Below are 57,671 nucleotides of genomic sequence, written 5' to 3'. Positions count from 1 at the left end.
GCGTTTCGCGAGCAGCACGGCCACACCACCACCTATCTGACCCTGCAGGCGCCTGACGGCGTCGTTTTTGCCGAGAGTGCGGACGATGTGAAGGCGGTGGTAAAGGTCTGCGCGCAACATAAGGTGCCGGTCATTCCCTTCGGAACGGGGTCTTCGCTGGAAGGGCAGGTGAATGCGCCGAACGGCGGAATCTGCATCGATTTCAGCCGGATGAATCGCATCATTGAGGTGAATGCCGAAGATCTTGACGTGACGGTGGAGCCGGGTGTGACGCGCGAGGACCTCAATGTCTATCTGCGCGATACCGGCCTGTTCTTCCCCATCGATCCCGGCGCCAATGCCTCCATTGGCGGCATGGCCTCGACGCGGGCCTCTGGCACCAATGCCGTGCGTTACGGCACGATGAAAGACAATGTGCTGGCCGTTACCGCCGTCGTCGCCAATGGCGAGGAAATCCGCACTGCCCGCCGCGCCCGCAAGTCGTCCGCAGGTTACGATCTGACGCGGCTTTTCGTCGGTGCAGAGGGGACGCTGGGTGTCATTACCTCCGTTACGCTGCGGCTTCAGGGTATTCCGGAAAAGATCGCCGGCGGGGTGTGCACCTTCGACAGCGTCAAGGCGGCCTGCGATGCCGTCATCATGACGATCCAGATGGGGGTTCCGGTCGCCCGCATCGAATTGCTGGACGAGGTGCAGGTGCGCGCCTGCAATGCCTATTCCGGCCTGAACTATGCGGAGAAGCCGACGCTCTTCGTGGAGTTCCATGGCACCGAGGAAACGGCGGCGCTGCAATCGCAGCAGTTTGCGGAGATCGCCGCCGAATGCGGCGGCGTCGATTTCCGCTGGACCAGCGACGCGGCCGAGCGCAACAAGCTCTGGAAGGCGCGGCACGATGCCTACTGGGCGTCCCGCGCGCTCGCGCCGCATCTCGACGGGCTTTCCACCGATGTCTGCGTGCCGATTTCGCGGCTGGCGGATTGCGTGGTGGAAACCCAGCAGGACATCGAGGAAAACGGCTTTCTCGCACCCATCGTCGGCCATGCGGGTGACGGGAACTTCCACGTCCTCATCCTCTTCGACGGCAAGGACGCGGAAAGCGTTGCGAAAACCGAAGCCTTCGTCGCCCGCCTCAACCGCCGCGCCATCGCCATGGACGGCACCTGCACCGGTGAACACGGCATCGGCCAGGGCAAGATGAGTTTTCTTGCCGAAGAGGCGGGAAATGCGCTCGATATGATGCGTGCCATCAAAACGTCGCTCGATCCCGATAACATCTTCAATCCGGGCAAGTTGTTCCGTCTTGTCTGATCATTCTCATATTTGATTGGTACAAAAGGCTGCTTGCCGTTAAGGCAGAAAAGAATAGGTTTGCAGCGTTCGCGAAGGGAGATGCAGGTCAGTGCTCGGACGTATTCTGGTTTTTCTGGGCGGACTGCTGGCCGTGGTGCTGTTTTCGGCGCTGCTTATTCCCTATTTCGTCGACTGGACGGATTTCCGCCGCGATTTCGAGGATCAGGCAAGCCGTATTCTCGGCAAGAAGGTGGTGGTGCATGGCCGCGTCGAAGCCCGTATCCTGCCTTTCCCCTCGGTGACATTGCATGATGTGCGCGCCGGAACGGATGCGGATGGATCGCCGCTCATTCAGGTCGCCCGTTTTTCCATGGATGCCGAGCTTGCGCCGTTCCTCTCCGGCGAGGCGCGCATCTTCGACATGCGCATCGAGGAACCGAAAGCCAAGATAAGGCTGCTGAAGGATGGCACGCTGGACTGGATGCGCGGCAGCCGTGCGGAAATTCCAGCCCGCACCGTGGTTCTGGAGAGCGTGCAGATCGAAGGCGGGCAGATCGAATTCATCGACGAGCAATCCGGCCGCAACCGTGTCGTGACCGGTCTCAATGCCGACATGTCCGCCAATTCGCTGGCCGGGCCGTGGAAGGCGGAGGGACGCGCCGCCGTCGACGGGCATCCGGGCTCCTTCTCGCTTTCCAGCAGCGAGCCGGATTATGCCGCCGGCCGCATGGGGCTCAGGGTGCGGCTGGTGCCGGACGAACATCCGGTCGAGGTCGATCTCGATGGCGCGATTGCCGCAACGGCGGGAAAGCCGGCCTATAGCGGTTCTTTCTCCTTCAGTTTTCGCGAAGACGAAAAGCAGAAGCAGCAGGCCGGACAATCGCTGTTTTCCTCGCCGCGCACCCGCGGCAGCTTTGAACTCACCAATGAAAGCGTGCGTATCCCGAGCTACCGCATGGAGCTGGGCGGCAGTGAAAATCCCTATGTCGTGACCGGGGAAGCGACGCTCGATACCGGCGCCAAGCCGGAATTCCTGCTGACGGCCGATGGCCAGCAGATCGATGTCGCCCGGTTTGCGCCGCCCGTCGTGCAGGCGGGCAAGACCTCGCGCCAGCCCACCGCCTCTGTGCGCCAGCGTATCGAGGCCTTTGCGGCCATGGTGGCCCGCATTCCGGTGCCGCCGGTGCCGGGCAAGGCCAGCATCAGCCTTCCGGCGCTCGTTTCCGATGACACGACCATTCGCGACATCAGGCTGGATGTGCGCCCGGAAGGCAGCGGCTGGCAGGTGGTGAATGCCGTGGCGACCCTGCCGGGCCGGACGCAACTTGAGGCCAAGGGATCGTTGACGCTTCTCGGCGGCCCCGCCTTCAACGGCAATCTGCTTCTCGCCTCCAACCAGCCCTCGGGTCTGGCGAACTGGCTTTCCGGTTCCGTCGATCCGGCGATCCGCCAGCTCAATGCCGCCGGTTTTTCCGCCGATGTCTCGCTGACGACGCTCAACCAGCGTTTCGACAATCTGGAGCTTGCAGTTGGCGATGCGTCGCTGAAGGGTGAGCTCGAACGACGCTCCGACGGCAAGACCTCCAATCTTTCCATCGATCTTGCCGGTAACGAAATCGATCTCGATGCGCTGAAGGCGCTCGGCAGTCTGGCGCTTGGCGATCAGGTCGGCAGTTCCGTCCTCGACCACCGCATTACCGCAAAATTCAAGGCTGACCGGTTCAACATGGCCGGTGTCACCGCCAATCATGTCGAGACCGCCTTCACCATGGCGGGCGGCGTTCTCTCGCTGGAGAACATGACGGCCGGAGACATCGCCGGTGCGGAGGTCAGGGCGAGGGGTGAGCTGCAGGGTTCGCTGCTGAAATATGCGGGCAAGGGCACGGTGAATCTGCATGCGGCGGATATGCAGCCGTTCTTCACCATGCTGCAGCAGAAATTGCCGAACCATCCATTCCTCAGCCGTCTGGCGGCGAGCGCGCCGTGGTACGCCAATTCCGATCTCTCAATGGATGTTTCGGTCAATAGCGAAAATGGCGGCGCCAATGTCGCCGTTTCCGGCACGGTCAATGGCAGTCGGCTGTCGGCCGTGGCCAAGATGCCGGATTTCCTGTCGATCACCGATGATACCGCCATGTCGCTGGAAGCGGTTCTGAAAAACCAGTCAACGGCCATCCTGTTCGGGCAGGCGGGGCTCGATCCGCTGCCCTTCGATGCGGATGGCGAGGGGCTTTTGTCCATCAAGCTCAACGGCACGCTCGGCTCGCCCGCCCAGACCGAACTGCGCTTCTCGACGGAGCGCACGCATTTTTCGATGAACGGTTCCTTTGCCGTTGCGGCCGCCAATTTCGGTGAGGGCAGCGCCGACGTGGCGCTCGAAAGCGCTGACATCGAGCCCTATCTCATCATGAACGCCGTCGGCCTGCCGCAGCTTGGCGGTGGCATGGCGTTGAAGGCCAATGCGAAAGTGGCGGTGGATGGGCAAAAGATCGCGCTTTCCTCGATAGGCGGGCAGGCGGGCGGAAATCCGTTCTCGGGCAATCTGGCCTTCCAGCGCGCCGCGCCCTATCCCGTTACCGGCGATCTTGCGGTCAGAACGGCCGATCTCGCCTGGCTGGGCGATGCGATCTATGGGCCGGTGATCGATCCGGAAACCGGGGCGCTCAACGCCAAGCCGCTGGCCATGGCCGCCTTCCCGCAGCTCAAGGCTTCGCTTGCCTTGAAAGCGGAAAGCTTCGAGGCGGGCCCCTTCGGCACGGTCACGGGTGTTTCGGCCCAGGTCACGCATGATGCGGGCGGCCTCTCGCTCGACGATGTTGCCGGCACCTTCATGGGCGGCAAACTCACGGGACGGCTCGCCATGTCCACGGGCGAGGGGGCGGGCATTTTCCGCACCAAGATCGCGGTAACCGACGCCAATCCGGAGCCGATCCTGTGGGCGAATGCCAACGGGCCGGTCGCGGCGGGCCGGGTCGCCATCGACCTGACGGCCGAATCGACCGGCAAGAGCGTCGGTGAAATGCTGAAATCGGCAGGCGGTTCGGGTGAAATCCGGGCCGGTGGGCTGGTGCTGAAGGGGCTCAATCCCGGCACCCTGCCGCCGATCCTGCAGGCGGCGGACGGCTTGCAGCAACCGATCGACGCGCCCAAGGTGCGGCCGCTGGTGGACCAGAGCCTGTGGCAGGGCGAAATCGGCCTCGGCGATGTGGCCTTGCCATTCTCGCTGAATGGCGGCGCGCTTCATTTCAAGAATTTGCGTGCGGGGATCGATCCGGTAACGCTCACGGCCGATGCAACGGTCGATCTTGCTGCTTCGACGGTGAACGGCGACCTCGATCTCCTGTTCAATCCCGGCACCGAAACGGTTGCGGGGGCCGAGCCTTCGGTGCGCCTGAATTATAACGGCCCGCTTGCCGCGCCGGCTTTGACGACCGACGTTTCGGCGCTCAGCAATTACCTGTCGCTCCGGGCTTTCGAAAAGGAGCGCCGTCGGGTGGAGGCCATGCAGGCCAGCGTTCTCGAAAAGCAGCGCCTGCGCCGCGAAGTGGCGCTTTATCGCTCGCAGGCGGCCGAGCGGCAGGCCGAGAAGGAACGGGTGGAGGCGGAAGCCAAGGCCAAGGCCGAAGAAGAGGCGCGTTTGAAGGCTGCGGCCGAAGAACGCCTGCGTCAGGAAAAGGAACAGCAGGAGCGGTTGCAGCAGCAACAGCAACAACAGGAACAGGGGCAACAGCCGACGCCCGAGCGGCAATCGGCGCCGGTTCTGGTGGTGCCTCCGACGGAAAACGCGATCCGGCAACTGGCGCCTGAAAACGCTCCCGCCACGCCGTAAGCTTGTGTGGCAAGCGAGGCTGACTTCCTTTTAAGCTGGTTGACGAACGGCGCGGGGCTTCCCTCCGCATGCCGCGTCATGCTCCGGCCTGTTTTTTGACGTGTTTAGATTTTTGGTGCAGTTCCGAAGACGTCTAACGAAAGTGCGTTCTTCACCGGCGACTTCAAGGGGACCGGACAGCAATGGTTTGACCCAGCGATGAGGCCAAATCCGGCAAAGGTTTGCGACCTTCCGCGGCGAGCATTTTGCGCCGCCCATCAATCGCTTTGACGGAAAAATCCCGACGAAACTGTCAAATCCAGGTTTCGCGTTCGCCGAATGGCGTGTCGGCGTCGAAATTTTTGGTGCCGATCCTGGCGCTTTCACCGGAAAGGCTCGGATTTTCCGCATTTTCGCTCGACGATGCTGATTTTTCGGCGCTGTTTTCGAGAGCCTCAAGCTGAGCTTTGAGCGACGCGATTGCGCTCTTCAGCTCTTCCTGTGCTTTTGCTTCCGTGGTCTCAGCAAGCTCCGACTGCTTTTCGGCAATCTGTGCTTTCAGTTCGGAAACGCTTGAAGACGATGTGGATGAAGAAGACAGCAGGGAAACAGCGGTGCTCGTTCCCGAAACGGCAGAAACCATGGTCGCCTCGTGGCGGATGTGTGGAATGGAAGGATCTGAAACAAAATCTGAAAGCAAGGCTACGCAATACGGGGATGCCTTGGAGGGCAGATTATGCCGCTAATGTTTAATGAATACTTTCACGGCGTTACGAGTTTTCGGCGGAATTTTTCGTAGTGGCTGGATGGGTAAAATCCGGCTGGCGACAGGCCCGCTCGTGGCCGGAGCATCGTTGACAGGGCAGCTTGCGGAAGGTCAGCGGGTTTTCAGCCAGTTCAGCACATAAACCCGAAGCGACGAGGACAGATTGCTGTCGGCGGAGCGGTTGTCGTCTATTTCGGCGAGCAGGGCCGCGAAACTGATCTTGCGTCTTTCCGCAATGGTTTTCAGCTCGTCCCAGAAGGCGTCCTCGAGTGAAATGCTGGTGCGGTGGCCGTGCAACGTCGCGGAGTGCTTGCGGATCATCAGATCGGTCTCCGGTGAAACCGGTTGGAGGTCTGAATCATGTCTCCCCGGCAAGTCCCTGTTTTGCGATTCTTTTCCGATAGTCCCGAAATCCGCGACGGTCGGCCGGCCTGTCAGTCTTTGCCGGTCCCGTCATCGTTTTTTTCGAGCCGCCCCTGATCGAGCGCCTTTTCGGCCTTTTCGTTCAGGGCCGAGGTAAGATTTTTTTCGGTCTTGGTGCGGCCGAAGGACAGGCGGTTCTGCTCCGCCTGCTTTTCTTTTTCGCTACGGGCTTTCTGTTTGCGAAACTGACGCAGATTGACGATATCGGCCGCCATGGGGATATGTCTCCTCGGGTTTCGTAAGCTCGGCGTAAAAGCCGTTATTGCTTCTTGCGGAAGGCATCCAGCGAAACGACCGAGCCTTCCTTCTTTTCCTCGCCGGATTTGGGCGTCTCGGAAGCGGCAGCGGGCTTTGCCTCATGGGAAACGGGATAAGCGGTGATCTCCGCGTCTTCGATTTCTTCCTCTTCGGCCAGAGGCACGTCGAATTCGAGCTCGAAATTGACGGAAGGATCGTAGAAACCGCGAATGGCGTTATAAGGGATCACCAGCTTTTCCGGCGTATCCGAGAAGGACAGGCCGATTTCGAAGCCGGTTTCGGTTACTTTCAGGTCCCAGAACTGATGCTGGATAACAATGGTCATCTGCTCGGCATATTTCGCCTTGAGGTGCTGGGAAATCCGCACGCCCGGCGCGCCGGTCAGGAAGGTGATGAAGAAGTGATGGTCGCCGGGCAGACGGCCAGTTGCGGCCACTTCACCCAAAACCTTACGAATAACGCCGCGAAGGGCATCCTGTGCGAGAATGTCGTAACGGATATGATCCTGCCCCATGCGGTCCTGTCTTTCCCTTATTCGAACGTCTTTTCATGCACGGCGCGACTTGCGCGCCAAGGACGCTGTAACACTTTGAATCTTCGCGTAATCCTTGAGCCGGGATCATTTCCGATCCTGACGCTCACGCGTTGGCCAAGTATACGCAATGTCCTGAACGGCAGCAACGGAAAAGCCGATGCCGATTGCGAGTCAGCTATCATATAACCAATTCAGGCAAAATGGAGAAGGTGGAGGTTTCTGTTGCCAGGTACCTCCGAACCCCGCCTCACGGGGCTAACCGTGAGGACTTTAGAGCGGAATTCCCGCACCGCCATTAGGCAGCGAGAGCATATTCCTTAGCGTTGTTGTCGTTTGCAACTACACTTGTGACCCGATAACGGCGGTATCATGCCGAGCAAAAGTTCGATCTTTACGCCCTTGTCGATCCTATTTCGCCCCCATCAAAAGCCGGCCTTCGTTTCATGAAAGTCCGCCGGTTTTTGGTGGAGGCGCCGGGTACCGAACTTTATAAAGACAAGAGTTAAGTTAGTCGACGTAAGTGCTGAGCACAATCAATAGTTTGAACGCATTTGACGTGGACTAACTGACGGCTAGGATTAGGTGGAGGTTTCTGTTGCCAGGTACCTCCGAACCCCGCCTTACGGGGCTAACCGTAAGGACTTAGAGCGGAATTCCCGCACCGCCATTAGGCAGCGAGAGCGTATTCCTTAGCGTTGTTGTCGTTTGCAACTACACTTTTTGACCCGATAACGGTGGTATCATGCCGAGCACAGCTTATATCTTTCAATGCCAGTCGATCCCATTTCGCCCCCATCAACAGCAGCCGCTTTCGGCTGTTCTTGGTGGAGGCGGCGGCTTCGAAGCCGCGTCCTGTACATCTATTGCATATAAGGTTTAGCACCGTAGCCCCCTTGCGGGGGCATAATTGAGATAGATCATTCGCTATGAGATTTCAATGGGCACTATAGATCATCACCGTGGAATAGGAACGACTTTCATACCCAGTTTCTCTTTGAGGAATCGGTTTTCGCGCCGAGCCTGCCGGATGTCCAGAAACCAGTGATGGGCTCTAGTCGCAAGCCTTGAATATGATTCTTGGCTGTCGTCGTAGGACCTTTGGAGGTTTTCATAGAGAGCCTTAAGTTTGAGGTACTTTATTCTCCAACTGTCGTCTTTGTCCCTAGTCTCAACAGGTAGGGACTTCGGCAGCCGCTCATTCACATCCGCGAGAAAGGCGAGAACATCAGACTTCGTATCAGTCTTGTGCTTTTTCCCGTTAAGGAAGTTGTGGCCGAGGCCACACATTTCCATGAAGACGCCTTGCTCCAGTGATTCCTTGTCGTCGCCATAGACCTGTGCCGCGAGTTCGCCGCTCTTCAACATTCGCTCTACGAGCGTTTTCCCGGCCCGGATTTTGTCCAACGATCTGTCCGTTCGGTCGGCAGAGTGCTTCGCCAGACCATTGACGGCTTTTTTTGACACACTAATGGGCGCACGGGGTTTCATATCATTCTCCCAATTTCCGGGTTTAGGTTGACAATTTCATCGAGCTTGGGCTTGAGGTCTGGCCATGCGTGCAACTGCTCCCGGATATGATCTAGCCAATAAACTTTTTGGAGCCGAGATAACGACCCAAATCCTTCGCGTGCGACCTTCTCCAGCTCCCACTGAATGAGTGCATGGCGATGCCTCTCTTGAACCTGGTAGGGGCATTCGGCTGTGCATTTTCCGACATCGGGAAGGGTATCGCCCGTGAATTTGGAGCAAGATCCGCGCACAGATCCTTTTTTGACGCACAAGACACCCGGCATCACAGGTATAGGTGCGATGCCTTGGCGTAGGAGTTCCTCCAGAAAAACTTCAATTATTTCATTCACGACGATGCCCTGGTTTTCTGACATGAGCGCGGCCATACGCATTTCGATCCTGCGGCCCTGTTCGCCGCCCAGACCAGCGCCGCCAGCGGCAACGGTGCTTTCCAAAAGAGTCCGGGATTTATCCTGAAAGATGTCCATGCTTTCAGCGTGAATATCCTCTCGAACGAACGAGTTCGACAGCGCATAACCCGCGGTTTCTCCCCGGTGGGCGTGGTCAAGGATTACTTCGGCTGCGGCGAGTCCGTTGGTCACGGCACGGGCAGCGTTTCTTACAAGCGTTTTTCGCCCAGTGTAGGCCGTTAGGCTGAAGGGTATTTCGGTTATGCGGCAAAATGTACGCAGAACGTGGTTAAAGTTATTGGTGGTGTATTCGTTACCGCCATACGGTGGCGAAAAAAGTCGCTCCGTTGTTTTCTCGAACAAGTCATGCATTTCCTCAAGACCTGCTGCGACCTCGAAAAGGAGACTAGACACGCGCAGGTGACGTTGGACGCCGCGCCACGACTTCTGGGCCTTGGATGTTTCAGTGGTGAGTTCATAGCGATCGAATACAGTCGCCGGCTCACCGTCCACGATTCTGATGAAACCTCGCATGGCGGAGAGAAGTTCCGAGGGTCTCGGTCCGATCGCATCAGCGATCAAATAACCAGCCGCCCCATGATAGAGCCGATGGAAAATTGACGGATACGAGTAGCGAGAACGTTGCGCTCCAGGAAATCTCTCCAGGAGCCACATGCGGGCGTCAGGCACGGCAGCGACATCCTCGAGGCAGGCGCGAACCCAATTCGTGAAGTCCTCTCTGCAGTCAATAACGCGTAGCGCATTCGAAAGAACGAGTTGGCGCTCTTGGTCATTGAGCGGTTGTTCGCCTTTTTCCGTCGATGTGTCCGGGTTTTCGTTTCCTACTTCAATTTCGAAGTCGTAGTCGTTGAGGCCGTCTTGAATGTAGCCGAGCTCGGACAAGCGAACGAGCCGTTCAACCCAAAGCGCTACAATAAGCCTCGTACCCTGATTTCTGGAGTGAAGGTCTATTATCTGCTGGATGTTGTAAGGCGTAACTTCCGAAAGGCTTTCACAGCCACACGCCTGTACGGCATGCATGAATTTTCTGAGTATTTTGAAGGTCGCTGAAATCGATACGGGCTTTGCTCTGTGGCCGACGAGGCTCGCGTGATGCAGAAGAATCACAGCGATCTGCTTCAGTTGTTCCAGGAGGAGCGATTCTCCATTCAATTTCCAGGTGCGGCCGTCGCTCAATTGTGATCCACCAAGGAAATCCAAAATCCCTTTGTGACTCGATCCTGGGGGGAACCATTTTCGAGGCATCATCCAGCGCATGTGGAGGTAGAGGAAGCCCGGGAGAACGGCGAAACTGCCGATGTAAGGTGGCCGGATCCTGTTTAGCGTGCGCTCCCTCATGAGCCAAAGAATCGCGTCGTCCGCGTCGAGCGTCAGATCGTATTCTTCAAGCCGTTTGATCCTCATGTGCGTTGATCCACTGACGCCACGGACAGTCGATGGCGCTCGCGATCCACGGCTCGTTGCGGGAAGGCTGCTAGAATTCTTCGGAGGTTTTTCTGCCGCTGGCTTAATGTGTTTTGGATTTCCTTTGCTGCGCCAATATTGTCGAGCTGATGAGCGATATCCAAATCGTGCTGAACGAGCATTGTCAGTGAATCAGGTAAGAAGCGCGCCCATTTACATCCGTCGATACAGTTCTGTGAGGCGCAGCTAGTGCCCGGAGAGCTTACCGTGTTTAAACCTTCAGGCGGATGTGTGGGATCTGCGCATCGATTCCCCCATCTCGTCTCGGTTTCGGGATCCAAGATATTTTTGATCTGCCAGTCTTCCAAGCCTTGTGTCTTTAACGCAAGCTTCAGGGCCTCTAATGAGTATTTTCCCTTGCGAACGAGTTCCACAGACCGGTCGAATATCGCGACAAATAGGTCTTCGCTCTTTTGGAAGAATGCCCGCCGGCGAGCGTAGTCGCGGGCCGTCGCTGCGTTGCTGTGCCGCGCGAGCATATGAAGAATGACTAGGTTGTATGACGATGCCCGAAAGGAAAAATGTAATCCGGCATCGCGCAGCTCTCGGACGGTGGTGATACCGTACCTGCACATTCCATTGTGCAGCTCCGCAGGCGGGCCATTCAATTTGTGCGCAACCCACCGAAGCGAGGTAATCTGCAACTCAGTTTTGTATATGAAGAGATCATCCTTGATGAAAAGCAGCCGATCGAGCTCTGCCACTTCATCGGCCGAAAGCTCAGGCTTTCGAAGCTCGTCAATCCGCCGGCATATTTCTCGTCGCAGTGGTGCGGTCAGTTCCTTGACGAACTTCAAAATCTGGTACGGATGTGATTGTGGCTTTTTCAGACTTGGAAATGTTACCGCCGCAGGAGCGTCCGCTACTTTTCCTTTTTGTGCCCCTCGGCTCTTTGAGAGGATTATCATAACGTAACGGTCGTCGTCAGTCGCGGCGTCGAGGGCAAAGGGGTAAGGTTTCCACCAGTCTGATGATGCTTGGATGTCCGCGAGAGATTGGAAGTTCGCCATCGATCGAATGAGAAACATGACAACGAATGGAAGGAGGTCGCCGAGTCCGGGGTGATAGTATCTGAAGTGGGCGGATATCCCGTGAACCGTCTCGGCTCCGCGCTCATTACTGATGACGCTCACTCCGGGAGGCTTTTCCATTGCCGCAATTGCGGACTTATTGCCTTGGGCTATCAGCGTTGCATGGGTTACTGGCTTAAGCTGAAGAACTTCTCTGCAAAACCACAAACGGTTCTCGAGCGACTTCCATGAACCATGTGGTGCGCCCGAGCTTCGTCTGGGATCTCTTCCGGAAGTCTGCAGGGAACACGCGAGCGCGTGTCGGTTGCGAACAAGCTGAGCTTCTTCTTTCGCGAGCTTCATGAGTGATCGGCATTTCTTTTCGTCGAGCACATCGCGCTCCGCGGGGTCGGGATCGCGATATGGGTTCGGCGGAAGGATGGATGATGGAACTCCGATAGCAGTCATCAGGCGAAGAAAGAGGCGAACCTTAGAAGCGGCGCTGGCGAGGGTATGGCATTCGAACACGAAATAGGAGCCGAACGACCAGTCCACTTCTGCCGCGGTCGTCGGCACTGTTGTGTGGAATGCAGCTTCATACTTCCTGACAAATTTTGCGAAAAATCGTAAGAATTTGTTTATTTCACTCGCCGATTTGCGCTCTTCGAAAAAATTGCGCCTGATCTTGCTTTCGTTATCGCGGATAAGTGGGACATCAGAGAAAATTCCGAAATCACAGCCTCTCTCCAGGTCGCTAGTTGCGACCACAGGATGGATAGCTACATGCTGCCCAACATTCGACCGGAGAGAAATTCCGGCCGCTCGCTGACCTTTCCGCGGCCCTTTCTTCAATTGAGGCCATCCAGTGCTTCGTTCCAAGCGCCATAGAATTTCGGTGCAAGCCACGAGTGGATCAGCATTTCGATGTAGGTTTCTGTGTCTTCGAAATGCTCATGCCCGAGATGCAATTGCAGCGTTCGGGCAGGAAGTTCGGCGATCTGATAAATTTGTTCATGGGTTAGCTGGTCAACAGGGATTCCTGCTTCGGCGGCCCGCGCTTCAATATGGTGTTTCAGGAAGTAGCAAGCGTGGAGATGTCTGCATGTGTGGGCAGTGATCCGAACCGACGGCTTAAGCCGGTCGTTGGCTCTCGTTATCGCTTTACTGAGCGCTTCATTCGAGAGGGGTCTTCCTTCGCTATCTATGAACAGATGCGCGGTTGCGTCGACACTTGCGATGCCGTTCCGTCGCAAGATGTCGCGCCTAGGGCCATCCACAAAGTTCCATAGTGACTGGATCCAGCCGACGCGTGCGTGGCAAAGCCTGACTTTTCGCCCTTTCCCGATTATTCTCATACTGAGCGCCGGCGGGTTGGAGAAGGCAAGCGCTCGATCGGGCAGAACGCCAATCATAGCGTCATCGCTAAGAGAGTATTTGAGGAGCCGCGGTTCACCGCTCCAGCTATAGTGACAGACATCGCGGTTTCTGTCCGAGACATCGCGCGAGTACACCACGCCCGGCAGAAGGGCGTTTCGTTGGTTTTCGTTGAGGCGCCATCCCAGCTCATACATGTTCATGGTGGCCTTCCTGTTCGTAACGGGCGTTACAGCCGTGAAAAAGTCGAGCATCTGCTCGGGTGAAGGAAGAACGCCGTCGCCAGGCTTCTTTCGTGTTCGGCGAAACTGAGGCTTCTCTTTTGGGTCGTCGTCGGCTGTCGCTTTCGACGCGTAATTCGCGTTAGCCAATTCAATCGTAGACCTCGCGGCAAGAGAAACGGGCTCATAATCGAAGTCCTCGATGTAGCCGTGCTTTTCCATCCATTGATAACAGAGAAGCTGCTCGTGCAGCCGGGGAGCGATCGTCGATCGCGGGTGTAATTTGTGCGGAACTCCCGTCTGCCAGTATCGTTGGCTCCAATATCCGCGCCGCATCGCGTCGAGGTACGGTCCTTCGACATGCCATCTTTTTATTTCGTTCCACGCAATGATCCCCAAGTCGGGATGCGCCTCCTCGGTTTCAGCCCAAGTCACTAGGTCGCAAATTTTGTAACCAATGCCCTCGATGGTTTCCTGGGCCAGCGGTTTTAGTCTGGTGTGTGGCTTGTCGATGTTGCGGGGGTCTATCTTGCCGCGACCGCGATCATGCATGAAGTGGTTGATCCCGTCGGGATAGTCGTCGTCTTGCGTCAGGATGAACGGCAGGTGCGATATCACGCGACTTCGCGAGGGGACATGCCGCTCTCCGGGGAATTGCATTGACGCCATGCTCTGTGCTCCCAAGCCCTTTCAGGCTATGCTCTTTATGCGTGTATATCTCTAGCGAGAACTCGGGCGCAAGGGTAAATGACTCGATTAATAAGTCAAGGTTTGGTTTAACATTATTGTTTTAAATCAGATAGTTGATGTCAACAATTGAGTAAAGGATTCATGCGGATGCTGTTCGTTCAAGAATCACCTTGGGATTGAATCTTTGGTTGTGCGCCTGCGAGTCTTTGGGCCAGCAACTCGCCCTAAACGACGTGGCTACGCGCGTTCTGAAGTAGCCAAATCATTTCAAAGACTTCACAATGTTGACCGATCAGCGTGCGGTGGCGACAACCACATTTTCTTGGCGAACCATGAATCCCATCACAGGAAGCCATGCCGCGAGCTCATAGGCATCGATCAAAGGACTCGGCGAAGGGTGAAGCCGAGCGCGGGTATCCTGGATCTGAACACGCGTGCGAGCCGTCTTTTGGGTTTGCACGTCTCACGTTCCTGTTGTGAGCCATCGCGAGCTCAGATTCCCAAGAGGGGGATTTGGAATCAAGCTCGTGCCAGCACGCCTGAACGTCGGCAACGGCCGAAGAAGCTGTCCGGCTTTCACACGCAACTTTCGGCCAATTCGGCTAATCGCTATCGCGGGGAGGTCGCCCCATTCGGCGGTATAGTCGTTGCTCGAGAAAATCGTCCTCGTCCAGGCCAGGTGGAAGGGAGCGTCGCGAAATGGCAAGTCGGACGGCAGGGCGTCGCCCTCAATGATCCGCAGGCGACGGGCTTGGCCAAGTAGCGCACTCCTCACTGGCGTTCGATCGCTTCGAGCTTGACGCTCGGCTTAGACAGTGAGGCTTCGTCCCCAATGGCGATTCGTATGGAGCGTTGGGGCCGTCAGCCAACAGTCGGCTTGTGACATTTTGGAGGGCAATACTGGGCATCTACGTAAGCAACGATATTTCAATCGAAAATTCATTGGCCATTTAGGATTGCGCCCGCTACTAGGGGTTGGGTAATTATGAAATTGTGGCAGCACCCAAGGTGCTTCCCGTGGGGGGATTATGGCGCCATCAGTAGGACAGTTCGTGCGCGTTAGAGCGCGCCGCTGGCTGGTGGAGAGTGGACCGCTAAGCACTCTCTTCCCAGTCGTTAAGCTAGCCTGCATCGATGACGATGCCGCAGGCGAGACGGTTGAAGTTCTCTGGGACGCCGAACTTGATGCCGAGGTGCTAGACGACGAAGGCTGGGGACAGATCGCCAAGCAAGGCACTGACGACCCGGCGACCTTTTCAGCTTACCTCAAGACGCTCCGGTGGAACACGGCAACGTCGTCAGACCGAGATCTGTTTCAGGCGCCGTTCCGTGCCGGAATTCATCAGGACGCCTTTCAGCTTCTGCCCCTGCGCAAGGCGCTGAAGCTACCCCGTGTGAACCTCCTCATTGCCGACGACGTCGGTGCGGGTAAGACGATCGAAGCCGGCCTCGTCCTCCGCGAGTTGTTGCTTCGTCACCGCATCGATTTTGTCCTGGTTGCCGCACCTGCTGGCACGGTGCGTCAGTGGCAGGATGAGTTGGAGACTAAGTTCGGCCTCTCGTTCACCATCGTCGACCGCGAGCATTTAAACACACTGCGGCGGGAACGCGGATACGGTGCCGAGCCCTGGTCATCAGGCTCGCGATTCATTCTCTCGCACTCGCTGTTGACGGACGAAACCTATGTCGCCGGGTTACGCGATCTGCTCGGCGACTTCCGTCCGCGCTCGCTGCTTATTCTCGACGAGGCGCATCATGCGGCACCCGCCAGTGGCATGAAGTATGCGATTGAAAGCCAGTTCACCCGCGTCGTCCGCGGTCTTGCAGACCGGTTCGAACACCGCCTGTTCCTGTCGGCCACCCCACATAATGGGCATTCGAACTCCTTTTCGGCACTGCTTGAGATCCTTGACCCACAGCGTTTCACCCGCGGTGTGCCAGTCCGGCCGAAGGATCTGGATCCGGTGATGGTTCGACGGCTGAAGTCGGACCTGCGCTACTTCGGCGAGCGCTTCCCGCTTCGCAAGGTGGAGCCTATCCAGATCGCCGATTTGCCGCAGAGCGCGCCCGAACTCGAGCTTGCCGCTATGCTGCGTGAGTATGCCGACGCGGTGCGGGCGAAGGCGGAGGGACTGCCGCCGCGGCAGGCCGGATACGTGCGGCTGACGCTGGTCGGTCTGCAGCAGCGGCTCTTGTCCTCCATTGCAGCCTTCGCACGGACGCTGGAGGTGCATCGCAAAGGACTGATGCGGGCGGCGGAAGGAGAAACGGTAAGCTTCGCGGCCGGCGCGCTTGGTCAGGCTGCCGAAATGGAAGAAGAGCCTCAGGACGAGGCTGCCGCGGAATTGCTGCTCGATCAGGACGAGAACGCAGCGGCCGAAACGGCGGGCATGGCCACAGCCGCTGTTTCCGACCTCGCAATGGTCGATGGTATGCTGAAGATAGCGCGCCGGCATGCGCAGGAGCCGGATGCACGTGTCGTTCGCCTTGCCCAGTGGATTCGCGAGAACCTGGCTCCAGGCGGGCTCTGGAACGAGCGCCGACTCATCCTTTTTACAGAGTACGAGGACACTCGGCGCTGGCTGGAAAAGCGCCTCCAAGAGGCGCTCGACGATCTCTTGCCGGACGATCGCATCGCGTGCTTTACCGGCGCAACTTCGACGGATAGGCGCGAGGAGCTGAAGCGCCGATTCAACGCCGATCCGACGGAAGACCCGCTGCGAATCCTTATCTGCACCGATGCCGCCCGCGAGGGCATCAATCTGCAGATGCGTTGCCACGACCTAATCCACTTCGATCTGCCCTGGAATCCTGCGCGGCTTGAGCAGCGTAATGGTCGTATCGACCGCAAGCTGCAGCCTTCTCCGGTCGTGCACTGCCGATATTTCGTCTACGAGCAGCGTGAGGAGGACGTCGTTCTGCAGGCGCTGGTTCGCAAGACAGAGAAGATCCACGACGAGCTAGGATCTGCTGGCCAGGTCATTGCCGAGCGTATCAACCGGCGGCTCATGCAGGATGGCATCCGCGGCGCCAAAGGGCTCGCCCGTGAGATCGACGGCGACGGCGAGACACCCGACGAGCAAACCCAGACGGCCGTCGAGGAGATGGACGATACGACCGTGGCGCGCCGTGCCCGCCAGGCTAAGGAGCTCGACGACCTCAGATCCGCGCTAGAGGACTCGCGTGTGCGCGTCGGTGTTGATCCGAACGACCTTAAGGCGGTGATGTCGGTTGCCCTCACGCGCACGGGTTCCTCGCTAGACGCTCACCGTGACGGCGCGGTCGGTGAGACCTCTACCTTCCGTCTCGACCCGTCGGAGCCCGCTTTCCAGACGGCGGGTTGGGCGGAAGCACTGGACGACCTGCGCATTCGCCGCCGCAAACGCGGTGAGACCCTGAAGGACTGGCGCCGCGATGTCCCAGTTCGCTCCTTTAGCTTCAAGCCTGCCATCACCTCGGCGGGCGTTGATGCCGAGGGCGTGGTTCAGGTCCACCTAGAGCATAGGCTCGTCCGGCGCCTGCTGGCGCGCTTCCTGGCGCAAGGATTCGCATCTGGCTTGTCAAGGGCGAGCGTGGTGATTGGTCCCGGCGCCCAGCCGCGGGTCGTGTTGATCGGCCGTCTGGCGCTCTACGGGCCGGGGGCTGCGCGCCTCCACGAGGAGATCATCCTGGTGACAGCGGCATGGACGGAAGCTGGGCGGGGCAGCAAACCGCTGAAGCCTTTCGGTCCGACGCGTGAGGCAGCGACCCTTGTCCAGCTCGAGGAAGCGTTCCGGGCTGCTCGCGTGCCCGCACCCCAGATCGTTGATCGCATCCGCCAGTACGCCGCCCAGGATGCTGCTGACCTGGAACCGGAGTTGCGCGCCCGCGCCGAGGAAGCCAAAGCCGAGGCGGCGAAGGATCTAGCCAGGATCGCCGAGGCGGAGGCGACCTCGCTGAAGCGCCTGCTGGAGGACCAGCGCGCGCGCATCGCCAAGGCCGACGCCGAGCCGGACGACAAGCAGATGAGCTTCCTGCCCGAGATCGTAGAGGAAGTCGAGCAGCGGCGGCGCGACAGACGACACTGGAAGGCGAAGCTCGACCGCCTCACGAACGACATCGAGACAGGCCCCCGCCGCGTACGTGAGTCCTACAGCGTGGTCGCGGACCGGCTGGAGACGATAGGACTCGTTTACCTCTGGCCGGAGGGGAATTGAGCATGGCAGCATTCGATCCAAACGAGGAATGGCTCGGCCATGTCCAGCCGGTCGGGCTCGTCGTCGCCCCGGTGGTGCTGAAGGCCTATGAGCTTGTTCCTGAGCAGCAGACGCGCTCTGATACCGAGGCGATCAAGTCGCATCTGTCGCTAAAGGACTCTGGACCGGCGCTTCTCGATCCTTGGACGTTCTTCGCCGACATTCTCGGCTGGCGGCCGGGCCGAGTGGCGGGCAGCCCCGGCGGAGCGCTGATCCCCGACGATCTGGTTCTGCGAATTGAGGAAAGCGACATCGAGATCGCGCCGCACTGGGCGGTCGCCGATCCTGAGGGCGGCTGGCAGATGCTGGTCCGTATCGAGGCAGCGGGCGTCGATCCAGACGGCCGCGGCGCCCTGGAGGGCTGGGAAGCGACACCGCACCAGCGGTTGGAGCGCCTGTGTAAAGATCGGGGGGTCCGCACGGGAATCCTTGTGACCGACAGTGAACTGCGCCTCATCCACGCTCCCCGTGGCGAGACCAGCGGCTGGCTGCGCTTCCCACTCCGCTCGCTCGGCGAGGTGGGCGGACGGCCGATGTTGAGCGGCCTGAAGCTGCTTCTTTCCTCCTTCCGGCTGCACAACGACGCGCCAGAGCGCCGCCTGCCGGCGCTCCTCCAGAAGAGCCGCGACGAACAGGCCGAGGTTTCGACCAAGCTCGCAGCGCAGGTGCTCGGCGCACTTCACGAGCTGATGCGCGGCCTGCACGACGCCGACCGCGCCCGCATGGAGCGGCTGGCCATCGAGCGGCCGGAGCATGTCTACGACGGCCTGCTGACCGTGCTGCTACGCCTAGTATTCCTGCTGTACGCCGAGGATCGCGAACTCATTCCCTCGCGCACAGACGCCGAGGCCCGGCGACTCTACGACCAGGGCTATGGCGTGCGGACGTTGCATGCGCGGCTGATGGAGGATCGCGCTCGGCACGAGCTAAGCATGCACCTGCGTCGTGGCGCCTGGTCGCGACTGCTCACGCTGTTCCGCCTCGTTCATCAGGGAGACCGCTCCGGCGACTGGATTCGCGGGCGTGGCGGCAAGTTGTTCGATCCCGCCGCCTTTCCCTTCCTGCAGGGGCAGGACGAAACCGAGGATTCGCCGAGGCCAGCCGAGGTATCGGACGAGTGCTTGGCGAAGGTACTCGACCGCCTCCTGGTGCTTGGAGGAGACAAGCTATCTTACCGCACGCTCGACGTGGAGCAGATCGGCAGCGTCTACGAGACCGTAATGGGCTTCACGGTGGAAGCCATGGACGGACCTGCGCTGGCCATACGCGCGGGAAAGAATGACCGGACACCGGTCTTCGTGGACCTGAACAAGCTGCTCGCGGCGAAGCCGAACGACCGGGCGAAATTCCTCAAGGAGGAAGCAGACCGAGGCAAGGTGACGGACAAGGTCGGCAAGGCGCTGAAGGAGGCCGACACGATCGAGGAGCTCGTCGCGGCACTCACGCCCATCGTCGACGAACGCGCCTCGCCGGGTGCCGCCGTCGCGGCTCCCGGCACGCCGCTCTTGCAGCCGACCGACGAGCGGCGGCGGACGGGCAGCCACTACACGCCCCGTTCACTCACTGCCCCGATCGTGCAGCACGCGCTGGAGCCCGCCTTCGAGCGCATCGGTCCGGACGCCACGCCGGAGGACGTGCTTGAGATCAAGGTCTGCGACCCGGCCATGGGCTCGGGCGCCTTCCTTGTACAGGCTTGCCGCGCGTTGGGCGATCGGCTGGTGCTGGCTTGGGCGCGCTGGCCGCAGACTCGCCCCACCATACCGCCGGACGAAGACGAGCCGCTGCATGCCCGGCGGCTGGTCGCACAGCGTTGCCTCTACGGCGTCGATAGGAACCCGCGCGCGGTCGACCTCGCCAAGCTGTCGCTGTGGCTGGCCACGCTCGCCCGCGACCACGAGTTCACGTTCGTCGATCACGCGCTGAAATGCGGCGACAGTCTCGTGGGCCTGACCAAGGACCAGATCGCGGCGACGCACTGGGACACGACGAAGCAACCGACCTTCGTCGGGAAGCTCGTGTCCGACCATTTGCGGGAAGCCGAGCGGCTGCGTTTCGAAATTCAGAAGCGGGCGGAATGGGCGACTGCCGCAGAACTCGGCGCGCAATTGCGCATCGTAGACGCGCGGCTCGACATGGCGAGGCTTGTCGGCGATGGCGTGCTCGCCGCGTTCTTCTCGGCAGGCAAATCGAAGCCTCGCATAGCCGCGCTGGTGGATTTCCAGAAGATCGTCCAGACCAATATCACGGCGTCGGACTGGTTCGACCGCATCGTGGCTCGTTCACGCAGCCTCACCACCGGTAAGGGCGCACTGCAGCCGTTCCACTGGGAGGTGGAGTTCCCCGAGGTGTTTGATCCTAGGGCACGCGCCGGCAATCCCGGTTACGACGCCATCGTCGGCAATCCGCCCTTCGCCGGCAAGAATACTATCATTGCCGGAAATCGTGACCACTATCTGTCCTGGCTGCAGGCCATGCATGAAGGGTCGCATGGCAATGCCGACCTAGTGGCGCATTTCTTCCTGCGCTCATTCCACCTGTTGCGCCAGGGCGGGGCTTTCGGACTCATTGCCACCAATACCATAGGCCAGGGCGATACTCGCGCGTCAGGTCTAACAAAAATCATTGCTGATGGAGGCGCGATTTTCCGCGCCACCCGACGGCTAAAGTGGCCGGGCGAGGCAGCAGTTGTTGTTTCCGTCGTTCATGTAATGAAGGGTAGTGCGGTCTCGCCGGTGCTCGATTCAAAACAAGTGCGCCGCATCTCAGCCTATCTGGTGGAGGGCAATCTTGATACCTCGCCGAACGCGCTGGCAGCCAATTCGGGAAGGGCCTTTCAGGGCTCCATTGTTCTCGGCATAGGATTCACCTTCGATGATGTTGCCGCTACGAGGGGTGAGGCAGAAAGCCTCGAGACGATGCGGACGCTGATCGCGAGCGATCCCAGAAATGCGGAGCGCATTTTTCCATACATCGGTGGCGAAGACGTCAACAACGATCCGACAAGCAGCCATCGGCGATATGTAATCGATTTCGACGAAATGACCGAAGTTGAGGCTCGGAGTGGATGGCCCGACCTGATGGGCATCGTTGAAAGATTAGTCAAGCCACAAAGAGATAAGGACGCCCGCAAGGCACGCCGCGAACGATGGTGGCGTTTCGGGGATCGGCAGCCGGGTCTCTATAAGGCTGTTGCAAACCTTCCTCACGTTATCGCGCTGTCACAGGTGAGTGCACATCACGCATTAACGTTGATCCCGAGGACTGCGGTTTTTGATCAGCGCCTGATCGTTTTTGCCTACTGCTCCCTGAGCGTTTTTGGCCTCCTACAGTCACGGCTGCACGAAGGGTGGGCGCGTTTCTTCGGTTCGACATTAGAAGATCGCCCTACGTACACGCCAAGAAAGTGCTTTTCGTCTTTTCCACTCCCTTCCTCTTTCGAAACCACTCCTATCCTCGAAGCGGCCGCCGCGAACTATCACGCCTTCCGCACCCAGTTGATGATTGCCCGCAGTGAAGGCCTAACCAAGACTTACAACCGCTTTCATGCCCGTGGTGAAAACGCCGCTGACATCGCCCGTCTGCGTGCGCTGCATCACGAGATGGACGTAGAAGTGCTGCGCGCCTATGGCTGGGATGATCTAGCAAACCGCGTATTGCCTGAGTTCATCGAGCAGGACGCCGATGAAGGCAAAACGCCCAAGACCCGTCTCGACTGGCCTGAAGAGTTCAAGGACGAAGTCCTTGCCCGCCTACTTGCGCTGAACGCTGAACGCGCTGCTGCTGAGCGCGCGGCAGGGATGGTTCCGGTGGATGAAGGAGAAGATGACGAGGTAGACGGCAGGGAGGAGAACGATGCCTGATATCATTGTTTTTCATACGGCATGGATGGCCAAGTACGATGGAGACCGTGCCAGCTTGAGTGCTGGCGGCTTCAAGTTCGCTGCCGAGAATGGCTACGGGCATGAGATACTGAATTTCCGCAACATCGACGGCATGTGCTACGGCTACGTGCCGCCAACCGGAAATCTGCATTTGGAGAAGCACTTCGATGTGCCGCGGCATGCCGAGAAGCTGGAGGGAGCGACAGTCGTGTGGACCGCGCCGCATCCTGAGCAGGGTGGCCGCGCGGTAACCGGCGTCTGGTACAACGCGACGGTCTTCCGCGAAGTCCAGCATCCTAAAGGCAAGCTTGCCCGCAGGCGCCTGATCGACGGCGAGGCTGCCAGTTTTCTCTGCACCGCCAAGGCGGAAAACTGCGTGCGCTTAGATCCTGATGCACGTCCGATCTTTGTCCGACCGGGTCAACCGCGCAACGGTCAGTCTTGGCCGGGGCAACAGAAAGTATTCTACCCCAAACCGGGATCTCCTGCTCTTAAGCTCCTGAACAAGATCCTCAAAAACATCGATCTTGGAGAGACGTCGACAGATAGACGCTCCGGCAGCACGCCTAATGCCAAGCGTTCGGGCTGGCAGGCAGACGTTGAAAGGCGTCGGAGGATTGAAGAGGCGGCTGTCCTGGCGGTTGGTTCGAAACTAGAACGCCTCGGTTTCACGATCGAGTCGGTGGAAAAAGAAAACCTTGGTTATGATCTGGTCGCCACCAGGGACGAGGAGATCCTGCACATAGAAGTCAAAGGACGGTCCGGAAGCGACGTAAGTGCTGAACTGACCGTAAACGAGTTTGATTGCCTCAAGAACTACCAGAGCCAGCGCAATCCCAACGCGCACTACCGGATCGCGATTGTCACCGACGCCCTTAACAAACCGATCATCAACGAGTTCGTGATGGTACGCGGACAGAAGTCGCAATGGTGTACGCTCGACGGCAGACTGCGCTTAGACTTCGAGGAGCGCATGGCAGCAAGGCTGACGAGCGCTTTGAACCTGGAGACGCCAGAATGAGCAAGGCCGAAACGATCCGATGCGCCAAGCTCGGCAAGAAGGAGCTCCGCCTCGTCCGGATGAACGGCCGCTACTTCGGTCTCGCCGATGGCATTCGCTGCGCCGAAGGAGAGAACGCCGACGACGTCTGGCGGCAGTTGCACGATGACGCGGGGAAGAGCGACCCGAAATACTTCGGCTTCGACGGAGCCAGGAAGCGCTTCCTGACCTTCTTTCCGAACGGCTTCCATTCCGACGGATACGCTTCGCAGGAGCGCGACTATAAGCTTGCGGCGAAGGCTAAGCTTGACGACACAGCGCCGCTCGAGAAGGCGGTCGATGGTACAGGCTTCGGCGAAGCGGTGCTGGCCGTGTTCCGGGCCACCAACATGCTCTCGCCCTTCGAAAAGACGCGGCTTCAGGATGTGCTGCGCGGTCCCCGTGCCGACGATTTCGTCCAAGCTGCAGCGCGCTTCACGCTGGACGGCGGCAAGTCACACCTTCTCGCGATGGAGCAGGCGCTGAAGCCACACGACAACGCGAAGTGGACTGTCTCGACATACCTGCCGTATCTCTGGCGGCCCGACATCCATATGTTCCTGAAGCCGGAAGCCACCAAGGATTTCGCAACCCGCGTCGGCCACCGCTTCGCCTCGGAATACGAAGCGCGGCTTAGCCTGCCGGTCTACGAGGGCTTGCTCGACCTCGTTGCGAAGACAGAGCGGGAACTGGCCGATATACGTCCGCGTGACAGAATCGACATCCAGAGCTTCATCTGGGTGGTAGGCGACTATCAGCAAGGACGGGAAGCCGTCTACGAATAGGACTGGGTTAGCAGGAATCGCCGGACGCCGACGAAAACTGAGGGGGAGTCATGAGCATCGATCCGAAATCGCCGACTGCAGTGCGCGGTCGTCTCGTAGAGACGCTCCGACGCGATCTGATCGGACCAAACTTGAATGACATCGACATCGCGGACGAGAAGCTCGATACCAATCCTTCGCGCTGGTACCTCACAGGATTCCTAGTGCCAGCTCCGACAGACGGCGCTGATGAAGTGGACCAACCGGAGGAGACCGGCGACATGGTCACCGACGGCGAGGAACAGGGCGATCCTGAGACAGGAAATGCCCGCGCCGCTGACGATACCGCGCCCGACGATCCTGCCCCAAGAAGACCGCTGGCACCATCGGCGTGCGGGCTGACGGTTCTGGTAGATGCGCGTGCAGAAACCGTCGACGTCACCGCCACGTGGGGCGACTATGTAACCGAGCCTCCATTGCCGCCTGAGGTGTTCCTCGACGATGCGGCGGCATTCGATCCGAAGCACCGCAATGTTGCATGGCAGCGCATTCCCGGCATGGCTCGCGTGACAATCGCGGTTCCGAGGCCTGGGGAACGGATAACCCGTACACTTGAAGGCTCGGCCGGAAAGCAGCGCCCCGGCGGCGGACTCGTCGTTGAAGCCTTTGCACGGCCCTATAGCTTGACCCAGCCAGACGGCACCAATGCAGACGTCATGGCGCTGACGGTGATGCTCGTCAACCGCCGCGATCCGACGCGCCGCCGCTTTGCCGACGTGACCTTCGCTTTCCAGGTGAGACTGGAGGTCCGCAGCGAACTGCCTCTATTTCCTCGTACGGACATGACAGGATTCGGTTCCGAAGATCCGGATGCCGCGATGGCCGACCTCCACTATCGCGACGTGGCTGAATTCGCGGTTGGCAACGCCACATCAGCAGGCTGGGTGCCCGACGAGGAAGGCGTAGTGCGCGCCGCACATACGGACTTCCTGCCCTTGGCAGAGGTGGAACGCGTCGAGCCGAACGAGAAGATCGGCGCGACATTTGGCATGGAGGATTTGTCGAAACTCGCTGCCCGCGACCCGGATGCGCTGGTGGCAGCGCTCTCGGGCCTGCCCGGCGAATATGCGTCCTGGATCGATACCGAAGCGAGTAGGATTGGTACGATCGAGGGAGAGCCGCGGCGTAGGACTGCTGCGCGACTGCTTGATGCTGCCCGCCGCGCACAGGGACGCATTGAGGCTGGCATTGGGCTCTTGAAGAAGGACAAGTGGGCGCGGCTGGCCTTCCAGGCGATGAATGAGGCCGTCGCCCGTGCGGCACGGCAGCGCACAGCGGGCCGCAACGGCGATCCGGCGGCGCAGAAGCAGCCGACTTGGCGGCCGTTTCAGCTCGCTTTCGTGCTGCTGAACCTGCCCGGCCTGAATGACAAGCTGCACGAGGACAGGGAAATCGTTGACCTGCTGTTCTTTCCGACGGGCGGCGGCAAGACGGAAGCCTATCTCGGCCTCGCCGCCTGGACAATCGCTCATCGCCGCCTGACGGCTGATGGGAAGCTTGGTGCGGGCGTCTCGGTGCTGATGCGCTACACGCTGCGCCTGCTCACGCTCGATCAGCTTTCGCGCGCAGCGGGCGTCGTCTGTGCACTGGAACTGATGCGCGGCGAGCCTGCCTGGATGGAAGGAACGCAGCGTCTCTTGGGTGACTGGCCGATCGAGATCGGCCTTTGGGTCGGGTCCGCCGCATCGCCGAACCGTCTCGGCGGCCAAGGCAACCCCAATCCGGACACGGCGGTCATCCGCGTCAAGCGCTTTAAGACCTCAGGCCGGGAAGCGCCAGCGCCGATAAAGGTCTGCCCATGGTGCGCGGAGCCCTTCACAGCCGACAGCTTTGCCTGCACGCCTAACGCCCTTGCACCGAAGAACATGGAGATTCGCTGTACCAATGCGGACTGCGACTTCACCGGCGGGCGGGCGCTGCCAATTCTTACCGTCGACGAGGCGATCTACCGTCGACTCCCAGCCTTTGTCATCGCTACCGTCGACAAGTTCGCTGGGCTTCCCTGGCTCGGCGAGGCGGGCGCCTTTTTCGGCCATGTGAACCGCACGGACGAATGGGGCTTTTACGGCGCGAACGACAAGGCGGGGGACGGAAGGCCGCTAGGCAACGGGTTCACACTCGACCCGCCGGACTTGATTATCCAGGACGAGCTGCACCTGATCAGCGGGCCTCTCGGTACGGTCGCGGCGCTCTACGAAGTTGCTCTCGATCGGCTTGCTAGTCGAACGATGATGGGCCTACGTGTTCGACCTAAGATAGTCGCCTCCACCGCGACCGTCCGGCGTGCCACGGCACAGATCAAGGCGCTCTTCGACCGCGAGAGCACCGAGATCTTTCCTCCACCGGGTCCAGACCGACGCGACAGCTTCTTTGCCGAGACCGTACCGCCGACCCAACGTCCAGCGCGGCTGTACTTAGGACTGGCCGCTCCGGGCAAGGGCCCAAAGCTCGTCTTCCTGCGAACGCTGACCACGTTGCTCGCCGCCGCCCAGAAGGAGGCTGACGATGGGAACGACGCCGATTCCTATATGACCGCGCTTGGCTATTTCAACGCGCTGCGCGAACTCGGTGGCGCACGACGCATCGTTGAAGACGAGGTGCGCAGTTATCTCTCAGACTACGGAGACAAGCGGCGGCGCGTCGCCCCACCCGATCAGCCCTTCGCGAGCCGTCGCATGCGCGACGTGCTCGAACTCACCTCACGCGAAAGTACCGACAAGGTGGCCGCGGCGAAGGACTCGCTTGCGGTGGTGGCCGCCGACAAGGCGGGCGTCGATGTAGCGCTCGCCACAAATATGATCTCCGTCGGCCTCGACATAGGTCGCCTAGGGCTGATGTTGATGCAGGGACAGCCGAAATCGGCCTCGGAGTACATTCAGGCATCGAGCCGCGTAGGGAGATTGCCAGACAAGCCGGGACTGGTGGTGACACTCCTCAACGCACAGAAGCCGCGCGATCGCTTACACTTCGAGCGCTTCCGCCAGTTCCATGCAGCGTTCTACCGCGTCGTCGAACCGACCAGCGTGACGCCTTGGGCGGCGCGAGCGATCGACCGAGCACTGGCCGCCGTCATCGTGGCCTGTGTTAGGCACCTGCATCCGGAGCTGACCGACGAGCGCAACGCTGTTGAGATGCCCGACCATGTGCTGGTGCCGGAGATTGTCGACGTGATCCTCTCCCGTGCACCCTCGGAGTCAGTTGTCGGAGGACATGCTGCACTCAAGAACATCGTGGAGGAGTTGCTCACCACCTGGCGACGAATCGCCGACGACCGTCGCGGAAACGCCGAGAGACTTTACTACGGCTATCCGGGCACTCAGGCACTACTACACCAGCCGCTCGATCCGCTGCTGGCGGGCCTCGATCCCGACCTTAAAGCCTTTAAGGCGGGTCGTTCGATGCGCGACGTCGAACATGCCTCGATCCTGAAAATCATCGACAATTTCGGTAACACGCTGAGCTGAGGTCCACTATGGCAAAAGACCAGATACGCATGGGGCAAGTGGTCGGGCTTTTTGGGCCAGGTGCGATGATGGATCTCCCCGACCGTTCCGTCCTAGTGATGGGACTCGACCATTGGGAATCCTTCGGTCCCCAGGCATTCCAGCCAATCGAGGAACCGCGGCTCGCGCAGTTGCTGGAGCGCCGGCTTGCGGGTGGCAATGACAAGCGAATTTCCTCAGCAAAGCCGCTTAGTTTCCGCACTCCGCCTATTGATCCCGGAAACCCGCGCTTACCGTCACCGGCCATCAAGGCAAAGGTGTTTCCGGAGTGGTTCGCCTGCGACTCCATCGCCGGCGATGCACCCAACCGACGCCGCATCGTCCGCTTCAGTGAACTGGAGGCTCCGAAGCGGCTCGACTGGAAAGGCGACGACGGTAAGAAGCGCCACGCCTCGCCGCTCCGGTTCGTCTGCGGATGCGAGAAGGGGCACTTGCAGGATATCGAATGGCGGCGGGTCGTGCATGCCGGGCGCTTTGGCGAGGCGCGGGGCGAAGGCGGTGCCTGCCGAAGGGCGATGTGGCTCGAAGATTCCGGTACGAGCGCCGATCCCCGCGACACTCGCATCGTCTGTGAATGCGGCGCGCAGCTTTCGCTGGAGGAGCTTTTTCAACCCGGTCGGCTCGGGCCGTGCAGCGGCAAGAGACCTTGGATTGGTCCGGACGATCCGGACGGCTGCGACATTTCCCTCCGGCTCCTCACCCGCAGTGCAACCAACACATACTTTCCTCAGATCGTACGTGTGATCTCGTTGCCTGAAGCGAACGACGCGCTCGACAAGGCGCTCGACGTGGTGTGGTCGAACGTGAGCACCTGCTCGTCCGCAATCGAGGTCGCCATGGCGAAACGGTTCAACCCACTTGTCGCGGCGAACCTGGGACCGTTCTCCGATACCGACGTCTTCGGTCGAATAGAAGCTCGAACAGCGGCCGGAAAGAATTCGGATCATACCGACCAGATGAATCCTCGGATTGCTGAGTTCCAATTGCTGGCGAGCGGGCGCGCGCTAATCGGCGAGAACCGCCCCGACGCCCGACTCCATGCCGAAACGCTCGATCGAAACCTCTGGGATCCGAAACGTGAACCTACGCTTGCCGGGATCAAGGACCTAGTGGCGGTCCACCGGCTTCGGGAGGTGTCCTGCCTCTATGGTTTCACGCGCTTTGAACCGGCCCCATTGGCTGACGATGGGGTGGAGGATGTTGGTCTCGCTGTGAACGGCGCGCCGCTAGGCGAGGTTCCGGAATGGTTGCCGGCGATCGAACAGTACGGTGAGGGCTTTTTCATACGCTTCGACCCTGTTGCGCTAATGGCGTGGGCATCGCGATCATCGGTTCGAGAGCGTAGAACCGTCTTGGAAGGCGGTCTCAGAGCCTGGAGGAAATCGCGTCGCGACCGTGGCGCTTCAGACAAGATGGCGTGGGAAGGAGAGCACATCGAGTACACGATGGCGCATAGCCTTTCTCATGCTCTGATAAACGAGGTGGCGATCGACTGCGGCTATCCCGCAAGCTCGTTGAAAGAGCGCCTTTATCTCATTCCTGGTCTGCCAGGCCAGCCGAAGGATTGCGGTATCCTCATCTACACCGCTAGCGCCGGTAATCAGGGAACGCTCGGCGGCCTGGTTGAGGTCACTCGCCGCTTCCCGGGCGTCATGGCGTCCGCTCTCCGCCGCCTCGGGCTATGTTCTGGTGACCCTATCTGTGCTGATCACGACCCAACAAAGGCATCCGAGGACCGAGCGCTCCATGGCGCGGCCTGCCACGGCTGTCTGCTCATCGCTGAAACAAGTTGCGAGCAACGCAATGTGTTTTTAGACCGGAGTCTATTGGTCGAAACCATCGCAGGATCTGCGGCTTTCTTCTCGCCCACCGACTGAGTGACTGTGATACTCACCAGCGTCCCAATCCTACAGAATCGCTGAAGTCATTTGTCGACGTGCAATCGTGAAATTTAGAGCTAACTAGGGATGCGAGCAATGGCGAAACGCCGCGTCGACAACCACCTAAAGGAAGACGCTTCCGAGCTTCTAGTCTCAAAGCTGCTTCCAGAGGAATGGGTTATCCGCAAATTGCATCCGGACTACGGCGTGGATGTGACAATCGAGGTTTTCAAGCGCGAGGGACAGCAGATTCCTACGCTGGGAGAATTTCTGTTTGTTCAACTCAAGTCGACAACGTCACTTGCGCGCGGCGTTGAGCCGATCAGGCGGCGAGGCAATGTCGAAAAAGCTCTCGACGCACAGGACATGGAAGCGGACCATGAACTCGACGTTGTCCGTTTTGCGATTGACACCGATACGGTCGACAATGCCCGTCTCATGGGGCCGTCGACACCACTTATGCTTTTCGTCTGCGATCTTTCCGAGAGCGAAGTCTACTACGTCTGCCTGACCGACTACTATGACAAGATCATAGAGCCGCGCGGGATCGACCTCAGTCGGCAAGGGACCATCACGGTGCTCATCCCTGCAGCAAACAAGTTGACCGATGCGAGATCGGCGCAAGTCATGCAGTTCTACGCCGCTCGCGCCAAACTCTACGGCATGTTCAACCTCGCGCAGTTTCAGTACCGCGAAGCTCGCTGGATTCTCCAGGAGCTCGCCAGGCATGAGTATGTGGAGAACCTTGCCAGCAATTTCGCCATGATCGAGAGATTCGCGCGGCGCTTGCGTGCAATGCCTATCTGGGAACGGGACATCCCATGGCAATTAATGCGGGACTATAGAGCCAGGTTGGACTTGATCATCAAGAACATTGAGGCCGATACGCTCGGTCTAATCTTGCGGGGACTCGAAGCGTTCATTAAAGGCGACGACGCTGCCCTTACGCCGCTCAAGCAGTTTCATGAACTTTGCACGTTGTCTTGGGAGCAGTTTTCCGCCATTGGCCAAACGTTCGAGGACATCGTTCGAGAATGGTTCTTGCCAACGTGGGTTGGACAACTTGGAAGCGGTGAAGAGCCTCACTTTCGTGAAATTCAATCTTTGCCATCCAGATAGGGTGTTTCGAGCGCGATACTTCGTCGGGCCTAGCGGCGAACGGCCGCTTCCGAAGGCATTCAACTGAGACCTAAACAATCGGATGCTGCTTGTTCCGCCTAGTCGTCGTCCTTAGGGATCAGGAGCACACAAATGTCATCGGCGGGGGTCAGGATCGTAGTCATCAGCTTCGCACGCGTTATACTGACTCTGAAATTCTGCCTCGTCTCTGCATTCGCATGCTGGCGGGAATTGCCACGGACAATGCGGTCGCTGTTGCTGACGATCTCCCCACCGTATTTGCGCCTCGGAAAGCCCTCGTAAATGATGACTTCGTCGAATTGCTTTCCTTTTGCCTTGTGCATGTTCATCACGGAAATGCCGCGCTCAGGCTTCGAGCGGTTGGCGAAATGCTCCTGGACGAAGGCTGCTCGAACAATGGCAAGTGCGTTCTTGTAGGCGCCGTTCGCACGTCGGTCCTCCGACAAGGCCTGTCGAAGCTGGCTTCCGCGGCCTAAAAGCCGTACATTGCGGGTCTCGGTGCCAATCTCCGTCAACCTCTGACATGATCCGTTTTCAAGAACGTCTCGGATCGCCCTCCAGTCGCTATCCGGATCACCTGTGACAACGAGTGCGCGGCATGCGTCGTAAACTTCCATCGTAGCGACCATGATGCTGTTTGCCGTCGGCGGAAGTCCACGTGCCGCCCGTTCCTTCAATTTCCCGTAGGCACTAATGATAGACGATGCCTGACGGATGCTTGTTATCGAGGCCTCGCTGCCGTTCTTGCCACGAAAGTACTCGGCGACCAGGTTTATGAATTCGTCTCTATGAGATACGCCGTCGTCGGGCTGCAGTAGACATGCAATCACCTCGGCAGCCAGGATAGCGGCGTCAAGCTCGACTGCCGCCTCGTGCGGAATTGCCGGCAACTGGCCAGTCGGTGCTCTGAAGGAGTCGGACACCACTCTCGTCAGTCTCTTGGTCGGCACAAGAACCGCCATCGACCAGGAAGGATCACCACGCCCTTGAAGTCGTCCGCGAGCCGCCAGCACGGTCGACTTGAGCTTTATCATAGCGGGGGCGTCGGCGGAGGCGAAGGTGTCGAAGTCGATGCCGTTATACGAGTTCTTGCTATATTTGCCTCGCAGGATGTCGTTGCCGAACAGCGCGATGTCAGTGCCCTTGCTCCGGTGGTTGTCCCCGGCGAGATCGAAAGTGGTCGGATTGAAGGCGTTTATGAAATGATTCAGCCGTTCAGGATCCGCACCGATGAAGTCGAAGATTCTCTGTTCGGGGTCGGCGAGGGCGATCAAGGTGGAGAACTCCCCGAGGGCTTTGACAACCCGCCATTGGTCAGCGTTCGTATCTTGGAACTCGTCGAGCACGATCACTGGATACTTCGACGACACGAGTCCTCGAAGCTTTCGGCTTGCCTCTAGGAGGCCTGCGACTTTCGGTGCGAAGAGGTCAAAGCAGACGCGCCCATCCTCTCGAGCCACCCTCTCCAACTCCGTGTTGATCTGCGCCCTGCGCTCCGCCTTTTCCGCGTCCGAAAGCTTGGAGAGCGCCTTATACTGCGACGTTATGTCTGAAACGACCGCTGCCTCCCCCGACGGTGTCAGCACCGTCAGGCGACGCGGCCAGCCTAGGAGACAGCCGTGTGTCTTGATCAGGCTCCAGAAGAATGAGTGGTAGGTATCGACCTCGATAGCCTGACGCTGCGCGGTCGTCAGCGAGTCCTCTTCCGCGATTGCCTCGAGCACACGCGCAACGGTGGCCCTCGCGAAGCTGAGAAACAGGACGCGCTGGCTTGGTCTCAAGCCCACTGTCAGCCTTGCCGCTTTCAAAATCGAAACGGTGGTCTTGCCGGAACCGGGGCCTCCCCTGACGAGTAGGCAGCCGTCGGAACCAAGGACGTCCTTCTGGCCTTCAGTCAGTTCAAACGGCATCCTGGCCACCAGCTTCGACGACAGACGCGCCGAGATCCGCTTCCGGCTCAGAAGGCGCGCACCGTTCCTTCAGATCGGTGCACGCGTCTCTCAGGAACTGGGGGATTTCTTCCACGGTGCACTGCGCTAGGAAGTCTGCTGCACTCCATCCGCCCTTATTCCAGGTGAACAGATCCATCAGCGCTCCGGCGATGTTCGACTTCGGATTTCCCGCATACTTCGTCGTGAGATGCTGCGGCCATTCGACCAGGTCGGCAAAACGCTCCATCGCCGCGGCTGTGGTGTTTCCAAGTACCAACGCCTCGAAACCGTGCTGGTCGTGCATATAGAGTTTCTCTACCTCTGCCTCGATTGCAGCTTGGCTTTCGGCGGTCTGGTGGTCACAGGCTCCGAAGATTCTTTTCCCGAGATCGCTAAATAGTTTCGCCATCGGCGCGACCTGCGAGTCGCTGCCGGCATCGAAGACGCTGATTCCGAGAGCTTCCAGCGATTGGTAGGACTCGGGGTCGAGTTCTGCGAGCCTCCGGGCGACTGCTGGGAAGGAGCTTGCTTCCGTCGCACCTTCGACCACGAGCACCCGTCCTGCAAGGAGGCACTCGCAGAACCTTTGACGGAAGTCCTGTCGGTAACGTTTGGGCTTGATGCTGTCAGGAAGCCGCACCGTGGACTTCTTCATTACGCCGTCCGCAGCCCGAGATAGTATCAACGTCTCGTCTACGCCGAATTCCTCCAGCACGTAGGGAGAATGCGAAGTTACTATGGACTGCGCCGAAAGCTTGCGGAGTTCGTGAACGATCCTCTTCTGTGCATATGGCGGGATCGCGGTTTCGACTTCCTCCATCGCGAAGATGACATTCTGCTTGTCCTCCGCGATTTGCGACAGCAGCGCCAGGACCAGCATGTTGATAGTCCCCGTTCCCTGCCGGAAAAACGGAGCAGCATGGTCTCCTTCCCCCGTCGCGATGAAGGCCGTGATCGCCTTACGCAGGTGCTCGCGCGTCAAGTTCGAAATCCGCAGGTGAGGGTTCGTGCCCCATTCCTTAGGAACGTATTTCTTCATCGCCTTCGCGACGCTTTCCAGCACTCCGCTGAGTCCGAGATCCGGGTCCGTCGCGACGTCAAGAGATTTCAGGCCCTGAAGCGTGTCCTCCCACATTCTGGGCCTTATCTCCTTTAGGCGTAGGATGATGTCGAGGAGACTTCCACGCTCGAGGCTGAGAGCACGGGATCCGGTTCTCAGTGTCCGGAGATAGAGGAAGCCGCACTTCTGCTTGTCTCGCTTTCCGAAAGTCGACGGCGCTTCGTCCTCTGCGAGACTGCGCGTGTAGTAGGTCTTTCCGGCGAAGTCGTCTTCCGCCTCGTCGTACCATCCGCGGAAGGTTACGCGGATGGCGGGGATCGACAAGGAATCATCGAGTTCCTCGGCGCTACCGTTGAAGAGGGCTTCGGTTGCTTCGTCCCACCACTCGATGTTTGAATTGAAGTGATCCCGCTGTTCTTCCGACAACCCGGTTACAGTGAGCTCGATTTCGATTATCGGATTGCTGGATTCGCCCGCTGCCGGCTCTTCTCCTGCTGGTTTCGGCGCGGCCTCAGCGGCAGCGTCCGCTTTGCCGTCCTTGGGGGGGGCGGCAGCACTTGCGAGATATCGCCCAAGGTGGAAATCATGCTCGTCGATCGGAGGGAGCCTGTTGAGCCGATCTGGCCCCAGGCACAAATCGATAGCCTCCAGTACGGTGGATTTGCCAACGTTGTTGTCGCCAATGATAACCGCGTGGGCAGGCAGAAGTAAGTACGCAGTCTTGATTCCCCGGAAATTGCTTATCTTTACGCTGGCTATTCGCATGTCGTCGCCTTGAGAAAGAAGGTGAGAATACGAATCTGTGTAATTACTTCGCTTTAAAAGTGCAATTCTGTCATCGCCATCCACACTCGCGATGGGCTGAGGCCGCAAACTTCTGCCGGTTTTACCGGATGTCGCCGCCGATATGGCCCGGCAAATGCGGGAAGGGGATCCGGAAAGTGCCAGGATGCATCTGCAAAGCATCCGGCGGCAGCTTGAGCGCCAGGCGCCGGACTATCGAGACTGATCGGATAAGAAAGGGAAGTATTTGAAAGCTCTTTGGCCATTGTGGGCCAAAGGGCAGGGGCTCGCGGCCAATTCGGTAGCTCGCGCCGGGGCCATTTCGGATGGTAATGTCGACGACCACTGGTCCTTTAACAGTGCCCATTCCGATGAAGCTGCCCCATCATTCCGAGGTGATTTCGCTCCCGGGATGATCTCGCCTCCTTGAGGCTCCGGAGGATGCGAATGCCCCTTCCGAAGCTCTACTTGTCCGCGTCCTTGGAAGCACGCGTCTTTAGCATCTCCCTGCGTCTCCCCTGGGACACAATCCTGCGCCCGACCTTTGCCGGCTCGAAGCCAGCACGTGATAGTGCCTGGCCAAAAGTCTCCTGGCCGTCCGGCGCTTCTTCGAGCGGCCCGACGTCGTCGGCTTCGGTGGTCTTATCCTTACCGCCTCGTGGCATACCAGACTCCATTTCGAGCAGTCGTTAGTCACGTTGAGCACGGCCTTTGGCCCAGGCTAGGAGATGTCTGCACGCGAAGCGGCTTGTGTTGGACTCCTCCGCGAGGAGTGTACGTCGCCGTCAAACATTACGTGCGTGCCAGCATATGAGACCTCGGGAAAGCTCATTGTAGCCGCCTTGCTTGCTCGCGCGCCTTCCGCAATCCCTCGACAACCCGTTCCAACCTTCGGATCGAACCACCGGCCCAGACTTTCGCCAAGGCGTCCAATTCGAATCCTTCGAGTGGCTTGGCCCAGCGCGGATCGTAACCCGCATCGATGTACAGCCGCTCCAGGATACGCGGGGCGAGCGTCGGCAATTGATCGGCTCCCGGGGTGGGAAAGCGAAAGATTCGGCACCTGTCGCGCAAGGCTCCCGGGATCGGCTCAATCGAGTTCGCGGTCATCAGCCAAGACACGTGCGACAGATCGCATGGGGCCTGAATGTAGGGATCATGCCAGCAGTGCGATGTCACCGGTTCGTACAGGCCGATCAACACGTCGTGCACATTGCCATTGTTGCGACTGGTGCCGATCTTATCGATCTCGTCGAGAATTATAATCGGTCCGGCGCACCGGTGGCGACGCACGGCCATGATCGCGAGGCTTGGTTCGCCCGATGACCACCTCCGGGCGGTCCCGCCGATGGCGCTATCGCTCAGGCCGCCACAAGATATGACTTCAAAGGGCGCGCCGAGTTCCTTACTCAATCGTTTGGCAAACTCAGTCTTGCCGCTTCCGGGCGCACCAAACAGGATCATTGGTCTCAGGTAGACATTGCCCCGGCCATCAAGGCCCTCCAGCACATTGTCAATAACCGTCACTGCATAGGGAAATTCCGCGATCAGCCGCGCACGAACTTCGCTCAATTGAGGCATGCCGGGCAAAGGCAACGCACGCTGTTTGAACTGTTCGAATTCCTTGGCTACTCGCTTCCCTTCGGCCGTCGTGTCATTACCGATGCCGTTGATAACGACGACACCGTTAGTCGGTCGCGTCTGGTGCTCTAAGGGCTCTTCTTCCCAGGTCGGGATTGAAAAGCCGGCATCACCTGAATCCTTGGGTTCAGACCCATCGAACATTGTTGACGTGATCGCATTCTTGAAGTGGTCCTCGTAGGTCCGCACTTCCATCTCAAACCACTCTGCGGATCGCTGAATAGAGACACCCGCCCGTTGCCGCGCGTGGAGTGCACGGGATTGTGCTGCCCAACTGAGCGAACGCCACAGCAGGTGGAGACTCTCCGCAGCAGTGAGCTTCTCAGAAGCTAGATGGGCGATCTCCCCGGCGATCAACGCCGTCGCTTGGCCATCCCCGAAGAACGCCCGGTAGAATCTGCATCGCAGGCGGCACTCATCGAACGGCAATCCTTGGGCATCATCAATGAGATCGAGAGCGGCCTCCACCGCAAGCACGGCGTCGTTACTGGGATGCAATGCTAGCTCATCCAGGCCAGTGGTGAGGAGCGCAAGCCTAGTTCGCTTTCGCTTCTTAAGGAGACCCGACAGACGGTCGGAATATTCGCGGATGTCTTCGGCCAAGTCTTCGCGGAAGAAGGCCATCCCTCGGAGCAACTCCTCGGCGGTCGGCAGATGCAATCCGGCGATTGCTGCCTGCTGCCGGCGTTGGAAGTGGCGATCTTGTGATGGCGGTTTATCTGTCACGGGACACCTATTTGAATCTTAGTCCAGCATGGGTGCGAAGCAGGCCGCGTTCGGCCCGGCTTCATGCTTCTCCAGTTCCGGCCGGACGCCCCAAGCGGTACCAACGGTTGAGCGTACGCGCGATGCCGATCTCCGTGTCCATGTACATGAGCTGACTGGTCATGATTTCACGACTGTCTCCCAGAGATGGATGTCCAAAGACGTATCCTGAGAGGCAGGCCGTCCTGCGTGAATACATCTGATGGGCTTCGAGGATGGGAGCGGTGTGGAGTGACAGTGTGTGGGTGATTCCAGCCTCAACCGAGCGCAAATCGGCGGACAGTCTCTGTGCATCTTCTGCGCTCAAATAGGCGAACTTCATGGGATTGCCCTCTCATGTTGATTCGCGGCTTCCAAGAACCACGAAATATTAGCGGTTTCATCGCTTCAATTAGCGAATCTATCGCAACATTTCGCGATGTGATCGCTATTGTCAACATTTGTTTGCGAGGCGAGGCTTTTGATGACACCAAGGCGGCATGAGGCCGCCGTCACGAATGCTTGCTGTAGCTCGACTTGTCCTTGGTCAAACTCAGGCCGAGGTGGCGGAGGATTCCGGCATCAGTCCGCGCACGATCTACATGATCGAGAAGGGTGCAGCCGGGATCGCAAGCGTTGAAAAACTGGTCCGCCACTACCGCAAGCGCGGCGTGATTTTTCTCGCGCCTAGTGGAACGGAAGGCTGGGGTATTCGCGCCAGCTTTGTAGCCGGATGTTACGATGATGAACGGCCAGAGTGATCGACTGCCAGTGTTGCTGAGGTCGGGCGCTCAAAGCCCCTTCCTTCGGTCGGGGTCCAAGTCGGCTTTGCCGCAAATGACGGCCTACCGGCCGGCTTCTTAAGTTCTTTTTGACGACAAGACCTCGTTCGCTGCGAAGTTGGGCTCCGCTCCTCGGCCTTGTCTTCTAAGCGGAATGCGTGCTGTTCGATCGCCTAGGGGCGATCGGCACGCATGCTTCATTCTGAGGGGGAGTTGGCTCGTCGACTAACTGGCACCGGTTGTCTGTATAACGCCCCCGGGTCCAATAGGTTTATTACACCGACCGTTTATCGCCATAGCCGGGTTGCCCCGGCAAGGCTCATATAGGCGTTTCGACCGCCTGAGAAAAGGGGGGTGATGACAATTCCATGAAAAGGTTTCGTGATTGCGGTCCGCACTTTAGACAATTCTTGACGACGAGGGATTGCTGTCCCATTGTCCATGCAACCGGTCACCAGAAGCAACACCGGGCCGGGGACACACGAAGGAGTGGACATGACTGACTATCTCGCAGATGTGAAGAAATACGACGCAGCAGCCGACGAAGCCGTGGTCGGCAAGATCGTCAAACATCTCGGCATCGCCCTGCGCAACCGGGATTCCTCGCTGGTGTCCGCTTCCGATCCGGAAGAGCTTGCACGTGTGAAGGCGAGCTGGTGCGGCAAAAAGCTCGGCGTGACCGACGGTACGGCCGATCAGGCAATCGATGCCGTTGCCAAGGCCATGGCTGCGGACCGCTCCAAATCGCGCGTGACCTTTTATTATCTGGTCGCCAAGGAACTCGGGAAACTGCAATCTCTCTGATTTTTCCTGAAAGGCGGGGATAAGCGTTTCCCCGGTGATTGGTTCTGCCGCCCTGTGCTATTATATTCCCTCGATATCAGGGAATCGGCGGCAGAACGCATGAAACAATATCTCGACCTTCTCCGGCATGTGATGGAAACCGGCTCCGACCGCGGAGACCGCACCGGCACGGGTACGCGCTCGGTGTTCGGTTACCAGATGCGTTTCGACCTTTCCGAAGGTTTTCCGGTTCTCACCACCAAGAAGCTGCACCTGCGCTCCATCATTCATGAACTGCTGTGGTTCCTGAAGGGCGATACCAATATCGCCTATCTCAAGGAAAACGGCGTTTCCATCTGGGATGAGTGGGCCGACGAGAACGGCGATCTCGGTCCGGTCTATGGTGCGCAGTGGCGCTCGTGGCCCGCACCGGACGGCCGCCATGTCGACCAAATCGCGCTTTTGATCGAGGGCCTGAAAACCAATCCGAACTCCCGCCGTCACATCGTTTCGGCCTGGAACCCGGCGCTGGTGGACGAGATGGCGCTGCCGCCCTGTCATTGCCTGTTCCAGTTCTATGTTTCCGATGGAAAGCTGTCCTGCCAGCTCTATCAGCGCTCGGCCGACATTTTCCTCGGCGTGCCGTTCAACATCGCCTCCTATGCGCTGCTGACGCTGATGGTGGCGCAGGTCACCGGCCTGAAGCCGGGCGATTTCGTCCATACGCTCGGCGATGCGCATATCTATGCCAACCATTTCGAACAGGCGAAGCTGCAGATGACCCGCACGCCCAAGGCCCTGCCGACGATGCGCCTCAACCCGGATGTGAAGGATCTTTTCAGCTTTAAGTTCGAAGACTTTACGCTGGAAAACTACGAGGCCGATTCAAGCATCAAGGCGCCGATCGCGGTATGAGCGAGCCGCGCGTCACCATCATCGTCGCGGTGTCCGAAAACGGCGTCATCGGCCGCGACCTCGACATGCCGTGGAAACTCTCCACCGACCTCAAGCGCTTCAAGGCGATGACGATGGGCAAGCCGCTCATCATGGGCCGCAAGACGTTTTTATCCGTCGGCGAGCGTCCATTGCCGGGCCGCCCGCATATCATCGTCAGCCGCAATTCCGACTACCGGCCGCAAGGCGTGGATGTCGTCTCCTCGCTGGAGGAGGCTTTGAAGCTCGCCAGAAGCAAGGCTGCGGAACTGGGTGTGGATGAGGTCTTCGTGGCCGGTGGCGGTGAGATTTACCGTCAGGCCATGCCCTTCGCCGATCAACTTTCCGTCACCCATGTCGCGGTAAAGCTCGATGGCGACACTTTTTTTCCGGAAATCGATCCTGCCGTTTTTGAGAAAACCGAGGAAATCCCCGCTCCCGCAGGGGAAAAGGACAATTATCCGGTTCTGTTTACCACTTATGTGCGAAGAGCCGCGTCAAAGTGAACTATTTACCCTGATTGGGTATTTAGTTACCACCTCTGCGTTGAAACGGACGCTTCTCCTTCCTATAACGGGTCGATATTCCCGCCGCACGCGAGCAATCGCTTTCGAACGGAACCGGGAGAGGCTTTTATAAAGAGGTATTGATGCCCTGGAGCAATCAGAATGGCGGCGGCGGCCCTTGGGGCGGCGGCGGTGGAGGAAACAACCAGGGCGGCGGTGGCGGCCCATGGGGGCAGGGGCCTAACCGGCCTCGCGGCGGTGGCGGCGGCAATGGCGGCCCGCCCGATCTCGAAGAGATCATCCGGCGCAGCCAGGACCGTTTCAAGAATGTACTGCCCGGCGGCTTCAACGGCGGCGCGGTTGCCATCGTGGTTCTCGTCGTGCTGGTTTTCCTCGGCATCCAGTCCATCTATACCGTCCAGCCGGACGAGCGCGGCGTGGAGCTGCGTTTCGGACGTCCGAAGGACGAAATCTCGATGCCCGGTCTGCATTTCCATCTGTGGCCGATCGAGACGGTTGAAATCGTCAAGGTTACCGAGCAGCAGCAGAATATCGGTTCGCGCGCCTCGTCGTCATCGTCGAGCGGCGTGATGCTGACGGGCGACCAGAACATCGTCAACGTGCAGTTCTCGGTGCTCTATACGGTTTCCGATCCGAAATCCTATCTCTTCAACGTCGACAGCCCGGCCGAAACCCTGCAGCAGGTTTCCGAAAGCGCCATGCGCGAAGTCGTCGGCCGTCGTCCGGCACAGGACATTTTCCGCGATAACCGTCAGGCGATTGCGGCGGATGTGCGCACCATCATCCAGTCCACCATGGACGGTTATGGCGCCGGCATTTCCATCAATGCCGTGGCCATCGAAGATGCGGCGCCGCCGCGCGAAGTGGCCGATGCCTTCGACGAAGTGCAGCGTGCCGAACAGGACGAAGACCGCTTCGTTCAGGAAGCCAACCAGTACGCCAACCAGAAGCTCGGCGCCGCTCGCGGTCAGGCCGCGCAGATCCTCGAAGAAGCGAACGCGTACAAGTCGCGCGTCGTCAACGAGGCGCAGGGTGAGGCGCAGCGTTTCGTCTCCATCTATGACCAGTATCGCACCGCGCCGGACGTGACCCGCCAGCGCATGTTCCTGGAAACGATGGAGCAGGTCCTGAAGGGTTCCAACAAGATCATCATCGACGAAAAACAGGGCGTGGTGCCTTATCTGCCTCTGAACGAGATCATGCGTAACAATCCGGGCGCAGCACAGCAGGGAGGCAACTGATATGGGTAACCGTCTTTCTGCCATTCTTGTCGGTCTCGCCGTCGTGCTTTTCCTCGGTTATTCGTCGATCTTCGTCGTCAACGAGCGCCAGCAGGCCATCGTCGTCCGCTTCGGTGAAATTCAGGATGTGAAAACCGCGCCGGGCCTCTATTTCAAGCTGCCCTTCGCCTTCATGGATGCCGACCGGGTGCAATATATCGAGAACCGGGCGCTGCGCTTCGATCACGACAATATCCGTGTTCAGGTTTCCGGCGGCAAGTTCTACGAGGTCGATGCCTTCGTGGTCTATCGCATTACGGATGCGCGCCGCTTCCGGCAGACGGTCTCGGGTGACCAGATGTCGGCGGAATCGCGCCTGCGTACCCGTCTCGACGCATCGCTGCGCCGGGTCTACGGTCTGCGCGGCTTCGAATCGGCGCTTTCGGACGCCCGTGCATCGATGATGCAGGAAGTGCGCGACGATCTGCGTCCCGATGCGGAATCGCTTGGCATCAGCATCGTCGATGTCCGCATCCGCCGTACGGACCTGACGCAGGAAGTCTCGCAGCAGACCTTCGAGCGCATGAAGTCGGAACGTCTGGCCGAGGCCGAACTGATCCGCGCCCGCGGTAACGAAGAGGCGCAGCGCCGCCGCGCCATCGCCGACCGTCAGGTCGTCGAGCTGGAATCCGACGCCCGCCGTCAGTCCGAAGTGCTGCGCGGTGAAGGCGATGCGGAGCGCAACAAGGTGTTCGGCGAGGCTTTCCAGCGCGATCCGAACTTCTTCGAGTTTTATCGCTCCATGTCCGCCTATGCCAATGCGCTGAACGGCAACGGCACGACGCTGGTTCTGTCCCCGGACTCGACCTTCTTCCGTTATTTCAACAATATCGACGGTGCGGCCCCTGCCGCTCCGGCTGCCCCTGCGCCAGCGCCGGCGAACTGATAGCGGATAAAATGATTTTGGAGGGGCCGGTTTTACCGGCCCTTTCTTTTTGGTCCGTTTTCGTGCCAATGCTGTGGCTAAGGGCAAGGCGTCCCCCGCCTGTTCACGAAAAGGTATTTTTACACTTCATCATTCCGCCTTATGCTTTGCCGATATATGCAGGGCAAGACTATTTGAAACGCGAGGACGCTTATGGCCGTGACCCTTCTTTCGCCTTTTCGCAGCAGCATCGCCGCAGTCGCGGGCATCGCGCTTGTGGCAGGTAGCCTGACGGCACCGGTTGCTGCGAGAGCGCAAAGCCATGGGCCGGAATCGGTGGCCGATCTCGCCGAGCCGCTTCTCGATGCGGTGGTGAATATTTCCACGTCGCAGAACGTCAAGACCGAGGGCAAGGGCCCTGTTCCGCCGCGTCTGCCGGAGGGCTCGCCCTTTCAGGAATTCTTCAAGGATTATTTCGACAGCCAGAAGCCCGAGGGCGGCGAAAAGGTGAGTTCGCTGGGCTCGGGTTTTGTCATCGATCCGGCCGGCTACGTTGTCACCAACAACCACGTCATTGAGGGCGCTGACGCTATCGAGGTGATTTTCCCGAACGGATCGAAGCTCAAGGCAACGCTGGTCGGCACCGATACCAAGACCGACCTTTCCGTCTTGAAGGTGGAGCCGAAAACGCCGCTGAAGGCCGTCAAGTTCGGCGATTCGCGCAGCATGCGCATCGGCGACTGGGTGATGGCCATCGGCAACCCCTTCGGGCTTGGCGGCTCGTTGACAGTCGGCGTCATTTCCGCGCGCGGGCGTAACATCAATGCCGGTCCCTATGACAATTTCATCCAGACGGACGCGGCCATCAACAAGGGCAATTCCGGCGGTCCGCTCTTCAACATGAAGGGTGAGGTTATCGGCATCAATACGGCGATCATTTCCCCGAGCGGCGGTTCGATCGGCATCGGTTTCGCCGTGCCGACGGAGCTTGCCCAGAATATCGTTCAGCAGCTCATCGAGTTCGGTGAGACGCGCCGCGGCTGGCTCGGCGTTCGTGTCCAGCCCGTCACCGACGATGTGGCGGCAAGCCTCGGCATGGACAGCGCCAAGGGTGCGCTCATCTCCGGTGTCGCCAAGGGCGGACCGGTGGAGAACGGCCCGATCCAGGCCGGCGATGTCGTGCTGAAATTCGACGGCAAGGATATTCATGAAATGCGCGACCTCTTGCGGATCGTGGCGGAAAGCCCGGTCGGCAAGGAGGTCGATGTGGTGATCCTGCGTGACGGCAGGCAAGAGACCGTCAAGGTCAAGCTCGGGCAATTGCAGGATACGACCGACGAAAAGGCCTCGGCCGAAGATCAGCAGAGTGAAGACGGCGATAGCGGTGTGGTTGCACCGGAAGATGATGGCGGCGCCGACGATCAGGCGCAGGACCAGACGCCGGAAGTGCGTGAGGCGCCGCAGAGCGTGCTCGGCATGAACCTCGTGGTGCTGAGCAATGAGTTGCGCACCGAAAAGGGCATTGCCGAAAGCGTTGAAGGCGTGCTGGTGGCGAGCGTCGATCCGGGTTCGCCCGCCGAGCAGAAGGGCATGAAGGCCGGCGATATCATCGTCGAGGTCGGGCAGGACTTCATGGAAGTTCCGGGCGACGTGCTGGTGCGCGTCAACGGCCTGAAATCCGAAGGCCGCAAGAATGCGCATATGATGGTGGCCGATGCGCAGGGTAATTTGCGCGTCGTGGCGCTGCCGCTGGAATAAGGCGCTTTCCGCCCGGTCAGGCAGGAATCGGGTGGTTATGATCCCGGCTGCTCTCTAATTCTTGGTCTCCATCGAACGGAGGCCAAGGATATGAAATTACTCGAAAACAAGGTTGCCATCATCACCGGCGCGTCATCCGGCATCGGCCGGGCGACGGCGATGCTGTTTGCCGCCGAAGGTGCGGCTGTTGTCATCAATGCGCGCGGCGAAAAGGCTCTGCATGAGGTTGCCGCAGACATTCGTGAGGCCGGCGGCCGTGTCCACACGGTTGCCGGCGATGCCGGTGTTGCCGAAACCCATGCCCGTTTGGCGGATGCGGCCATAAGCGTCTTCGGTGGCCTCGATATCGCCGTCAACAATGCCGGTGCGGTGGGAGCCATGAAACCGCTGGCGGAGATTTTGCCTGCGGAGTGGGATCATGCGCTCAACGTCAATCTCACCTCCGCCTTTCTGGGCGCGCGCTACCAGATTCCGCCGATGTTGATGCGGGGTGGCGGTTCCATCGTCTTCACCTCGAGCTTTGTCGGCACCAGCGCCGGCATACCGGGCATGGCGGCTTATGGCGCGGCCAAGGCGGGGTTGATGGGGCTGGTGAAAGGCATTACCGCCGATTATGCCGTGAAGGGCATTCGCGCCAATGCGCTGTTGCCCGGCGGGGTCGATACACCTGCTGCGGGAGACGACGCGCAGAAGGAATGGGCTGCCGGCCTGCATGCGATGAAACGTATCGCTGAGCCGCCGGAAATTGCGCGGGCAGCGCTTTTCCTCGCGAGCCCCATGGCGAGCTTCGTCGCCGGCGCCGCTCTGTTCGCCGATGGCGGCAATGCCGCAGTGAAATGACCTTGGGAACTGGCGGGCAGGTGTCTTATCGCGCCCGCCATTCCTCCAGCGTCAGCGCATAGGTGACGTGCGGCCGCAGGTGCGGATGCGTCTCTTCCGGCACGCGCGGATGGTCGAAGTCGCGGGAAGGATCGCGCTTCAGGCCGATGCGCTCCATCACCGCCGTCGAACGGTGGTTGTTGTGGACGGCGAAGGAGACGATTTCCGGCGTTTCCTTTTCATCGAAGGCCATGACGAGCAGCGACTGCGCCGCTTCCGTGACATAGCCGTGCCCCCAGAAGCGGGTGGCGAGCCGCCAGCCGATCTCCATGGTGCCGACCGGGAAAGGCGGATCGAGGTTCATGACGGGGGAGATGCCGCAGAAGCCCATGACCTCGCCGGTTTCGCGCAGTTCCATCGCATAAAAACCGTAGCCGCTGCCGCGGATCATGCCGTTGATGGTTTCCAGCACGGCGTCCGCTTCCGCATGGCTGCGGCGGAAGGGGAAAAACTCCATGACCTTTTCGTCGGCGTTGATTTCGCGGAACAGGTCACGGTCGCTCTCCTTCCACTCGCGCAGAATGAGTCGTGGCGTCTCTCGGATGATCATGGAGTGACAAAATCCGTCTTGCGATAGCCCTGGATGTAAAGAAGCGCCGTCAGGTCGCCATGGTCGATGCGCATCTGTGCCTCGGCGGCCACGGCCGGCTTGGCGTGCAGGGCAACGCCGGCGCCGGCGAGATGCAGCATGCCGAGATCGTTGGCGCCATCGCCGACCGCCATCGCCTCTTCCGGCGAGATGCCGAGCCTTGCGGCAATATCGTTCAGCGCATCCACCTTGGCCTGTTTGCCGAGGATCGGTTCGGTCACGGTGCCGTCAAGCTCGCCATTGGCTTCGCCGAGCAGATTGGCGCGGTCCTCATCGAAACCCAGCATGGCGGCGACGCGGCCGGTGAAGACGGTGAAGCCGCCGGAAACGAGAGCGGCGTAGTAGCCCTTGGCCTTCATGGTGGCGATCAGCTCCCTGCCGCCGGGGGTAAGCGTGATGCGCTTTTCGATGACATCGTCGATAACCGAGACAGGCAGGCCCTTCAGCAGCGCCACACGTTCCCGCAGTGCGGGTTCGAAGGCGATCTCGCCATTCATGGCGCGGGCGGTAATAGCGGAAACTTTTTCCTTCAGCCCGACTTCGGCGGCCAGCTCGTCAATGCATTCCTGGCCGATCATGGTCGAATCCATATCGGCGATCAGCAGTTTCTTGCGGCGCTGATCCTGTTCCTGGATGACGATATCGACTGGCTGGCCGGCAAGCGTGGCTGCAATGGCGCTCCGCGCCTGTTCGGCTGCGGTGCCGGAAGGCAGGGCGATATCGCAGGCGATGCCATCGGCCAGCCAATAAAGGCCCGATGCGTTGACGGCCTTTGCGGCCGCCTCGCCGAGGGCCGGTGTCAGAACAGGATTTGACGGATTGGCGATAAGCGTGGCAACGAGAGCCATGATGAAAAACCTTGATGAGAATTTTGATGCGATCCTGATAACCGGCCCGACGGCAAGCGGCAAGTCCGCGCTTGCGCTTCGTCTGGCGCGGGAGCGGGACGGCGTCGTCATCAATGCCGACAGCATGCAGGTTTACGACACGCTGCGGGTGCTGACCGCGCGACCGTCCGACGACGAGATGGAGGGCGTGCCGCATCTTCTCTACGGCCATGTGCCGGCGAGCAGCCTCTACTCAACCGGCGAATGGCTGCGGGAGATTTCCGCCCTGCTTGCGGATTTGCGCGGGCAGGGGCGTTTGCCCGTCATCGTCGGCGGTACGGGGCTTTATTTCAAGGCGCTGACGGGTGGGCTTTCCGACATGCCCGCCATTCCGGATGACATCCGCGATGGGCTGCGCGCCCGGCTGATCGGGGAGGGGGCGGCTGCGCTCCATGCCGAACTCGCACGGCACGATCCGGCCATGGCGGATATGCTGCAGCCGGGAGACGGCCAGCGTATCGTCCGGGCGCTGGAGGTGCTCAAGGCGACCGGAAAGTCGATCCGGGATTTTCAGCGCGCCAGCGGCCCGGTGATCGTCGATCCCGACCGGGCGCAAAAATTCGTCGTCCTGCCGGAAAGGCCGGTGCTGCATGACCGCATCAACCGGCGTTTCGAGATGATGATGGATAGCGGGGCGGTGGAGGAGGTGCAGGCGCTTCTCGCGCTTAACCTCGCATCCGATGCCACCGCAATGAAGGCGATCGGCGTTGCCCAGATTGCCGATATGCTGGCCGGGCGGATCGGCGAGGCGGAGGTGATCGAAAAATCGGCGGCCGCGACCCGTCAATATGCCAAACGGCAGATGACCTGGTTCCGCAACCAGATGGGCGACGACTGGACACGTATCCAGCCGTGAGAGCGCCCATCAGTCTTTCCGGTAGAGACTGCCGAGCGGCTTCTTCAGCAGGCTTTCGCGGAGCGACGGACGTGCATCGCCGGGCGGCGGGCCATTCTGTGCCTGCATCTGGAAACTCGCCTTGCGCAACTCGTTGACGGCGCCGGAGGCGGCATCGGGTGCCGCCGGATTTGGCGATGCGGAGAGCGTGCGGCCGGGCAGCATGTCCGGGCGGTAGGGCTCGTATCCCTCCGGTGCGGCCGTCCCCAGTTCCCGCTTCCAGCGGTCGATGTCGTCCGTCTCCCGTGGTGCGGCTGCCGGCTCCGGCAGATCGGAAAAGGCTGCTTCGACGCTTTGCTGGAAGCCGGTGATAACAGGCTTGGCAGTGGCGCGCATGCGGGTGACGATGTTGTTCAGATCGACCGTGTCAGGGGTTTCATGGTTCGTATGGCTGATGGTGCCGCTCGCCTTCGGCAATTTGGCCGTGGCCACGCGGTCGAAACGCATGCGCATCGGTACATTGACGGCCTCGCCGAAGGCGATGGCCTCGCCATTGCCGATGGAAGACAGAAAGCTGGTGGTCGAGGTCGATGCGTTCGGTACGGCGGAGAGAATGATCTTCTGGTCGATCTCGTTCGACAGCCGCATGGCGAAAACCGTCGAGCATTGCGACAGGATGGTCTGGTCCAGCTCGCTTGGCCGCTGGCTGATGACGCCGAGCGAAATGCCGTATTTGCGGCCTTCCTTGGCGATCTGGGCAATGGATTGCCGGGTGGGGAAAAAGCCGCGCTCGGGGTCGGCAGGTACATAACGGTGCGCTTCCTCGCAGACGACAAGCATATGCAGCGAGCCACGCGCCAGCACCGCCAGTTCGAAGGACATGCGGCAGAGGACGGAGACCACCGAATTCACCACTTCGGAGGGGATGCCGGAAAGCTGGAACACCGAAATCGGCTTGCCTTCCCCGGGAATGCGGAAAATATGCGCGACCGTCTCCAGAATGGTGTCGCTGATCGTATTGCTGGAGAACATGAAATTGTAACGCGTGTCGTTGATGGCCGAGAGAATGCGGCCCTTCAGCGAACGCAGCGCGGGTTTTTCGCCACGCCCTTCCAGCCGGCCGATGCGCTCGTCGATGAGGGCGAGAAGATCGGCCATGCGATAGGGCACCGGCGTATCCGGCGTGATCGCGCTCTTGTCGGAGGTGCGGCGCACGGCGGAACCCTCGGTGCCGCGAAATGCCTTTTTCGCTTCCGGAACGAGGTCGCGAAGGACATCCATTTCTTCCGGCACGGGTTTGCGGCCGCGGAAAATCACTTCCGCAAATTCCTCAAGGCGCATCAGCCAGAAGGGAAGATCCAGCGTATCGGTGTCGATGACGACTGAATGATCGGGAAAGGCGGCCGCGAATTCATTATGCGGATCGAGAATGAGGACACGCAGCTTCGGGTCGGTCTCGATCGCCTTGTTCAGAAGCAGCGAGACGGCGGTGGTCTTGCCCACACCCGTCGAGCCGACGACGGCGAAATGTTTGGCGAGCATCTGGGGAATGCTGATGGTGGCGTTGATCGTATCGTCCTGCGTCAGCCTGCCGATCGTGCAGGCGTCGCGCTTGCCGCTGTCGTAAATCTTGGCAAGATCGCTGGTGCGGATGCGATGCGCCACCGCACCGAGATAGGGGTAACGGGAGATGCCGGTGGAAAAGCGCTCGCTGCCATCCTCGGTGCGATAGACTTCGCCAACCAGTTCAACCTCGATCAGCAGCCTGTTCGGCCTGTCCGCCGCCCAGTAGTCCTCGCCGGTTCGCATGGAAAAGACCAGCGCCGCGACACGGCTCGTACCCATTTCGATGGAGATAAGGCGTCCGACGGACCAGAGCTGCGAGACATCGGTGGTGCCGGGTTCCGTTTCGGCGGCGATGGTGGCATGCGCACCGTTACAGGCGATGACGCGGCCCAGCATGCGGTTCGCCGGCTGCTGGCCGGATCGCCGTTCGTTTTCGTCCATGCGGGACGCATTATGAAACGTGTCGTTACTCACATTTTTTCCCGGTACATGCGGATGATCGCGGTGGTTCGGGCAGTATCTGCGTTCTCGATATTAAAAGATTATGCTTAACAACATGTGTACCGGCTGCGTTCGAAAATTTCGCGCAAGCAGCCTTTCGGGTAATAAAAGAAGGCGGCGGCGATTTTTTCCCGCAATATGCGTTGACGGCTGGCGCTTTTGTGGCTAACACTCCGGCCCATGAAAAATCTTAACGTACTTATCGTGGTGGGACGGCGCATGGGCAGGATGGTGTAACCATCCGGCGAAAGCACCCATGCGCTGAACGAGGCTCCTCTAGGGGCCTTTTTTTATGTCTTCAAACAGGCCCTCGGGCTCCTCGATATCCAAAGCCAAAGCGGGATGGAAACAGGCAATGACGGATAAGGACAATACGGAAAACAGCAATCGCATGACAGGTGCGGAGATCGTTCTGCAGGCGCTGAAGGACAATGGCGTCGAGCACATCTTCGGTTATCCTGGCGGTGCCGTGCTTCCGATCTATGACGAGATTTTCCAGCAGGAAGACATCCAGCATATCCTCGTGCGCCACGAGCAGGGCGCTGGCCATGCCGCCGAAGGTTATGCCCGTTCCACCGGCAAGGTCGGCGTCATGCTCGTCACCTCCGGCCCCGGCGCGACGAATGCGGTCACCCCGCTGCAGGATGCGCTGATGGATTCCATTCCGCTCGTCTGCCTGTCCGGCCAGGTTCCCACCACGCTCATCGGTTCCGACGCGTTCCAGGAATGCGATACCGTCGGTATCACGCGCCCCTGCACCAAGCACAATTGGCTGGTCAAGGACGTCAACGAGTTGGCGGGCATCATCCATGAAGCCTTCCGTATCGCGCAGACGGGTCGTCCCGGTCCTGTCGTCGTCGATATTCCGAAGGACATCCAGTTCGCCACCGGCACTTACACGCCGCCCTCCGCCGCCACCCAGCATGAGAGCTACAAGCCGAAGGTTCAGGGCGATCTGAACGCCATTCATGCCGCCATCGACCTGATGTCGAAGGCGAAGAAGCCGGTTTTCTATACCGGCGGCGGCGTCATCAATTCCGGTCCGGAGGCAACCCGGCTGCTGCGCGAACTGGTGGAGCTGACCGGCTTCCCGATCACCTCGACGCTGATGGGCCTCGGCGCCTATCCGGCTTCCGGCAAGAACTGGCTCGGCATGCTGGGCATGCACGGTTCCTACGAAGCCAATATGACGATGCATGATTGCGACGTTCTGGTCTGCGTCGGCGCGCGTTTCGACGACCGAATTACCGGCCGCATCAATGCGTTCTCGCCGAATTCGAAGAAGATCCATATCGATATCGACCCGTCCTCGATCAACAAGACGGTTCGCGTCGACGTGCCGATCATCGGCGATGTCAGCCATGTTCTGGAAGATATGGTTCGCCTGTGGCGCGCTCTGCCGAAGAAGGTTGAGAAGGCGCAGACGGCCGACTGGTGGGCGCAGATCGAGCGCTGGCGCGCCCGCAATTCCTTCGCCTACAAGAATTCCAACGATGTCATCATGCCGCAATATGCCTTGCAGCGGCTTTATGAGGCGTCGAAGGGTCGCGACACTTACATTACCACTGAAGTTGGCCAGCATCAGATGTGGGCGGCGCAGTTCTTCGGTTTCGAGGAGCCGAACCACTGGATGACCTCGGGCGGTCTCGGCACCATGGGCTATGGCCTGCCGGCGGCCATCGGCGTTCAGGTCGCCCACCCGGACGCGCTGGTCATCGATATTGCCGGTGACGCCTCGATCCAGATGTGCATTCAGGAAATGTCCTGCGCCATCCAGTACGGTCTGCCGGTGAAGATCTTCATCCTCAACAACCAGTATATGGGCATGGTGCGCCAATGGCAGCAGCTGCTGCATGGCAACCGCCTGTCCAACTCCTATACGGAAGCGATGCCCGATTTCGTCAAGCTGGCGGAAGCCTATGGCGCGGTCGGCATGTATTGCGACGATCCGAAGGAACTGGACGACAAGATTGCAGAAATGATCGCGGTCAAGAAGCCGGTCATTTTCGATTGCCGCGTCGCCAATCTTGCCAATTGCTTCCCGATGATCCCGTCTGGTAAAGCCCATAACGAGATGCTGTTGCCGGATGAGGCGACGGATGAAGCGGTTGCCAACGCCATTGACGCCAAGGGCCGTCAGCTAGTCTGAGCCGGGAGAGGAAAAGGACATGAACGCACACCTACAACCCACCGGCTCGGCCTATTTCATCCAGAAGGAAACGGCTGCCGTCGAAAATCACACGCTGTCGGTTCTCGTCAGCAACGAGCCGGGCGTCCTCGCCCGGGTCATCGGCCTGTTCTCCGGCCGCGGCTACAACATCGAAAGCCTGACCGTTTCGGAAACGGAACATGAGGCGCATCTGTCGCGCATCACCATCGTCACGCGCGGCACACCCATCGTGCTGGAGCAGATCAAGGCGCAGCTTGAGCGCATCGTGCCGGTGCACCGGGTTCTCGATCTCACCGTTCGCGCCCGCGAACTCGGTCAGGAGCGGCCTATCGAGCGCGAAGTGGCGCTCATCAAGGTCGCCGGTTCCGGCGAGGACCGCGCTGAGACGCTGCGCCTTGCCGATGCGTTTCAGGCCAAGGTAGTGGATGCGACGGTGGAGCATTTCATCTTCGAGATCACCGGCAAGTCGTCGAAGATCGACCAGTTCGTGGCGATCATCAAGCCGCTCGGCCTGATCGAGATTTGCCGCACCGGTATCGCGGCGATGAATCGCGGCCCACAGGGGATGTAACCTCCATATCCGGAGCATATGCTGAAATATAAGCCCGCGGTTCGCCGCGGGTTTTTTTATGGCTTTGCCCGGATCGGCATATATTCAACCATATGATTGACTTTCCGGGGCGGCAGTCTATATTCAACAACATGGTTGAATTATCCGCTTCACATCTCGATACCGTCTTTCATGCCCTTGGCGACGCCACGCGGCGCACGATGCTACGCGATCTTTCCCTTGGTGAGCGAACGGTGAGCCAGTTGGCCAGGCCGTTCGACATATCGCTCGCCGCCGCATCGAAACATATCAAGGCGCTGGAAAATGCGGGGCTTATCCGCCGCGAGGTGAGGGGGCGCATCCATGTCTGTCGCCTTGCGCCGGAACCCTTGGCAGAGGCGCATGAATGGCTCGATTTCTACCGACAGTTCTGGGGCAGTCGCCTCGATATTCTTGAGCAGATGCTCAGGGAGGATGATCAGGGAAAAATCCCTGCAGATGGAGGAAATGACAATGGCTGATATTGCAATGCCTGACGCCTATGGCCGTCTTGTCGAACCGACAACCCTGAAGATCGAACGGCTGCTGCCGGGGCCGATCGAGCGGGTATGGGCCTATCTGACACAAAGCGAGCTTCGCCGTCGCTGGCTGGCTTCCGGCGAAATGCGGCTTGCGCCCGATGCGCCGTTCGAACTCGTCTGGCGTAACGATGAGCTTTCCGATCCGCCGGGCCGTCGCCCGGAAGGCTTTTCCGAAGAGCACAGGATGGCGTCCCGCATCATCACCGTCGTTCCGCCGCACCGCCTTGTCTTCAGTTGGGGCGAGGGCGCGGAGGTGTCCATTGAGCTTCAGGCTCTGGGCAAGGACGTGCTTTTGACGCTGGTCCATCGCCGGCTTGCGGATCGCACGACCAAGCTCAATGTCAGCGCCGGCTGGCACGTGCACCTCGATATTCTCGCTGCCCGACTTCAGGAAGAGGAGCCGGGACCCTTCTGGGATACCTGGCTGGGGCTGAAAGAGGAATATGAGCACCGCATACCGTAATGAAGCGCGGTGCGTTCTCATGATCTGACGGCGCGGCTTGTCGCGCCGTTTCTTCCGGTCCGGGACTGATGACGCATCCCTGAACAATGGGCCTGCTTTTCGGCCTGGCGTTCACATTCCGATTCAACCGCTTGAGCGATTGATTCTGAAGTGTTTCGTAACCCTCTGTTACCTCACAGCATTTCCAGTGATGTCTTGCGCGTTGGCGGCGGGAAGACGGCATCCAGCGCCGCCCAGTCTTCCTCGGTTATTTCAAGATCGGTCGCGCCGCGATTTTCCTCGACACGGGAAACGCTGGCGGATTTAGGAATGGCGATGACGCCGTCCCTCTCCAGAAGAAAGGCGAGCGCCAGTTGCGCCGGTGTCGCCTGATAGGCCTTGGCGATGCGGATGAGTTCGTGGTTCTTCAAGATGCGGCCCTGCTCGATGGGGGAATAGGCCATCAGCGGCACGCCGCGCTCCTGGCACCAGGGCAGTAGCGAAAACTCCGGCCCACGCCGGGACAGATTGTAGAGCACCTGATTGGCCGCGCAGTTCTTGCCGCCGGGAACCGCGAAAAGCTCCTCCATGCCGTCGGTGTCGAAATTGGAGACGCCCCAGTCGCCGATCTTGCCGTCGCTCTTCAGCCTTTCGAAAGCCGCCACGGTTTCTGCAAGCGGGTGCTCGCCGCGCCAGTGCAGCAGATAGAGGTCGATATGGTCGGTGCCGAGCCTTGCAAGGCTGCGTTCGCAGGCCTCCGCCGTGCCTCTTTCGCTGGCGTTCCAGGGATAGATCTTGCTGACCAGAAACACGTTCTGTCGACGGCCGGCGATGGCCGCGCCGACCACCTCTTCCGATCTGCCGTCCGCATACATTTCCGCCGTGTCGATCAGCGTCATTCCGAGATCGATCGCCTTGCGGATGCTTTCGACCTCCTGCGGCGCGGATGATCTCGTCTCCCCCATGTTCCAGGTGCCGAGGCCAAGGGCGGGAACCTCTTTTCCGGAGGGCAGGGTGACGGAAGGAATATCGTCATACATGGGTTCGCTCCAGCGGTTGGTGATCGGACAATAGAACTTTGTTCCGACTTCTCAAAGCCGGCATGGAGAGGATCGATCCATCAAAAAAATTGACCACGGCCATCGGTTCGGCGGGGTGGCCTGATGTTGGCCCGGCGGATAGGATTTCGGCTCAAGGAGAAATCATGACTGTCGAAACTCTTGTCGCGCTGGTGCTGTTTGCTTTCACCACATCCATCACGCCCGGCCCGAACAATATGATGCTTTTTGCCTCCGGCGTGAATTTCGGATTCCGCCGCACCATCCCGCATATGCTGGGCATCGGGGCGGGGTTCCTGTCGCTGCTGATTGGGGTCGGCTTCGGTCTCGGCGCGTTGTTGCATTCGGTGCCCGTGCTTTACACCGGGCTGAAATTCGCAGGCGGGCTCTATCTCGTCTGGATTGCGTGGAAGATCGGCACCTCCCGCAGCCTGAGCGAGGGTTCGGCCGCATCGGAGCCGATGAGTTTCCTTGCTGCGGCCGCCTTTCAGTGGGTCAATCCCAAGGCGTGGGTGATGGCGGTGACGGCGATGGCGACCTATACGGATGAGCGGCAATATTTCCTCACCGTGCTTCTCGTTGGCGTGGCCTTCGCCGCGGTCAATCTTCCCAGCGTTTCCACCTGGGCCGGTTTCGGCTCGGCATTGCGGGAATGGCTGGCTGTGCCGGTCCGGCTCAAATGGTTCAATATCACCATGGCTGTGCTTCTCGTCATCAGCCTCTGGCCGATGCTGAAATAACGGTCTTCACGTCGGGAACTGCCGATAACATTCCTCGGCGATCGCCTGCACCTCGTCGCGCGTCAGCTCGGCAGACACGGCGTAACCCAGTTCATTGTCGATCCAGTAGAAGGTCTCGATGCCGTCGGCGCTGGCCATGCGGAAGCTGGTGGTGCGGTTTTCCTCGTTGTGGCCGATCAGCACCGTCACCCGACGGCCGGTCTTGTCCTGATACATCAGCATCGCGCCCGGTTTGCCGCTGACGGGGATAAGACGCCCGCCGACGAGGTCGTATCCGATCTTCGAGAGATCGGGGATGGTGAAGGGGTAACCGAGCCGCTTGCCGAGCCATGTGGCGAGATGCTGCTGTTCTCCCGCGCCGACTTCGACGGGATGGCGCACCTCGCTCGCATAGATGAGATAGGCGGATTTCGCCTGCGCCGGAATATCCGTCGTCAGCGACGCCAGCGTCACGTCCTGCGGCGTGGAAAAAGACGGCGGCAGAAGCCTGCCCGCCGCAGCACCCGCCACGAAGATCAAAAGGGCTGCCGCTGTTTGCAGCAGAACCGGTTTTGCCCGCCATGCGCGGTCCCTCTTTTGCGGGCTGAGCATCGATGCATCATGCGGATGCGCGGCGGCATAGGAGGCGAAGGCATTGCGCAGAATATCGGCCTGTTTTCTCCATTCCTCCACGCGGGCCTGCTCTTCCGGCCTTTCCGCCAGCCAGGCCTCGACAGCCGCGCGGTCATCGTCGGAAAGAAGTCCGTCGACATAGGCGTGCAGATCGTCTTCGGTTATGGCCTCTAGCCGTTTCATCTTGGTCTCCGCAGGGGAATGATATTATCCGCCGCCAGATGCTGGCGAAGGGTTTCGCGGGCGCGGGACAGTCTGGACATGACGGTGCCGAGGGGGATCGACAATGTCTCGGCCGCCTCCTGATAGCTGTAGCCTTCCACCGTCACCAGCATCAGCACGGCGCGCATGTCCGGCGAAAGAAGGGCGAGTGCGCCGTGCAGCCGGTCGTTCTCCAGCGTGTCGGAGAGCGTATCCGTGACGGCGATGCTCTCATGGCCGTCCAGGCTCTCGGACGGGTGGCGTTTCTCGGCGCGATGGCGGTTACGATAAAGATTCGTCATTATCGTGTAAGCCCATGATTTCAAACCCGTTCCGCGCCATTGCCTTTTATTGGCCAGCGCCTTTTCCACGCAGTCCTGCAAGAGGTCTTCGCCATCGGCATCTGAACGGGAAAGGCTGCGGGAATAACGGCGCAGCATGGGCATCAGCGCCAGCATTTCGGTTTCGAAACTGCCGGCTGCGGGGGAATGGTTCCCCCGCTTTTCGTCCTTCATGCCATCAGGGTTTTGCGGCATCCCATACACCGTTCATACCGTCGCCGGTGGCGTCGCCTTTTTTCGTGTCCTTGACCCAGTAATAAAGCGGCATGCCATCCTTCGCCCATTGCATCTTGCCGTCCTTGCGCTTCACGAGGGAATAGGCGCCCTCGGCCTTGTCGCTAGCGGCTGCGAAAAACGGCGGCCAGTTCACCGCGCATTTGTCATAACAATTGGATACGCCCTTCTTGTCGTTCTTGAAAGTGTAGAGCGTCATGCCTTTTTCGCCCGCCAGCACATCGCCCTTGGCGGTCTTGACGGTTTCGACCATAGGGGCGGCATAGGCCGTTCCGGCAAAAGCCAGAACGAGGGCGGGAACGATAAAGCGGATCTTCATGGACATATCCTCCTTGGTTCGGGCGGCCTCTGCCGCCAGCACATCAAGAGACACCGCAACCCGACGGATTATTCCCTGCGGCAACGAATTTTCGCGATTTTTAAACTTATCCATTGAGCTAACTATTTTGATATGATAGTTAGCCTTATGGAAAACTATTCAGACGCGCTCGACGATATCTTCCAGTCTCTTGCCGATCCGACCCGCAGGGCGGTGATCCTGAGGCTGGGCGGCGGGGAGGCGAGTATCGGAACGCTGGCCGAGCCCTTCGACATGGCCCTGCCATCCTTCATGAAACATATCCGCCAACTGGAAGAGGCGGGGCTGATCGTGACGCGCAAGCAGGGGCGTGTCCGGTTCTGTTCCCTGGAGAAACAGAGATTCTCCATGCTCGATGGCTGGTTGTCGCAACAGCGCGCCATCTGGGAAGGCCGCACCGACCGGCTCGAACAATTCGTTATGGCGCAACAGGACAGGATGTCCAGTAAAGGGGAGAATGACCAATGACCGAGACTTTCAATCCCGATCTCGACCTGAAGATTTCACGCATCATCAGGGCGCCGCGCCGGCTCGTCTGGAATGCCTGGACGGACAAGGCCAGCCTCGAACAATGGTGGGTGCCGCATCCCGGCCAATGCCGGGTCGACCGCATGGAGCTTCATCCCGGCGGCGCCTTCGAAACGCGCTATAGCGAGGACGGCACGACCTTCGGTCCGCATGTCAAAGGATGTTTTCTGGCGGTGGATCATGAGCAGCGTCTGGTTTTCACCGATGCGCTGACGGCGGGTTTTCGCCCCTCCGCCCAGCCGTTCCTCACCGCCGTGATGACGTTTCGCGATCACCCCGACGGCATGGAATATGTGGCCTATGCCATGCACAACAATCTTGAGGATCGCGACAGGCACGCGGAGATGGGCTTCTTCGACGGCTGGAACACGGTTGCGGAGCAGCTGGCGCAGCTTGTCGAGCGACAGGCGGTCAATTGAGCCGCATCAGCCGAACAGGGGAATGTCCGGCTTGTTGAGCATGAGCCAGATGATGCCGAGAACCGCGAAAAAGGCGGGAAAACCGCAGGCGAACCAGATGCGGTAAAGGCGGAACCATTGCGCTGGCAGGGCCTGCCCGGTGGCGGCGCAGTCGCGGGCGATATCGCGCAGCCTGATCTGTATCCACACCACCGGCAGCCAGAAAATGCCGGTGAAGACATAAAGGGCGAGCGAAAGCGCGATCCAGCCTTCGGTCAGCGGCCAGCCGATGATGCGCGCGAGAAAATATCCGGTGAACGGCTGGATGATCGCGGCGGTGGCGGTAAAGACCGTGTCGGCGATGACGACGGTGCCTGAGACATGGGCGATCAGCGCCGGGCTGGCCGTCCGCCGTGCCATCACCATGAAAAAGGCAATGCCCGCGCCGGTGCCGAACAGCACCGTCGCGCCGATGACATGGGCAAGCCGTAGCAGTTCCTCAAGTGTCATCAGCGTTCATCCAAGGTGGCGAGGGCAACGAGCGTCAGGGCGACGGAAGGCAGAACCTTGACCAGAGGACCGAGCGGATCGAGCCAAAGGGTCGGTTCCAGCAGGCTGCCGCCGGCCAGATAAGCGGCGCTGACCAGCAGCATGGCGACAAGCGCCTTTCTGGCGAGCGGCCGCAGCAGGACGGCGATGCCGAGGGCTATATCGATGAGGCAGGTGGCGAGTGTGAGAATGACAGCCGGCGTGTGCGGCATGAAGGGCAGGAAATGCGCCGCTGCTCCAGTGATATTCAGCAGCGGTATGAGGCCGGACAGCAGCCAGAATAA

General features: G+C 59.7%; 47 protein-coding genes, 2 other RNA genes and 1 pseudogene (2 of these 50 only partly in view). 27 read left to right on the top strand and 23 right to left on the bottom strand.

Annotated features, from left to right (window positions below):
- Both CFBP4996_RS08625 and CFBP4996_RS08620 read left to right on the top strand, forming a co-directional pair.
- Positions 1-1,308, top strand: the 3' portion of a protein-coding gene (locus CFBP4996_RS08625) for an FAD-binding oxidoreductase (protein WP_080851432.1). It extends 105 nt beyond the left edge of the window; the window shows 1,308 of its 1,413 coding nt (coding positions 106-1,413); its start codon lies beyond the left edge, outside the window; it ends in the stop codon at positions 1,306-1,308.
- 91 nt (positions 1,309-1,399) lie between these two features.
- Positions 1,400-5,119, top strand: a complete 3,720-nt coding sequence (locus CFBP4996_RS08620) for an AsmA family protein (protein ID WP_080851436.1) — start codon at positions 1,400-1,402, stop codon at positions 5,117-5,119.
- Between the two features lie 292 nt (positions 5,120-5,411).
- Here CFBP4996_RS08620 and CFBP4996_RS08615 read toward each other — a convergent pair whose 3' ends face one another.
- From CFBP4996_RS08615 to CFBP4996_RS08570, 10 genes are all read right to left on the bottom strand, one after another.
- Positions 5,412-5,741 carry a hypothetical protein gene (locus CFBP4996_RS08615; RefSeq protein ID WP_080851439.1) on the bottom strand — a complete coding sequence of 110 codons (330 nt, stop codon included), beginning with the start codon at positions 5,739-5,741 and terminating at the stop codon, positions 5,412-5,414.
- A gap of 234 nt (positions 5,742-5,975) precedes the next feature.
- Positions 5,976-6,185 carry a ribbon-helix-helix domain-containing protein gene (locus CFBP4996_RS08610; RefSeq protein ID WP_003522362.1) on the bottom strand — a complete coding sequence of 70 codons (210 nt, stop codon included), beginning with the start codon at positions 6,183-6,185 and terminating at the stop codon, positions 5,976-5,978.
- 113 nt (positions 6,186-6,298) lie between these two features.
- Positions 6,299-6,502, bottom strand: coding sequence for a DUF4169 family protein (locus CFBP4996_RS08605; RefSeq protein ID WP_003522363.1), 204 nt, complete (start codon positions 6,500-6,502; stop codon positions 6,299-6,301).
- Between the two features lie 44 nt (positions 6,503-6,546).
- Positions 6,547-7,059: an SspB family protein gene (locus tag CFBP4996_RS08600; protein ID WP_020812051.1), complete on the bottom strand. Its 513-nt coding sequence runs from the start codon at positions 7,057-7,059 to the stop codon at positions 6,547-6,549.
- A 229-nt stretch (positions 7,060-7,288) separates the two neighbouring features.
- Positions 7,289-7,651: a transfer-messenger RNA gene (gene ssrA / locus CFBP4996_RS08595) on the bottom strand.
- 10 nt (positions 7,652-7,661) lie between these two features.
- Positions 7,662-8,022: a transfer-messenger RNA gene (ssrA, locus tag CFBP4996_RS08590) on the bottom strand.
- A 12-nt stretch (positions 8,023-8,034) separates the two neighbouring features.
- Positions 8,035-8,568, bottom strand: coding sequence for a hypothetical protein (locus CFBP4996_RS08585; RefSeq protein ID WP_080851440.1), 534 nt, complete (start codon positions 8,566-8,568; stop codon positions 8,035-8,037).
- Positions 8,565-10,424, bottom strand: coding sequence for a hypothetical protein (locus tag CFBP4996_RS08580; RefSeq protein ID WP_080851442.1), 1,860 nt, complete (start codon positions 10,422-10,424; stop codon positions 8,565-8,567). Before CFBP4996_RS08580 ends, CFBP4996_RS08585 begins: the two co-directional genes overlap by 4 nt.
- Positions 10,421-12,346, bottom strand: a complete 1,926-nt coding sequence (locus CFBP4996_RS08575) for a hypothetical protein (RefSeq protein WP_080851444.1) — start codon at positions 12,344-12,346, stop codon at positions 10,421-10,423. The genes CFBP4996_RS08580 and CFBP4996_RS08575 overlap by 4 nt, the downstream gene beginning before the upstream one ends.
- Complete coding sequence (locus CFBP4996_RS08570; protein ID WP_080851446.1) at positions 12,343-13,758, bottom strand: site-specific integrase; 1,416 nt, start codon at positions 13,756-13,758, stop codon at positions 12,343-12,345. The genes CFBP4996_RS08575 and CFBP4996_RS08570 overlap by 4 nt, the downstream gene beginning before the upstream one ends.
- Before the next feature lie 1,049 nt (positions 13,759-14,807).
- Here CFBP4996_RS08570 and drmD point away from each other — a divergent pair.
- From drmD to CFBP4996_RS08535, 7 genes are all read left to right on the top strand, one after another.
- The gene (gene drmD, locus CFBP4996_RS08565; protein WP_080851447.1) at positions 14,808-17,975 is read left to right on the top strand and encodes a DISARM system SNF2-like helicase DrmD; all 3,168 of its coding nucleotides are present in this window, start codon (positions 14,808-14,810) and stop codon (positions 17,973-17,975) included.
- Between the two features lie 2 nt (positions 17,976-17,977).
- The gene (locus tag CFBP4996_RS08560; RefSeq protein WP_210241616.1) at positions 17,978-21,874 is read left to right on the top strand and encodes an Eco57I restriction-modification methylase domain-containing protein; all 3,897 of its coding nucleotides are present in this window, start codon (positions 17,978-17,980) and stop codon (positions 21,872-21,874) included.
- Complete coding sequence (locus CFBP4996_RS08555; protein ID WP_080851457.1) at positions 21,867-22,916, top strand: protein NO VEIN domain-containing protein; 1,050 nt, start codon at positions 21,867-21,869, stop codon at positions 22,914-22,916. Before CFBP4996_RS08560 ends, CFBP4996_RS08555 begins: the two co-directional genes overlap by 8 nt.
- Positions 22,913-23,719 (top strand): hypothetical protein, encoded by an 807-nt coding sequence (locus CFBP4996_RS08550; RefSeq protein ID WP_080851459.1) that lies wholly within the window; start codon positions 22,913-22,915, stop codon positions 23,717-23,719. The genes CFBP4996_RS08555 and CFBP4996_RS08550 overlap by 4 nt, the downstream gene beginning before the upstream one ends.
- 50 nt (positions 23,720-23,769) lie before the next feature.
- Complete coding sequence (gene drmA, locus CFBP4996_RS08545) at positions 23,770-27,222, top strand: DISARM system helicase DrmA (RefSeq protein ID WP_080851462.1); 3,453 nt, start codon at positions 23,770-23,772, stop codon at positions 27,220-27,222.
- 8 nt (positions 27,223-27,230) lie between these two features.
- Positions 27,231-29,138: an MrfA Zn-binding domain-containing protein gene (gene drmB / locus CFBP4996_RS08540; protein WP_080851464.1), complete on the top strand. Its 1,908-nt coding sequence runs from the start codon at positions 27,231-27,233 to the stop codon at positions 29,136-29,138.
- A 99-nt stretch (positions 29,139-29,237) separates the two neighbouring features.
- On the top strand, positions 29,238-30,260 hold the full coding sequence (locus tag CFBP4996_RS08535) for a DUF4365 domain-containing protein (protein WP_162935844.1): 1,023 nt from the start codon (positions 29,238-29,240) through the stop codon (positions 30,258-30,260).
- A gap of 98 nt (positions 30,261-30,358) precedes the next feature.
- Here the strand turns inward: CFBP4996_RS08535 and CFBP4996_RS08530 are convergent, their stop codons facing one another.
- Both CFBP4996_RS08530 and CFBP4996_RS08525 read right to left on the bottom strand, forming a co-directional pair.
- Positions 30,359-32,191, bottom strand: coding sequence for a UvrD-helicase domain-containing protein (locus tag CFBP4996_RS08530; protein WP_080851470.1), 1,833 nt, complete (start codon positions 32,189-32,191; stop codon positions 30,359-30,361).
- Positions 32,181-34,037 (bottom strand): ATP-dependent nuclease, encoded by a 1,857-nt coding sequence (locus CFBP4996_RS08525; RefSeq protein ID WP_080853129.1) that lies wholly within the window; start codon positions 34,035-34,037, stop codon positions 32,181-32,183. The genes CFBP4996_RS08530 and CFBP4996_RS08525 overlap by 11 nt, the downstream gene beginning before the upstream one ends.
- A 100-nt stretch (positions 34,038-34,137) precedes the next feature.
- Here CFBP4996_RS08525 and CFBP4996_RS29530 point away from each other — a divergent pair.
- Positions 34,138-34,281 (top strand): annotated as a pseudogene (locus CFBP4996_RS29530) (aldolase); the annotation flags it as partial.
- A 602-nt stretch (positions 34,282-34,883) separates the two neighbouring features.
- On the opposite strand, the gene CFBP4996_RS08520 reads toward CFBP4996_RS29530, so the two are convergent.
- Both CFBP4996_RS08520 and CFBP4996_RS08515 read right to left on the bottom strand, forming a co-directional pair.
- Complete coding sequence (locus tag CFBP4996_RS08520; protein ID WP_137396237.1) at positions 34,884-36,422, bottom strand: AAA family ATPase; 1,539 nt, start codon at positions 36,420-36,422, stop codon at positions 34,884-34,886.
- Positions 36,423-36,483: 61 nt separating this feature from the next.
- On the bottom strand, positions 36,484-36,783 hold the full coding sequence (locus tag CFBP4996_RS08515) for a DUF6634 family protein (RefSeq protein ID WP_080851476.1): 300 nt from the start codon (positions 36,781-36,783) through the stop codon (positions 36,484-36,486).
- Between the two features lie 14 nt (positions 36,784-36,797).
- Here CFBP4996_RS08515 and CFBP4996_RS08510 point away from each other — a divergent pair, with 14 nt between their 5' ends.
- The 9 genes from CFBP4996_RS08510 to CFBP4996_RS08470 all read left to right on the top strand — a co-directional run bounded on the left by CFBP4996_RS08510 (position 36,798) and on the right by CFBP4996_RS08470 (position 44,208).
- The gene (locus tag CFBP4996_RS08510) at positions 36,798-36,944 is read left to right on the top strand and encodes a hypothetical protein (RefSeq protein WP_162935845.1); all 147 of its coding nucleotides are present in this window, start codon (positions 36,798-36,800) and stop codon (positions 36,942-36,944) included.
- 14 nt (positions 36,945-36,958) lie between these two features.
- Positions 36,959-37,201, top strand: coding sequence for a helix-turn-helix transcriptional regulator (locus CFBP4996_RS08505; protein WP_162935846.1), 243 nt, complete (start codon positions 36,959-36,961; stop codon positions 37,199-37,201).
- A gap of 516 nt (positions 37,202-37,717) precedes the next feature.
- Positions 37,718-38,026 carry a DUF2853 family protein gene (locus CFBP4996_RS08500; protein ID WP_003522365.1) on the top strand — a complete coding sequence of 103 codons (309 nt, stop codon included), beginning with the start codon at positions 37,718-37,720 and terminating at the stop codon, positions 38,024-38,026.
- Positions 38,027-38,125: 99 nt separating this feature from the next.
- A complete protein-coding gene (locus CFBP4996_RS08495; protein ID WP_080851482.1) occupies positions 38,126-38,920 on the top strand; it encodes a thymidylate synthase in 795 nt (264 codons plus the stop codon).
- The gene (locus CFBP4996_RS08490) at positions 38,917-39,444 is read left to right on the top strand and encodes a dihydrofolate reductase (protein WP_080851484.1); all 528 of its coding nucleotides are present in this window, start codon (positions 38,917-38,919) and stop codon (positions 39,442-39,444) included. The genes CFBP4996_RS08495 and CFBP4996_RS08490 overlap by 4 nt, the downstream gene beginning before the upstream one ends.
- A gap of 143 nt (positions 39,445-39,587) precedes the next feature.
- On the top strand, positions 39,588-40,706 hold the full coding sequence (gene hflK / locus CFBP4996_RS08485) for an FtsH protease activity modulator HflK (RefSeq protein ID WP_003522368.1): 1,119 nt from the start codon (positions 39,588-39,590) through the stop codon (positions 40,704-40,706).
- Between the two features lies 1 nt (position 40,707).
- Positions 40,708-41,631, top strand: a complete 924-nt coding sequence (gene hflC, locus CFBP4996_RS08480; RefSeq protein WP_020812048.1) for a protease modulator HflC — start codon at positions 40,708-40,710, stop codon at positions 41,629-41,631.
- 192 nt (positions 41,632-41,823) lie between these two features.
- Entirely contained in the window at positions 41,824-43,368 is a 1,545-nt protein-coding gene (locus CFBP4996_RS08475; protein ID WP_080851486.1) for a Do family serine endopeptidase, read from the top strand.
- A 90-nt stretch (positions 43,369-43,458) separates the two neighbouring features.
- Complete coding sequence (locus tag CFBP4996_RS08470; protein WP_080851488.1) at positions 43,459-44,208, top strand: SDR family oxidoreductase; 750 nt, start codon at positions 43,459-43,461, stop codon at positions 44,206-44,208.
- Positions 44,209-44,233: 25 nt separating this feature from the next.
- Here the strand turns inward: CFBP4996_RS08470 and CFBP4996_RS08465 are convergent, their stop codons facing one another.
- Complete coding sequence (locus tag CFBP4996_RS08465; RefSeq protein ID WP_020812046.1) at positions 44,234-44,797, bottom strand: GNAT family N-acetyltransferase; 564 nt, start codon at positions 44,795-44,797, stop codon at positions 44,234-44,236.
- Entirely contained in the window at positions 44,794-45,684 is an 891-nt protein-coding gene (serB, locus tag CFBP4996_RS08460) for a phosphoserine phosphatase SerB (RefSeq protein WP_080851491.1), read from the bottom strand. Before serB ends, CFBP4996_RS08465 begins: the two co-directional genes overlap by 4 nt.
- On the opposite strand from serB, the gene miaA reads away from it, so the two are divergent.
- Complete coding sequence (miaA, locus tag CFBP4996_RS08455; RefSeq protein ID WP_080851492.1) at positions 45,683-46,579, top strand: tRNA (adenosine(37)-N6)-dimethylallyltransferase MiaA; 897 nt, start codon at positions 45,683-45,685, stop codon at positions 46,577-46,579. The genes serB and miaA overlap by 2 nt on opposite strands.
- Before the next feature lie 9 nt (positions 46,580-46,588).
- On the opposite strand, the gene CFBP4996_RS08450 is transcribed toward miaA, so the two are convergent.
- Entirely contained in the window at positions 46,589-48,598 is a 2,010-nt protein-coding gene (locus tag CFBP4996_RS08450) for an ATP-binding protein (protein ID WP_080851495.1), read from the bottom strand.
- Positions 48,599-48,980: 382 nt separating this feature from the next.
- On the opposite strand from CFBP4996_RS08450, the gene CFBP4996_RS08445 reads away from it, so the two are divergent.
- From CFBP4996_RS08445 to CFBP4996_RS08430, 4 genes are all read left to right on the top strand, one after another.
- Positions 48,981-50,774 carry an acetolactate synthase 3 large subunit gene (locus CFBP4996_RS08445; protein ID WP_035239227.1) on the top strand — a complete coding sequence of 598 codons (1,794 nt, stop codon included), beginning with the start codon at positions 48,981-48,983 and terminating at the stop codon, positions 50,772-50,774.
- 19 nt (positions 50,775-50,793) lie between these two features.
- Positions 50,794-51,366 carry an acetolactate synthase small subunit gene (gene ilvN, locus CFBP4996_RS08440; protein ID WP_003522378.1) on the top strand — a complete coding sequence of 191 codons (573 nt, stop codon included), beginning with the start codon at positions 50,794-50,796 and terminating at the stop codon, positions 51,364-51,366.
- Between the two features lie 131 nt (positions 51,367-51,497).
- Positions 51,498-51,866, top strand: a complete 369-nt coding sequence (locus CFBP4996_RS08435) for an ArsR/SmtB family transcription factor (RefSeq protein ID WP_031233868.1) — start codon at positions 51,498-51,500, stop codon at positions 51,864-51,866.
- A complete protein-coding gene (locus CFBP4996_RS08430; RefSeq protein WP_080851498.1) occupies positions 51,859-52,389 on the top strand; it encodes an SRPBCC family protein in 531 nt (176 codons plus the stop codon). Before CFBP4996_RS08435 ends, CFBP4996_RS08430 begins: the two co-directional genes overlap by 8 nt.
- 173 nt (positions 52,390-52,562) lie before the next feature.
- Here CFBP4996_RS08430 and CFBP4996_RS08425 read toward each other — a convergent pair whose 3' ends face one another.
- Positions 52,563-53,408, bottom strand: a complete 846-nt coding sequence (locus CFBP4996_RS08425; protein WP_080851500.1) for an aldo/keto reductase — start codon at positions 53,406-53,408, stop codon at positions 52,563-52,565.
- A gap of 164 nt (positions 53,409-53,572) precedes the next feature.
- Between CFBP4996_RS08425 and CFBP4996_RS08420 the strand changes: the two genes are divergently transcribed.
- Complete coding sequence (locus tag CFBP4996_RS08420; RefSeq protein WP_080818672.1) at positions 53,573-54,166, top strand: LysE family translocator; 594 nt, start codon at positions 53,573-53,575, stop codon at positions 54,164-54,166.
- 6 nt (positions 54,167-54,172) lie between these two features.
- Here the strand turns inward: CFBP4996_RS08420 and CFBP4996_RS08415 are convergent, their stop codons facing one another.
- Genes CFBP4996_RS08415 through CFBP4996_RS08405 form a run of 3 tightly spaced genes read right to left on the bottom strand, consistent with a single transcriptional unit; the run spans position 54,173 to position 55,879 of the window.
- The gene (locus CFBP4996_RS08415) at positions 54,173-54,961 is read right to left on the bottom strand and encodes an anti-sigma factor family protein (RefSeq protein WP_020810223.1); all 789 of its coding nucleotides are present in this window, start codon (positions 54,959-54,961) and stop codon (positions 54,173-54,175) included.
- A complete protein-coding gene (locus CFBP4996_RS08410) occupies positions 54,958-55,515 on the bottom strand; it encodes an RNA polymerase sigma factor (RefSeq protein WP_162935847.1) in 558 nt (185 codons plus the stop codon). Before CFBP4996_RS08410 ends, CFBP4996_RS08415 begins: the two co-directional genes overlap by 4 nt.
- A complete protein-coding gene (locus CFBP4996_RS08405; RefSeq protein WP_078051963.1) occupies positions 55,499-55,879 on the bottom strand; it encodes a COG4315 family predicted lipoprotein in 381 nt (126 codons plus the stop codon). The genes CFBP4996_RS08410 and CFBP4996_RS08405 overlap by 17 nt, the downstream gene beginning before the upstream one ends.
- Positions 55,880-56,020: 141 nt before the next feature.
- On the opposite strand from CFBP4996_RS08405, the gene CFBP4996_RS08400 reads away from it, so the two are divergent.
- Both CFBP4996_RS08400 and CFBP4996_RS08395 read left to right on the top strand, forming a co-directional pair.
- The gene (locus CFBP4996_RS08400) at positions 56,021-56,380 is read left to right on the top strand and encodes an ArsR/SmtB family transcription factor (protein WP_020810226.1); all 360 of its coding nucleotides are present in this window, start codon (positions 56,021-56,023) and stop codon (positions 56,378-56,380) included.
- Entirely contained in the window at positions 56,377-56,859 is a 483-nt protein-coding gene (locus CFBP4996_RS08395; RefSeq protein WP_080851505.1) for an SRPBCC family protein, read from the top strand. The genes CFBP4996_RS08400 and CFBP4996_RS08395 overlap by 4 nt, the downstream gene beginning before the upstream one ends.
- A 6-nt stretch (positions 56,860-56,865) precedes the next feature.
- Here CFBP4996_RS08395 and CFBP4996_RS08390 read toward each other — a convergent pair whose 3' ends face one another.
- Together CFBP4996_RS08390 and CFBP4996_RS08385 are read right to left on the bottom strand one after the other, a co-directional pair.
- A complete protein-coding gene (locus tag CFBP4996_RS08390) occupies positions 56,866-57,348 on the bottom strand; it encodes a DUF2269 family protein (RefSeq protein WP_080851508.1) in 483 nt (160 codons plus the stop codon).
- Positions 57,348-57,671, bottom strand: the final stretch of a protein-coding gene (locus CFBP4996_RS08385; RefSeq protein ID WP_080851510.1) for an SDR family oxidoreductase. Its footprint extends 963 nt past the window's final position; 324 of the gene's 1,287 nt are visible here — the last part of the coding sequence; its start codon lies off the right edge, out of view — the gene reads right to left on this strand; the stop codon is at positions 57,348-57,350. Before CFBP4996_RS08385 ends, CFBP4996_RS08390 begins: the two co-directional genes overlap by 1 nt.

It is taken from the genome of Agrobacterium leguminum, assembly GCF_005144435.2.
Taxonomy (GTDB): domain Bacteria; phylum Pseudomonadota; class Alphaproteobacteria; order Rhizobiales; family Rhizobiaceae; genus Agrobacterium; species Agrobacterium leguminum.
Note: the sequence above shows the minus strand (reverse complement) of the source record. Positions and strands in the feature narration are given on the sequence as shown.

Bases quoted from the DNA above. Each gene is read 5' to 3' on its own strand.
- CFBP4996_RS08570 (WP_080851446.1), bottom strand. From the start codon at position 13,758: ATGGCGTCAATGCAATTCCCCGGAGAGCGGCATGTCCCCTCGCGAAGT.
- hflK (WP_003522368.1), top strand. From the start codon at position 39,588: ATGCCCTGGAGCAATCAGAATGGCGGCGGCGGCCCTTGGGGCGGCGGC.
- CFBP4996_RS08420 (WP_080818672.1), top strand. From the start codon at position 53,573: ATGACTGTCGAAACTCTTGTCGCGCTGGTGCTGTTTGCTTTCACCACA.
- CFBP4996_RS08430 (WP_080851498.1), top strand. From the start codon at position 51,859: ATGGCTGATATTGCAATGCCTGACGCCTATGGCCGTCTTGTCGAACCG.
- CFBP4996_RS08560 (WP_210241616.1), top strand. From the start codon at position 17,978: ATGGCAGCATTCGATCCAAACGAGGAATGGCTCGGCCATGTCCAGCCG.
- ilvN (WP_003522378.1), top strand. From the start codon at position 50,794: ATGAACGCACACCTACAACCCACCGGCTCGGCCTATTTCATCCAGAAG.
- CFBP4996_RS08465 (WP_020812046.1), bottom strand. From the start codon at position 44,797: ATGATCATCCGAGAGACGCCACGACTCATTCTGCGCGAGTGGAAGGAG.
- CFBP4996_RS08530 (WP_080851470.1), bottom strand. From the start codon at position 32,191: ATGCCGTTTGAACTGACTGAAGGCCAGAAGGACGTCCTTGGTTCCGAC.
- CFBP4996_RS08425 (WP_080851500.1), bottom strand. From the start codon at position 53,408: ATGTATGACGATATTCCTTCCGTCACCCTGCCCTCCGGAAAAGAGGTT.
- hflC (WP_020812048.1), top strand. From the start codon at position 40,708: ATGGGTAACCGTCTTTCTGCCATTCTTGTCGGTCTCGCCGTCGTGCTT.
- CFBP4996_RS08505 (WP_162935846.1), top strand. From the start codon at position 36,959: ATGCTTGCTGTAGCTCGACTTGTCCTTGGTCAAACTCAGGCCGAGGTG.
- CFBP4996_RS08580 (WP_080851442.1), bottom strand. From the start codon at position 10,424: ATGAGGATCAAACGGCTTGAAGAATACGATCTGACGCTCGACGCGGAC.
- CFBP4996_RS08555 (WP_080851457.1), top strand. From the start codon at position 21,867: ATGCCTGATATCATTGTTTTTCATACGGCATGGATGGCCAAGTACGAT.
- CFBP4996_RS08470 (WP_080851488.1), top strand. From the start codon at position 43,459: ATGAAATTACTCGAAAACAAGGTTGCCATCATCACCGGCGCGTCATCC.
- CFBP4996_RS08395 (WP_080851505.1), top strand. From the start codon at position 56,377: ATGACCGAGACTTTCAATCCCGATCTCGACCTGAAGATTTCACGCATC.
- CFBP4996_RS08475 (WP_080851486.1), top strand. From the start codon at position 41,824: ATGGCCGTGACCCTTCTTTCGCCTTTTCGCAGCAGCATCGCCGCAGTC.
- CFBP4996_RS08415 (WP_020810223.1), bottom strand. From the start codon at position 54,961: ATGAAACGGCTAGAGGCCATAACCGAAGACGATCTGCACGCCTATGTC.
- CFBP4996_RS08445 (WP_035239227.1), top strand. From the start codon at position 48,981: ATGACGGATAAGGACAATACGGAAAACAGCAATCGCATGACAGGTGCG.
- CFBP4996_RS08585 (WP_080851440.1), bottom strand. From the start codon at position 8,568: ATGAAACCCCGTGCGCCCATTAGTGTGTCAAAAAAAGCCGTCAATGGT.
- drmA (WP_080851462.1), top strand. From the start codon at position 23,770: ATGAGCATCGATCCGAAATCGCCGACTGCAGTGCGCGGTCGTCTCGTA.
- CFBP4996_RS08495 (WP_080851482.1), top strand. From the start codon at position 38,126: ATGAAACAATATCTCGACCTTCTCCGGCATGTGATGGAAACCGGCTCC.
- CFBP4996_RS08535 (WP_162935844.1), top strand. From the start codon at position 29,238: ATGGCGAAACGCCGCGTCGACAACCACCTAAAGGAAGACGCTTCCGAG.
- CFBP4996_RS08615 (WP_080851439.1), bottom strand. From the start codon at position 5,741: ATGGTTTCTGCCGTTTCGGGAACGAGCACCGCTGTTTCCCTGCTGTCT.
- CFBP4996_RS08600 (WP_020812051.1), bottom strand. From the start codon at position 7,059: ATGGGGCAGGATCATATCCGTTACGACATTCTCGCACAGGATGCCCTT.
- CFBP4996_RS08550 (WP_080851459.1), top strand. From the start codon at position 22,913: ATGAGCAAGGCCGAAACGATCCGATGCGCCAAGCTCGGCAAGAAGGAG.
- CFBP4996_RS08515 (WP_080851476.1), bottom strand. From the start codon at position 36,783: ATGAAGTTCGCCTATTTGAGCGCAGAAGATGCACAGAGACTGTCCGCC.
- CFBP4996_RS08510 (WP_162935845.1), top strand. From the start codon at position 36,798: ATGTTGATTCGCGGCTTCCAAGAACCACGAAATATTAGCGGTTTCATC.
- CFBP4996_RS08610 (WP_003522362.1), bottom strand. From the start codon at position 6,185: ATGATCCGCAAGCACTCCGCGACGTTGCACGGCCACCGCACCAGCATT.
- CFBP4996_RS08435 (WP_031233868.1), top strand. From the start codon at position 51,498: ATGGTTGAATTATCCGCTTCACATCTCGATACCGTCTTTCATGCCCTT.
- serB (WP_080851491.1), bottom strand. From the start codon at position 45,684: ATGGCTCTCGTTGCCACGCTTATCGCCAATCCGTCAAATCCTGTTCTG.
- CFBP4996_RS08490 (WP_080851484.1), top strand. From the start codon at position 38,917: ATGAGCGAGCCGCGCGTCACCATCATCGTCGCGGTGTCCGAAAACGGC.
- drmD (WP_080851447.1), top strand. From the start codon at position 14,808: ATGGCGCCATCAGTAGGACAGTTCGTGCGCGTTAGAGCGCGCCGCTGG.
- CFBP4996_RS08605 (WP_003522363.1), bottom strand. From the start codon at position 6,502: ATGGCGGCCGATATCGTCAATCTGCGTCAGTTTCGCAAACAGAAAGCC.
- drmB (WP_080851464.1), top strand. From the start codon at position 27,231: ATGGCAAAAGACCAGATACGCATGGGGCAAGTGGTCGGGCTTTTTGGG.
- CFBP4996_RS08405 (WP_078051963.1), bottom strand. From the start codon at position 55,879: ATGTCCATGAAGATCCGCTTTATCGTTCCCGCCCTCGTTCTGGCTTTT.
- CFBP4996_RS08400 (WP_020810226.1), top strand. From the start codon at position 56,021: ATGGAAAACTATTCAGACGCGCTCGACGATATCTTCCAGTCTCTTGCC.
- CFBP4996_RS08500 (WP_003522365.1), top strand. From the start codon at position 37,718: ATGACTGACTATCTCGCAGATGTGAAGAAATACGACGCAGCAGCCGAC.
- CFBP4996_RS08525 (WP_080853129.1), bottom strand. From the start codon at position 34,037: ATGCGAATAGCCAGCGTAAAGATAAGCAATTTCCGGGGAATCAAGACT.
- miaA (WP_080851492.1), top strand. From the start codon at position 45,683: ATGATGAAAAACCTTGATGAGAATTTTGATGCGATCCTGATAACCGGC.
- CFBP4996_RS08390 (WP_080851508.1), bottom strand. From the start codon at position 57,348: ATGACACTTGAGGAACTGCTACGGCTTGCCCATGTCATCGGCGCGACG.
- CFBP4996_RS08410 (WP_162935847.1), bottom strand. From the start codon at position 55,515: ATGCCGCAAAACCCTGATGGCATGAAGGACGAAAAGCGGGGGAACCAT.